General features: G+C 67.8%; 55 protein-coding genes and 1 tRNA gene (2 of these 56 cut by a window edge). 22 read left to right on the forward strand and 34 right to left on the reverse strand.

The annotated features are described in order from the left end of the window. The 3 genes in view from D9X30_RS20845 to D9X30_RS20855 are tightly spaced (at most 11 nt apart) and all read right to left on the reverse strand, a layout consistent with a single transcriptional unit that may run on beyond the window. Positions 1-632, reverse strand: the 5' portion of a protein-coding gene (locus D9X30_RS20845) for an MFS transporter (RefSeq protein WP_153945965.1). 628 nt of this gene lie to the left of the window's left edge; 632 of the gene's 1,260 nt are visible here — the first part of the coding sequence; the start codon lies at positions 630-632; its stop codon lies beyond the left edge, outside the window. A 1-nt stretch (position 633) separates the two neighbouring features. Then, complete coding sequence (locus D9X30_RS20850; protein ID WP_153945964.1) at positions 634-1,137, reverse strand: flavin reductase; 504 nt, start codon at positions 1,135-1,137, stop codon at positions 634-636. Between the two features lie 11 nt (positions 1,138-1,148). Further along, a complete protein-coding gene (locus D9X30_RS20855) occupies positions 1,149-2,522 on the reverse strand; it encodes an LLM class flavin-dependent oxidoreductase (protein ID WP_153945963.1) in 1,374 nt (457 codons plus the stop codon). A gap of 152 nt (positions 2,523-2,674) precedes the next feature. On the opposite strand from D9X30_RS20855, the gene D9X30_RS20860 reads away from it, so the two are divergent. After that, the gene (locus D9X30_RS20860) at positions 2,675-3,241 is read left to right on the forward strand and encodes a helix-turn-helix domain-containing protein (protein ID WP_066741548.1); all 567 of its coding nucleotides are present in this window, start codon (positions 2,675-2,677) and stop codon (positions 3,239-3,241) included. Here D9X30_RS20860 and D9X30_RS20865 read toward each other — a convergent pair whose 3' ends face one another. From D9X30_RS20865 to D9X30_RS20885, 5 genes are all read right to left on the reverse strand, one after another. Next, positions 3,242-4,027: a GntR family transcriptional regulator gene (locus D9X30_RS20865; RefSeq protein WP_153945962.1), complete on the reverse strand. Its 786-nt coding sequence runs from the start codon at positions 4,025-4,027 to the stop codon at positions 3,242-3,244. 96 nt (positions 4,028-4,123) lie between these two features. Further along, complete coding sequence (locus tag D9X30_RS20870) at positions 4,124-4,990, reverse strand: isocitrate lyase/PEP mutase family protein (RefSeq protein WP_502799661.1); 867 nt, start codon at positions 4,988-4,990, stop codon at positions 4,124-4,126. Beyond that, positions 4,987-5,505: a LeuD/DmdB family oxidoreductase small subunit gene (locus D9X30_RS20875; protein ID WP_153945961.1), complete on the reverse strand. Its 519-nt coding sequence runs from the start codon at positions 5,503-5,505 to the stop codon at positions 4,987-4,989. The genes D9X30_RS20870 and D9X30_RS20875 overlap by 4 nt, the downstream gene beginning before the upstream one ends. Beyond that, positions 5,502-6,776: a 3-isopropylmalate dehydratase large subunit gene (locus D9X30_RS20880; RefSeq protein ID WP_153945960.1), complete on the reverse strand. Its 1,275-nt coding sequence runs from the start codon at positions 6,774-6,776 to the stop codon at positions 5,502-5,504. The genes D9X30_RS20875 and D9X30_RS20880 overlap by 4 nt, the downstream gene beginning before the upstream one ends. 9 nt (positions 6,777-6,785) lie before the next feature. Beyond that, on the reverse strand, positions 6,786-7,760 hold the full coding sequence (locus D9X30_RS20885) for a Bug family tripartite tricarboxylate transporter substrate binding protein (protein WP_153945959.1): 975 nt from the start codon (positions 7,758-7,760) through the stop codon (positions 6,786-6,788). Positions 7,761-8,155: 395 nt separating this feature from the next. On the opposite strand from D9X30_RS20885, the gene D9X30_RS20890 reads away from it, so the two are divergent. Next, on the forward strand, positions 8,156-8,926 hold the full coding sequence (locus D9X30_RS20890) for a short-chain dehydrogenase/reductase (protein ID WP_153945958.1): 771 nt from the start codon (positions 8,156-8,158) through the stop codon (positions 8,924-8,926). Between the two features lie 223 nt (positions 8,927-9,149). On the opposite strand, the gene ilvD is transcribed toward D9X30_RS20890, so the two are convergent. Together ilvD and D9X30_RS20900 are read right to left on the reverse strand one after the other, a co-directional pair. Beyond that, a complete protein-coding gene (gene ilvD, locus D9X30_RS20895; RefSeq protein WP_153945957.1) occupies positions 9,150-11,009 on the reverse strand; it encodes a dihydroxy-acid dehydratase in 1,860 nt (619 codons plus the stop codon). A gap of 150 nt (positions 11,010-11,159) precedes the next feature. Beyond that, positions 11,160-11,597 carry an Lrp/AsnC family transcriptional regulator gene (locus D9X30_RS20900; RefSeq protein ID WP_153945956.1) on the reverse strand — a complete coding sequence of 146 codons (438 nt, stop codon included), beginning with the start codon at positions 11,595-11,597 and terminating at the stop codon, positions 11,160-11,162. A 141-nt stretch (positions 11,598-11,738) separates the two neighbouring features. Here D9X30_RS20900 and D9X30_RS20905 point away from each other — a divergent pair, with 141 nt between their 5' ends. The 4 genes from D9X30_RS20905 (at position 11,739) to D9X30_RS20920 (ending at position 14,608) form a co-directional block, all read left to right on the forward strand. Then, positions 11,739-12,644 (forward strand): DMT family transporter, encoded by a 906-nt coding sequence (locus tag D9X30_RS20905; RefSeq protein ID WP_249641030.1) that lies wholly within the window; start codon positions 11,739-11,741, stop codon positions 12,642-12,644. A gap of 45 nt (positions 12,645-12,689) precedes the next feature. Further along, a complete protein-coding gene (locus tag D9X30_RS20910) occupies positions 12,690-13,940 on the forward strand; it encodes a serine hydrolase domain-containing protein (protein ID WP_153945955.1) in 1,251 nt (416 codons plus the stop codon). An 83-nt stretch (positions 13,941-14,023) separates the two neighbouring features. Next, on the forward strand, positions 14,024-14,338 hold the full coding sequence (locus D9X30_RS20915; RefSeq protein WP_153945954.1) for a hypothetical protein: 315 nt from the start codon (positions 14,024-14,026) through the stop codon (positions 14,336-14,338). A gap of 90 nt (positions 14,339-14,428) precedes the next feature. After that, positions 14,429-14,608 carry a hypothetical protein gene (locus tag D9X30_RS20920; protein WP_249641031.1) on the forward strand — a complete coding sequence of 60 codons (180 nt, stop codon included), beginning with the start codon at positions 14,429-14,431 and terminating at the stop codon, positions 14,606-14,608. A 1-nt stretch (position 14,609) separates the two neighbouring features. Here D9X30_RS20920 and D9X30_RS20925 read toward each other — a convergent pair whose 3' ends face one another. Both D9X30_RS20925 and D9X30_RS20930 read right to left on the reverse strand, forming a co-directional pair. Continuing rightward, positions 14,610-15,365 (reverse strand): HAD family hydrolase, encoded by a 756-nt coding sequence (locus D9X30_RS20925; protein WP_153945952.1) that lies wholly within the window; start codon positions 15,363-15,365, stop codon positions 14,610-14,612. Between the two features lie 130 nt (positions 15,366-15,495). Continuing rightward, positions 15,496-16,176: a Crp/Fnr family transcriptional regulator gene (locus tag D9X30_RS20930; protein ID WP_153945951.1), complete on the reverse strand. Its 681-nt coding sequence runs from the start codon at positions 16,174-16,176 to the stop codon at positions 15,496-15,498. Between the two features lie 189 nt (positions 16,177-16,365). Between D9X30_RS20930 and D9X30_RS20935 the strand changes: the two genes are divergently transcribed. Then, positions 16,366-18,003, forward strand: a complete 1,638-nt coding sequence (locus D9X30_RS20935; protein WP_153945950.1) for an acyl-CoA synthetase — start codon at positions 16,366-16,368, stop codon at positions 18,001-18,003. Positions 18,004-18,042: 39 nt separating this feature from the next. On the opposite strand, the gene D9X30_RS20940 is transcribed toward D9X30_RS20935, so the two are convergent. Next, entirely contained in the window at positions 18,043-18,921 is an 879-nt protein-coding gene (locus D9X30_RS20940; RefSeq protein ID WP_153945949.1) for a c-type cytochrome, read from the reverse strand. Positions 18,922-19,163: 242 nt separating this feature from the next. Between D9X30_RS20940 and D9X30_RS20945 the strand changes: the two genes are divergently transcribed. Continuing rightward, positions 19,164-19,240, forward strand: a tRNA-Val gene (locus D9X30_RS20945). Between the two features lie 74 nt (positions 19,241-19,314). Beyond that, the gene (locus tag D9X30_RS20950; RefSeq protein ID WP_153945948.1) at positions 19,315-19,647 is read left to right on the forward strand and encodes a DUF2322 family protein; all 333 of its coding nucleotides are present in this window, start codon (positions 19,315-19,317) and stop codon (positions 19,645-19,647) included. A 99-nt stretch (positions 19,648-19,746) separates the two neighbouring features. Here the strand turns inward: D9X30_RS20950 and D9X30_RS20955 are convergent, their stop codons facing one another. The 10 genes from D9X30_RS20955 to D9X30_RS21000 all read right to left on the reverse strand — a co-directional run bounded on the left by D9X30_RS20955 (position 19,747) and on the right by D9X30_RS21000 (position 29,788). Beyond that, positions 19,747-21,414 carry a cation acetate symporter gene (locus D9X30_RS20955; protein ID WP_153945947.1) on the reverse strand — a complete coding sequence of 556 codons (1,668 nt, stop codon included), beginning with the start codon at positions 21,412-21,414 and terminating at the stop codon, positions 19,747-19,749. Next, the gene (locus D9X30_RS20960; RefSeq protein ID WP_153945946.1) at positions 21,411-21,716 is read right to left on the reverse strand and encodes a DUF485 domain-containing protein; all 306 of its coding nucleotides are present in this window, start codon (positions 21,714-21,716) and stop codon (positions 21,411-21,413) included. The genes D9X30_RS20955 and D9X30_RS20960 overlap by 4 nt, the downstream gene beginning before the upstream one ends. A 287-nt stretch (positions 21,717-22,003) precedes the next feature. After that, a complete protein-coding gene (locus D9X30_RS20965; protein ID WP_153945945.1) occupies positions 22,004-22,297 on the reverse strand; it encodes a GYD domain-containing protein in 294 nt (97 codons plus the stop codon). A gap of 268 nt (positions 22,298-22,565) precedes the next feature. Further along, positions 22,566-22,904 (reverse strand): hypothetical protein, encoded by a 339-nt coding sequence (locus tag D9X30_RS20970; protein WP_153945944.1) that lies wholly within the window; start codon positions 22,902-22,904, stop codon positions 22,566-22,568. Positions 22,905-23,107: 203 nt separating this feature from the next. After that, positions 23,108-23,989, reverse strand: a complete 882-nt coding sequence (locus D9X30_RS20975) for a LysR family transcriptional regulator (RefSeq protein ID WP_153945943.1) — start codon at positions 23,987-23,989, stop codon at positions 23,108-23,110. A 54-nt stretch (positions 23,990-24,043) separates the two neighbouring features. After that, complete coding sequence (locus tag D9X30_RS20980) at positions 24,044-24,748, reverse strand: cysteine hydrolase family protein (protein ID WP_153945942.1); 705 nt, start codon at positions 24,746-24,748, stop codon at positions 24,044-24,046. Positions 24,749-24,884: 136 nt separating this feature from the next. Next, the gene (locus D9X30_RS20985; protein WP_153945941.1) at positions 24,885-25,301 is read right to left on the reverse strand and encodes a hypothetical protein; all 417 of its coding nucleotides are present in this window, start codon (positions 25,299-25,301) and stop codon (positions 24,885-24,887) included. A gap of 179 nt (positions 25,302-25,480) precedes the next feature. Further along, positions 25,481-26,299: a class I SAM-dependent methyltransferase gene (locus tag D9X30_RS20990; protein WP_153945940.1), complete on the reverse strand. Its 819-nt coding sequence runs from the start codon at positions 26,297-26,299 to the stop codon at positions 25,481-25,483. 162 nt (positions 26,300-26,461) lie between these two features. Beyond that, entirely contained in the window at positions 26,462-27,424 is a 963-nt protein-coding gene (locus D9X30_RS20995) for an NAD(P)/FAD-dependent oxidoreductase (RefSeq protein WP_153945939.1), read from the reverse strand. Positions 27,425-27,430: 6 nt separating this feature from the next. Beyond that, positions 27,431-29,788 (reverse strand): hypothetical protein, encoded by a 2,358-nt coding sequence (locus D9X30_RS21000; RefSeq protein ID WP_153945938.1) that lies wholly within the window; start codon positions 29,786-29,788, stop codon positions 27,431-27,433. 241 nt (positions 29,789-30,029) lie between these two features. On the opposite strand from D9X30_RS21000, the gene D9X30_RS21005 reads away from it, so the two are divergent. Together D9X30_RS21005 and D9X30_RS21010 are read left to right on the forward strand one after the other, a co-directional pair. Further along, a complete protein-coding gene (locus tag D9X30_RS21005) occupies positions 30,030-32,396 on the forward strand; it encodes a xanthine dehydrogenase family protein molybdopterin-binding subunit (RefSeq protein ID WP_153945937.1) in 2,367 nt (788 codons plus the stop codon). Continuing rightward, positions 32,363-32,824, forward strand: coding sequence for a (2Fe-2S)-binding protein (locus tag D9X30_RS21010; protein WP_153945936.1), 462 nt, complete (start codon positions 32,363-32,365; stop codon positions 32,822-32,824). Before D9X30_RS21005 ends, D9X30_RS21010 begins: the two co-directional genes overlap by 34 nt. Positions 32,825-32,843: 19 nt before the next feature. On the opposite strand, the gene D9X30_RS21015 is transcribed toward D9X30_RS21010, so the two are convergent. After that, complete coding sequence (locus D9X30_RS21015; protein WP_228770783.1) at positions 32,844-33,527, reverse strand: GntR family transcriptional regulator; 684 nt, start codon at positions 33,525-33,527, stop codon at positions 32,844-32,846. A gap of 245 nt (positions 33,528-33,772) precedes the next feature. Here D9X30_RS21015 and D9X30_RS21020 point away from each other — a divergent pair, with 245 nt between their 5' ends. The 5 genes from D9X30_RS21020 to D9X30_RS21040 all read left to right on the forward strand — a co-directional run bounded on the left by D9X30_RS21020 (position 33,773) and on the right by D9X30_RS21040 (position 39,282). Beyond that, the gene (locus D9X30_RS21020) at positions 33,773-35,071 is read left to right on the forward strand and encodes an MFS transporter (RefSeq protein WP_153945934.1); all 1,299 of its coding nucleotides are present in this window, start codon (positions 33,773-33,775) and stop codon (positions 35,069-35,071) included. A gap of 48 nt (positions 35,072-35,119) precedes the next feature. Beyond that, positions 35,120-36,301: a serine hydrolase domain-containing protein gene (locus D9X30_RS21025; RefSeq protein ID WP_153945933.1), complete on the forward strand. Its 1,182-nt coding sequence runs from the start codon at positions 35,120-35,122 to the stop codon at positions 36,299-36,301. 63 nt (positions 36,302-36,364) lie between these two features. Beyond that, the gene (locus D9X30_RS21030; protein ID WP_153945932.1) at positions 36,365-37,093 is read left to right on the forward strand and encodes a maleate cis-trans isomerase family protein; all 729 of its coding nucleotides are present in this window, start codon (positions 36,365-36,367) and stop codon (positions 37,091-37,093) included. A 27-nt stretch (positions 37,094-37,120) separates the two neighbouring features. Beyond that, positions 37,121-38,539, forward strand: coding sequence for a dihydropyrimidinase (hydA, locus tag D9X30_RS21035; RefSeq protein ID WP_153945931.1), 1,419 nt, complete (start codon positions 37,121-37,123; stop codon positions 38,537-38,539). 5 nt (positions 38,540-38,544) lie between these two features. Beyond that, entirely contained in the window at positions 38,545-39,282 is a 738-nt protein-coding gene (locus D9X30_RS21040) for an aspartate/glutamate racemase family protein (RefSeq protein ID WP_153945930.1), read from the forward strand. 70 nt (positions 39,283-39,352) lie between these two features. On the opposite strand, the gene D9X30_RS21045 is transcribed toward D9X30_RS21040, so the two are convergent. From D9X30_RS21045 to D9X30_RS21060, 4 genes are all read right to left on the reverse strand, one after another. Further along, on the reverse strand, positions 39,353-40,663 hold the full coding sequence (locus D9X30_RS21045) for a TolC family protein (RefSeq protein WP_228770759.1): 1,311 nt from the start codon (positions 40,661-40,663) through the stop codon (positions 39,353-39,355). Beyond that, on the reverse strand, positions 40,660-43,791 hold the full coding sequence (locus D9X30_RS21050) for an efflux RND transporter permease subunit (RefSeq protein WP_153946104.1): 3,132 nt from the start codon (positions 43,789-43,791) through the stop codon (positions 40,660-40,662). The genes D9X30_RS21045 and D9X30_RS21050 overlap by 4 nt, the downstream gene beginning before the upstream one ends. After that, a complete protein-coding gene (locus D9X30_RS21055; protein WP_153945929.1) occupies positions 43,791-44,870 on the reverse strand; it encodes an efflux RND transporter periplasmic adaptor subunit in 1,080 nt (359 codons plus the stop codon). Before D9X30_RS21055 ends, D9X30_RS21050 begins: the two co-directional genes overlap by 1 nt. Positions 44,871-44,957: 87 nt before the next feature. Next, positions 44,958-45,386: a hypothetical protein gene (locus tag D9X30_RS21060; RefSeq protein ID WP_153945928.1), complete on the reverse strand. Its 429-nt coding sequence runs from the start codon at positions 45,384-45,386 to the stop codon at positions 44,958-44,960. Between the two features lie 384 nt (positions 45,387-45,770). On the opposite strand from D9X30_RS21060, the gene D9X30_RS21065 reads away from it, so the two are divergent. After that, complete coding sequence (locus D9X30_RS21065; RefSeq protein ID WP_153945927.1) at positions 45,771-46,025, forward strand: hypothetical protein; 255 nt, start codon at positions 45,771-45,773, stop codon at positions 46,023-46,025. A gap of 64 nt (positions 46,026-46,089) precedes the next feature. On the opposite strand, the gene D9X30_RS21070 is transcribed toward D9X30_RS21065, so the two are convergent. Next, entirely contained in the window at positions 46,090-47,295 is a 1,206-nt protein-coding gene (locus D9X30_RS21070) for an MFS transporter (RefSeq protein ID WP_153946103.1), read from the reverse strand. Positions 47,296-47,452: 157 nt separating this feature from the next. On the opposite strand from D9X30_RS21070, the gene D9X30_RS21075 reads away from it, so the two are divergent. Further along, positions 47,453-47,977, forward strand: a complete 525-nt coding sequence (locus tag D9X30_RS21075; RefSeq protein WP_153945926.1) for a winged helix-turn-helix transcriptional regulator — start codon at positions 47,453-47,455, stop codon at positions 47,975-47,977. Between the two features lie 34 nt (positions 47,978-48,011). Beyond that, positions 48,012-48,806, forward strand: coding sequence for a helix-turn-helix transcriptional regulator (locus D9X30_RS21080; RefSeq protein ID WP_153945925.1), 795 nt, complete (start codon positions 48,012-48,014; stop codon positions 48,804-48,806). Between the two features lie 12 nt (positions 48,807-48,818). On the opposite strand, the gene D9X30_RS21085 is transcribed toward D9X30_RS21080, so the two are convergent. From D9X30_RS21085 to D9X30_RS21105, 5 genes are all read right to left on the reverse strand, one after another. Beyond that, the gene (locus D9X30_RS21085; RefSeq protein ID WP_153945924.1) at positions 48,819-49,325 is read right to left on the reverse strand and encodes a RidA family protein; all 507 of its coding nucleotides are present in this window, start codon (positions 49,323-49,325) and stop codon (positions 48,819-48,821) included. Continuing rightward, positions 49,322-50,194: a PhzF family phenazine biosynthesis protein gene (locus tag D9X30_RS21090; RefSeq protein ID WP_249641032.1), complete on the reverse strand. Its 873-nt coding sequence runs from the start codon at positions 50,192-50,194 to the stop codon at positions 49,322-49,324. Before D9X30_RS21090 ends, D9X30_RS21085 begins: the two co-directional genes overlap by 4 nt. Further along, complete coding sequence (locus tag D9X30_RS21095; protein ID WP_249641033.1) at positions 50,187-51,170, reverse strand: Bug family tripartite tricarboxylate transporter substrate binding protein; 984 nt, start codon at positions 51,168-51,170, stop codon at positions 50,187-50,189. The genes D9X30_RS21090 and D9X30_RS21095 overlap by 8 nt, the downstream gene beginning before the upstream one ends. A 171-nt stretch (positions 51,171-51,341) precedes the next feature. After that, positions 51,342-51,944, reverse strand: coding sequence for an HD domain-containing protein (locus D9X30_RS21100; protein WP_153945923.1), 603 nt, complete (start codon positions 51,942-51,944; stop codon positions 51,342-51,344). After that, the gene (locus D9X30_RS21105) at positions 51,941-52,303 is read right to left on the reverse strand and encodes a hypothetical protein (RefSeq protein ID WP_153945922.1); all 363 of its coding nucleotides are present in this window, start codon (positions 52,301-52,303) and stop codon (positions 51,941-51,943) included. The genes D9X30_RS21100 and D9X30_RS21105 overlap by 4 nt, the downstream gene beginning before the upstream one ends. A 236-nt stretch (positions 52,304-52,539) precedes the next feature. Between D9X30_RS21105 and D9X30_RS21110 the strand changes: the two genes are divergently transcribed. The 3 genes in view from D9X30_RS21110 to D9X30_RS21120 are tightly spaced (at most 51 nt apart) and all read left to right on the forward strand, a layout consistent with a single transcriptional unit that may run on beyond the window. Beyond that, positions 52,540-54,468, forward strand: a complete 1,929-nt coding sequence (locus D9X30_RS21110; protein WP_249641034.1) for a TonB-dependent receptor plug domain-containing protein — start codon at positions 52,540-52,542, stop codon at positions 54,466-54,468. Positions 54,469-54,496: 28 nt separating this feature from the next. After that, positions 54,497-55,834: an HmuY family protein gene (locus D9X30_RS21115; RefSeq protein WP_153945920.1), complete on the forward strand. Its 1,338-nt coding sequence runs from the start codon at positions 54,497-54,499 to the stop codon at positions 55,832-55,834. A gap of 51 nt (positions 55,835-55,885) precedes the next feature. Then, positions 55,886-55,901, forward strand: partial view of a hemin-degrading factor gene (locus D9X30_RS21120; protein WP_502799662.1) — the 5' end (the start) only. It continues 1,019 nt past the right edge of the window; the window shows 16 of its 1,035 coding nt (coding positions 1-16); its start codon is at positions 55,886-55,888; the stop codon falls past the right edge of the window.

Here is a 55,901-nt window from a genome sequence, read left to right on the forward strand (position 1 = left end):
ATGCGTGCGGCCTTCCGGAGATTGGGGCCTATCGCCGCCATGCCGATCAGCAGCGCCGCGCCGGCCGCGCAGGCCGCCGCCACCGCGTAGATGGTACGCCAGTCGGGGCCGCCAGCAGCGGGCGTCAGCCACGCGGCCACCAGATGCGGACTGGCCGACCCGAGCGTCAGCGCGCCCACCAGCAACCCGATCAGCAGGCCCAGGTCAGCGCGCGCCCAGGTTGCCGCCAGCCGCATGCCCACCGGATAAACCCCGGCCATGCACATGCCCGTAATAAAACGCAACGTCACCACCGCGCCGCCCGTGGGCGCGATGAACGCGAGCATGCCCGTGGCCAGCGCCGCCACCAGGGCCGAGCCGGCGAACAGGCGGCGCAGGTCGTAGCGGTCGGGCAAGGACAGCAGCGCCGACATCAGCGTGCCGGCGACAAAGCCGAACTGCACGGCACTGGTCAGCAGCGCCTCGTCGAACGCCGAAATGGCCTCGGTGCGCTTGATCAGCGCCACGGCGGTGCTGGCAGAGAACCACACGCCCATCGCCGCCACTTCGGCCAGCAGCAGGATGGCGATCGAGAACAGCTTGCCGCGCTGGCGCTGCCGCACCGGCGCGGCCGCCGAAGTGGGTGCCGTCATCTCAGACGGCCGCCGGGTGTGCGACGGTGCCCACGGGATGGAAGTCGCGCCCGAAGTAGATCAGGCCCGCCTGGCCGCTGGCGCTTTGCGCGGCCTTGACGGCGCAGAAGAACACCGTATGCGTGCCGACTTCGGTTACCGACGTGATCTCGCAATCGAGCGCGCTGATGGCGCCATGCAGCACCGGCGCGCCCGTGGCCAGCTGCTGCCACTCCGCGCAGGCAAACCGCTCGTCCAGCGACAGGTCCCTGTCGGCAAAGCGCATGGCCACGTCGCGCTGTCCGGCGGCCAGCACATTCACGCAGAGCCGGCCGTTCTGGCGGATGACGGCGTTGTTGCGGCTGGACCGGTTGATGCAGACCAGCACGGTGGGCGGATCATCGGTAACCGGACAGACGGCGGACGCCGTGCAGCCGCCCAGCCCGGCCACGCCGTCCGTGGTGATGACGTTGACGGCGGCACCCAGGCCCGCCATCGCGTCGCGAAAAGTTGTCTTGTCTACCATGATGCGTCTGTCTATACCGGATTGGCGCCGGCTCCGCGATATTGCGCCGCCGCGTGGGTGGCTGGCAAGCGGGCCGTGCCGAACAGCTTGTCGCGATAGGTGCCCGGCTGGTACGCGGTCTTGTAGGCGCCGCGCTCCTGCAGCAGCGGCACCACCAGGTCGATCACGTCCTCGAAGCACTCCGGCACCACCGTGCGCGACAGGTTGAAGCCGTCCACGCCGGTCTCCTCGCTCCAGGCCATCAGCAGGTCTGCCACATGCCCGGCCGCGCCCACCCACGGCGGCTGGCGGCTGCCCAGCACCATCTGTTCCAGCAGCTTGCGGCGCGTCCATTGCGGGCCCGCGCTGCGCGTCATGGCTTCCACGTTCGACACGATGGCCTGGCTCTTGCCGGTATCGATCGGCTCGTCCAGGTCGTAGCGCGAGAAGTCGATGCCCAGCGACGCCGCCGCATGCACCAGCGCGGCCTCGGAACTGACGTAGCGCCGATATTCCTCGAACTTGTCGCGCGCCTCGGCGTCGGTGCGTCCCACCACCAGCGTGGCGCCCAGAAACACCTTCACGTCGTCGGCCTGCCGGCCGAGCTGCACGGCCTGCGCGCGGATGTCGTCGACGATTTCCTTCACGCCCTCCTTCTTCTGCCCGTTCACGAACACGCACTCGGCGTGCGTGGCGGCAAAGCGGCGGCCTCGCGTCGACGAACCGGCCTGGTACAGCACCGGCGTGCGCTGCGGCGACGGCGCGCACAGGTGCATCGCATCCACCTTGTACTGCGGGCCGCGATGATGGATCACGCGCACTTTTTCGGGATCGGCATAGACCCCGGCCGTGCGGTCGGCCACCACGGCACCGTCGTCCCAGCTGCCTTCCCAGAGTTTGTAGACCAGCGCCATGTACTCGTCGGCCAGGTCGTAGCGGTCGTCGTGTGCCACCTGGCCGTCGATGCCGATGGCCCGCGCCGCGCTGTCCAGATAGCCCGTGACGATGTTCCAGCCGATGCGCCCGCCGGTCAGGTGATCCAGCGTGGACATGCGGCGCGCGAACAGGAACGGCTGCTCGTAGGTCAGGTTGGCGGTCACGCCAAAGCCAAGGTGCCGGGTCACGGCCGCCATGGCCGGTATCACCAGCGTCGGGTCGTTGACCGGCACCTGCACCGCGCCGCGCAATGCGGCGTCGGGGCTGGCGCCATAGACGTCGTAGACGCCCACCACGTCGGCAAAGAAGATGCCGTCGAACAGGCCGCGCTCCAGCGTCTTCGCGTAGTCGATCCAGTACTGAAGTTCGGCGTAGCGGTGCGACTGGTCGCGCGGGTGGGTCCACAGGCCCTGCTGGATGTGGCCCACACAGTGCATGTCAAAGGCGTTCAGGCGGATTTCACGGGGCATGGGGGCGGCTCCGGGGAAAAGGGGCAGGTCTCATCTTCATCCACTATAGTGGACAAATGAGCATCATCGTGAGGATTTCAGGCCGAGGGTTAACCCGCGCCGGGCAATGCCGCTTCTATAATCGGACCACCTTTCCCAGCGCCTTCGCCACCATGAGCCGCCTGCCCGACGACCCCACCACCGCCATTTCCGCCCGCGTGCGCATCGAGCGCGAATCGCGCGGCTGGTCGCTGGCGGAGCTGGCGGACCGCTCCGGGGTATCCAAGGCGATGATCAGCAAGATCGAACGTGGCGAGGCCAGTCCCACGGCTACCGTGCTGGGACGCCTGTCAGGCGCGTTCGGGCTGCAACTCTCGATGCTGCTGGCGCTGGCCGAGCAGGCTGGCGAACGCCTGAGCCGCGCCGCCGAACAGCCGGTGTGGCAGGACCCGGAAACGGGCTACACGCGCCGTGCGGTGTCGCCGCGCAACGGCGGCATGCTCGAACTGGTGGAGGTGACGCTGCCCGGGCACGCGCGGGTATCGTATCCATCGTCGGCCTTCACGTTCCAGCATCAACAGATCTGGGTGCTCGATGGCACACTGGTCTTCGAGGAAGGCGAACTGGCGCACACGCTCGCCGCCGGCGACTGCCTGCAGCTCGGGCCGCCCGCGCCCTGCACGTTCATCAATCCGGGCCCGGACGCCTGCGTATACGTGGTGGCGCTGGTGCGCCGCTGATCAGGACTGGTCGGCGTCGATCCACACGCGCGTCGACGCCCCCGCGCGCGTCAGCCGCATCTGGTACGTATAGCGTTCGGGGTGGTAGAGCCCGACCAGGAACTGCACCGGGCGGCCGTTCGCGTCGGATGCCACGCGCGACACGCGCAGCAACGGCACGCCGGGCGCGATGCGGAAGATACGGGCCACGTCCAGGTCGGCCACGGCAGCGCCCAGCGTCTGATCGGCCGAGACCACCTCCACGCCGTGCTGCGCCAGCGCCACCAGCATCGGCGTGTCCTGCAGCGTATGGCGGTCCAGCGCCGCCGCCAGATCGTCGGGCACGAACACTTCGGTATAGGAAATGGGCTGCGCCTTGAACTTGCGCACCCGCACCACCTTGAGCACGGGTGCGCCGGGCGGCAAGTCCAGTGCGGCGCTGACGGCGGCGGGCGCCGCCATGCGCTTCCATTCCAGCACCTGCACGCGCGTACGCATGCTGACGCTGACGATGTTGTCGAGCAGGCCGCCTCGCACGGTCTGCACGGCGGTCTCGGCCTGCGCCACGTTGCGCGCGGTCGGCACCGTGCCCTTGCCGCGCAACCGCATCACCAGGCCTTCTTCCTGCAATCGCGCCAGAGCCGACCGCACGGTCACGCGCGCCACGCCGAACTCCTCGGCCAGCTGGCGTTCGCCGGGCAGCGGCAGGCCGGCTGCGTAGTGACCGCCGCGAATGCGCTCGCGCAGGATCAGGCGAACCTGCTGGAAACGCGGCAGCGAGGTCAGCGGGGCGTGGGCATCGAGCATCGGGCGGGGGCAATCAGGCGGGTGGACCGGGAACTCCGGGCGATGCCGCCACGGTACGCGTGCCGCCCCGGTCAGGCAAGCACGCGTCGCGTCGGGTCATTCGTACTGCTTGCCCAGCGCCAGCATTTCCGGCGTGCCGATGACATCATTGAGCGCCTGGAACGACAGCATCCTGTCCAGGTACGGCGTGGTGGTACCGTTGGCGTGCAGGCTGGCCAGGTAGTCGCGCAATGCAAAACTCAGCGCACGCACGGTGCCGCCCGGGAAGATCACGATGCGGAAGCCGATTGCCTCCAGTTCGGCGGCCGGCAGCACGGGCGTCTTGCCGCCTTCCACCATGTTGGCCAGCAGCGGCGCGCGGGCGCCAAGGCGGGCGATCGCTGTGGCCATGTCCTCGCGGCTGCGCAGGGCCTCCACGAAAAGCACATCGGCGCCGGCTTCGGCGTACTGCCCGGCGCGCGCCAGCGCGGCGTCCATGCCCTCCACGGCAACGGCGTCGGTGCGCGCGATGATCAGCGTATTGTCGTCGCGCCGCGCATCGCAGGCGGCGCGGATCTTGCCGGCCATCTCCGCGGCGCTGACAACGGTCTTGCCATCCAGATGACCGCAGCGCTTGGGCATCGACTGGTCTTCGAACTGGATGGCGGTGGCGCCAGCACGTTCCAGCACGCGCACGGTCTGCATCACGTTCAGCGCATTGCCAAACCCAGTGTCGGCGTCCACGATCAGCGGCAGCGCGGGGCAACGTTCGCGGATATTGCGCGTGACCGATGCCACGTCTTCCAGCGACAGGAAGCCGATATCGGGCCGCCCCAGCCGCGTGTAGGCGATGCTGGCGCCGGACAGGTAGGCGGCCTGGAAGCCGGCCTGTTCGACCAGCAGGGCCGAAAACGCGTCGTAGACGCCCGGTGCGGTCACGATGCCGGTGCCTTGCAGGCGTTGCTTCAGCGTCATTGCACTCATTGCACTCCCTCTTTGACCGAAAGTTGGCCCGACGCGATCCGGCGCGCCAGGTGCGGGACCAGTCCGCCATCGCGGATCATGGCCACCAGATGCGGGGGCACCGGTTCGCACTGCAGCGCCGGCGCGTTGTCAATATAGACCTGGGCCGTGTCGATCTCGCATCCCGCGCGCTGGCCGGGCGTCACCGGCGGCAGCGCCGGGCAGGTCAACAACGGCAGCCCGAGGTTGAATCCATTGCGGTAGAACAGGCCGGCAAACGACGGGGCCACCACCGCCACCACGCCCAGGTGGCGCAATACCTCGACCGCCTGCTCGCGCGACGATCCCGCGCCAAAGTTGCGCCCGCCAAAGACGATGTCGCCGGGGCGCACCTGTGCCGCGAACGACGGGTCCACGGATTCCAGGCAATGGCGCGCAATCTCTTCGATGCCAAACTTCATGTAGGCGCCCGGCGCCAGGAAATCGGTATTGATATCGTCACCGAACACCCAGGCCCGGCCGGAAAAACGACTCATGCCAGCACCTCCCGTGGATCGGCAATGCGGCCGGCAATGGCCGAAGCGGCCACCGTGTATGGCGAGCCCAGGTAGACCTGCGACGATGCCGCGCCCATGCGGCCCTTGAAATTGCGGGCCGTGGCGCTGATCACCACGCTGTCTTTGCCAAACCGGTGCTCGCCGTAGCCCGCGCAGGCGCCACAGGCGTTGGGCAGCAGCTCGGCGCCGGCATCGGTCAGCGCGGCCAGCGTGCCTTCCTGCGCGGCGCGCTGCTGGTCGGCGGCAGTGGCGGGCGCCACCAGCAGCCGCGTGCCCCGTGCCACGCGCCTGCCGCGCAGCACCTGTGCCGCCATGCGCAGGTCGTCCAGCTTGGCGCCGGTGCAGGCACCGATATAGGCGATGTCGATGTCCACGCTGCCGAACGTGCCCACGTCGTCGGCGTTGGCCGGCGTGTGCGGCCGCGACACCTGCGGCGCCAGCGTCGCGGCATCGAAGTCATGCACCGCCAGGCAGGCCGCGTCGGCGTCCGACTGCCAGCCATCGATCTCGATGGCATCGGCCGGCGCACCGGCGGCCAGCAGCCAGTCTCGCGTGGTGGCGTCGGGGGCGATGAGCCCCACCTGCCCGCCCAGTTCGGCGGTCATGTTCGACAGCGTCATGCGTTCCTGCATCGACAGCGCCGACACGGCGTCGCCGGTGTACTCCACGGCCTGGTACTGGCCGCCGTCCATGCCGAAGCGCGTGCACATGCGCAGCATCATGTCCTTGGCCGAGACTCCGGCGCCCAGGCGGCCATGCCAGCGCATGCGGATGGTCTGCGGCACGCGCACCCAGATCTCGCCGGTCACCAGCACGCCCAGCATCTCGGTGGCGCCGATGCCGAACATGTAGGCACCGAACGCACCGCCGGTGGACGAATGGCTGTCGCCGCCCACCGCGAACATGCCCGGGCGCAGATAGCCCTTCTGCGGCACCACCACATGGCAGATGCCCTCCATGTCGTGGAAGCGCGCCACGCCTTCGTCGCGCGCCCAGTCGCGCGCGATCTGCACGATCCTGCGGCTGTCGGCGTCATGCGCGGGCACGTAGTGGTCGGTGACCAGCACCACCTTGTCCGGATCCCACACCTTCGCGCCGAGCTTTTCGAGCATCGGCTTCACGCGGCGCGGGCCGCTGGAGTCATGCATCATCGCCAGATCCACGCGACACGTGACAATCTCGCCGGGCGCCACGTCCGCCCGGCCCGCGGCCCTGGCCAACAGTTTTTGCGCCAATGTCTGGCCCGTCATTGCTATTCCTCACTCGACTTTGGTACCGGACGCCTGGATCACCTTGGCCCAGTGCTGGATGTCGCTGCGCACGAACGCGCCGAACGCCTGCGGCGTCATGCTGACGGCCGTGGCGGCTTCGGTCTCCATGCGCTTCTTGTAGGCCGGGTCTTCGACGGCCACCTTCACCGCGCGATAGAGCTGGTCCGTGACGGCCGGCGGCAACTGGGCCGGGCCGAACAGACCGAACCACGCCGACGACTCGAAGCCCTTCACGGTCTGGCCGATCGGCGGCACACCCGGGAACTGCGGCAGTGCGTCCCGGCTGCTGACGCCCAGGAACTTCAGCGCGCCCGACTTCAGGTGCGGCAGCACGTTCACGGTGCTGGCGAACATCAGGTCCACGGTGTTGTTGCCCAGTACATCGGTCAGCGCCGGGTTGGTCCCCTTGTACGGGATGTTCACGATGTCGGTGCCGGTAGCCGGCTTGAACTGCTCGCTGGCCAGATGCAGCGACGAGCCCTGCGCGCCAATCGCAAAGGTGAGCTTGCCGGGGTACTTCTTCGCGTAGGCGATCAGCCCTGCCGTGTTGTCGAACGGCACGCCCTTGCGGGCCACCAGCACGCTGGGCACGCGCGCCACCATGGTGATCGGCGTGAAGTCCTTGACCGGATCGAACGGCAGGTTCTTGTAGAGCGACGCGTTGATGGTATGGCCGGTAAAGCTCATCAGCAGCGTGCTGCCGTCCGGCGTGGCGCGCGCCACATATTGCGCGGCGATATTGCCGCCAGCGCCGGGCCGGTTGTCCACCACCACCGTGCGGTGCAGCGTGTCGCCCAGCGAGCGGGCAATCAGGCGTGCCAGTGCGTCGGTGGTGCCGCCGGCCGGGCTGCCCACCACGATCGTGATCGGCTTGTCCTGCGCCGCCGCGCGCTGGACCGGGGCCAATATGGCAAACAAGGCCAGCGTCGCGCCGGCCAACAGCTTTCTTCGACTGATCAACATCCGTGTCTCCGCCTCTGTGTACTTCCTGTGGGGTTCAGGCGGACTCTATGCCCCATGGCCCGGTCACTCAATGGAACCAGCTGGTCCTATCCACGGGACCAGTCAGCGCAATGGATGTACAGACATTGTCTGCCCCCGCATGGCGGGCATCCAGGTTCACGCCGCGCCGGCGCCGTCCGAAAGCGCGCCATGGTACACAGACATGGCGCAAGTCAATACAACGGAATGCGAAGGGGATGTCGGGACGAGACGCGAGAGCGCCGCCCGCACAGGGCGCCGACCAACGGAACGTGGCGTAGTGAGCGCCTGCGGCCGAGCCGTAACCGGCGTACGATGCAGCATCTTCGACGTCACGCAGCCGGCGCGTCCGCCGGCACTCCACGGAGCACGCATTCATGGATCTGCATCTGCAAGGCAAGTCAGTGTTCATCACGGGCGGCACGCGCGGCATCGGCCTGGCCTGCGCCCGGACCTTCGCGGCCGAAGGGGCCGGCGTCACCATTGCGGGCACCACGGCCGAATCCGTCGGTCGTGCGCAACGCACGCTGAAAGACCAGCACGGCATCGACGTCGAGACCTTTGTGGGCGACCTGTCGCAAGCCGATGTCCGCGAACGGCTCGCGCCGGCGTTCGACCTCATCGACATCCTTGTCAACAACGCCGGCGCGATTCCGGGCGGCGGCCTGACGGCCATGAGCGAACAGCAATGGCGCCAGGCGTGGGACCTGAAGGTGTTCGGCTATATCGACCTGTCGCGGATGGCCCTGCCGCGCATGATGGCGCGCGGTGCCGGCGTGATCGTCAATGTGATTGGCATCGCCGCCGAGATGCCCCGATACGACTATCTTTGTGGCGCCGCGGGCAACGCCGCGCTATCGACCTTCACGCGCGCCGTGGGCGCCCATGCCACGTCGCGCGGCGTGCGCGTGGTGGGTGTCAATCCCGGGCCCACCGAGACCGACCGGCTGGTCACGCTCTACAAGGCCCGTGCCAAACAGAAGTTCAACGACGAATCGCGCTGGCAGGAAATGCTGGAGCACCTGCCCTTCGGCCGCGCCGCCCGTGCCGACGAGATGGCCGACCTGGTGGTGTATCTGGCGTCGGCGCGCGCGTCGTACCTGAGCGGCGTGGTCGTCGATGCCGATGGAGGCGCGCGGTACGCGTGACGCTGGCCCGGGGCGCTGGCCTTTCCGTCGGGCGGCGCGCCCGGCGTCTTCATGACCGGACACTACCGGGGGGGCGTGCCGGCCCGCGCCAGCAGCGCGTTCCACACGTTGGCGCATCAGAGCCCTGCCGGCTGAAACGGGGCCCGATGCAAAAACGCCGCGCGTCCCGACTGGCGGGGCGTGCGGCGTTGCGCGATCGAGCGGGCCACGCGGGCCCGGCAGATCAGTCGTCGAGCAGCGACAGGTCGCGCACGGCGCCCTTGTCGGCCGACATCACCAGCTTGGCATAGGCCTTGAGCGCGGCCGACACCTTGCGCGGACGCGCCTTGGCCGGCTTCCAGCCACGGGCGTCCTGCTCGGCACGGCGGGTGGCCAGTTCCTCGTCCGACACCACCACGTTGATCGTGCGGTTGGGAATGTCGATGCGGATCTTGTCGCCATCGCGCACCAGGCCGATGGCGCCGCCGGCCGCCGCCTCGGGCGAGCAGTGGCCGATCGACAGGCCCGACGTGCCGCCCGAGAAGCGGCCGTCCGTCAGCAACGCGCACGCCTTGCCCAGGCCCTTGGACTTGATGTAGCTGGTCGGGTACAGCATTTCCTGCATGCCCGGGCCGCCCTTCGGGCCTTCGTAGCGCACGATCACCACGTCGCCGGCCTTGACCTTGTCGTTCAGGATGTTCTCGACCGCCTCGTCCTGCGACTCGGTCACGTGGGCGGTGCCCTCGAACACCAGGATGCTTTCGTCCACGCCGGCGGTCTTCACCACGCAGCCGTCCAGCGCGATATTGCCGGTCAGCACGGCCAGGCCGCCTTCCTTCGAGAACGCGTGTTCGTACGAGCGGATGCAGCCCTCGGCGCGGTCCAGGTCCAGGCTCGGCCAGCGCGTGTTCTGGCTGAACGCCACCTGCGTGGGGATGCCTGCCGGGCCGGCCATGTAGAACGTGCGCACGGCTTCGTCCTGCGTGCGGACGATGTCCCACTGGTCCAGCGCGTCCTTGAGCGTGGGCGTATGCACGGTCGGCACGTCGGTGTGCAGCTTGCCGGCGCGGTCCAGCTCGCCCAGGATGGCCATGATGCCGCCGGCGCGATGCACGTCCTCGATGTGGTACTTGTTGGTGTTCGGCGCCACCTTGCAGAGCTGCGGCACCGAGCGCGACATGCGGTCGATGTCGGCCATCGTGAAGTCGATCTCGGCTTCACGGGCAATCGCCAGCAGGTGCAGGATGGTGTTGGTGGACCCGCCCATGGCGATGTCCAGCGTCATGGCGTTCTCGAACGCCTTGAAGCCCACCGAACGCGGCAGCACGCGCTCGTCGTTCTGCTCGTAGTACATGCGGGCCAGATCGACGATGCGCTGGCCGGCGCGCTTGAACAGCTGTTCGCGGTCGGCGTGCGTGGCCACCACGGTGCCGTTGCCCGGCAGCGACAGGCCCAGCGCCTCGGTCAGGCAGTTCATCGAGTTGGCCGTGAACATGCCCGAGCACGAGCCGCACGTGGGGCAGGCCGAACGCTCGACCTGCGCCACATCCTCGTCCGAGTACGACGGGTCGGCGGCCATCACCATGGCGTCCACCAGGTCGAGCTTCTTCAGTTCGATGGTCTTGGTCACCGGGTTGGCCAGGCGCGTCTTGCCGGCTTCCATCGGGCCGCCCGACACGAAGATCACGGGGATGTTCAGGCGCATGGCGGCCATCAGCATGCCCGGGGTGATCTTGTCGCAGTTCGAGATGCACACCATGGCGTCGGCGCAGTGGGCATTGACCATGTATTCCACCGAATCCGCGATGATGTCGCGGCTGGGCAGCGAATACAGCATGCCGTCGTGGCCCATGGCGATGCCGTCGTCCACGGCGATGGTGTTGAATTCCTTGGCCACGCCGCCGGCAGCTTCGATCTCGCGCGCGACAAGCTGGCCCAGATCCTTCAGGTGGACGTGGCCCGGCACGAACTGGGTGAACGAATTGACCACCGCGATGATCGGCTTCTGGAAGTCTTCGTCTTTCATGCCGGTGGCGCGCCACAGCGAGCGCGCACCTGCCATGTTGCGGCCGGCGGTGGAGGTCTTGGAACGGTATGTGGGCATTGTGGGTGCTTGTAAATAACGCAAACGCAGCGGCCCACAGCGGATCGACAGGGCCAGGACAAACCCGTGCGGGCGGCCTTGTGAGCCGGGCGCCGGGCAAAGCTGGGGATTATCCCACAGCCCCTGCCCGGGTTGTGTACCGGTCTGGGGCTACAGCGGCGGGAGTCTTCGCTTGACCGGCTGCGACTTGACGATGGCCGAACTGGTCTCGGCCATCTCGGTGATCTGCTCCAGGATATGGTCGAGGTGCTCGATAGATCGCAAATACAGCCGGCCGATAAAACAGTCGTCGCCGGTCACCTTGTCGCATTCGGCGAATTCGGGGATGGCTTCGATCAGCTTCTGCACCGCCTGCAGCTTGCCGGGCAGCGGCCTGATGCGGACGATGGCCTGCATCGGAAAGCCGAGCGTGCGCGGTTCCACATCGACCGTGAAGCCGCGGATCACGCCACGGTCCTCCAGCCGGCGCAGCCGTTCCGACGCGCCGGGGGACGACAGGCCCACCTGCTCGGCCAGCGCTTTTACCGGCATGCGGGCGTCCTGCTGCAGCAGGACCAGGATGCGGCGGTCGATATCGTCAAGCGACATAAGGTATTTTCCTGAGAACGCCTTACAAAATAAAAAAGAAAGCGGAAACGGCCTGCATTTTCGACTGTGGATTGTAGGCCAGAGGCCTTAAACTGCAACCCTCATTTTGCAACGATGCACGCACAGGGACAGGAGATAGCCGTGGACGACAGAACGCGGGGCATGCTGGAAATGGTGGCGGCGATGGTGATCTCGGGCACCATCGGCTGGCTGGTGGTGGTATCGGGGCGGCCGGTCACCCAGGTGGTGTTCTGGCGGTGCGCCTTCGGCGCGGTGGTGCTGGTGCCGGTCTGCCTGGCGCGCGGTTACCTGCGGCCGGGCGGCATCTCGCTGCGCCAGGCGCTGCTGGCGGTGGCCGGCGGCGTGGCCATCGTCGCCAACTGGCTGCTTCTGTTTTCGGCCTACGAAGGCGCATCGATCTCGATTGCCACGGCGGTGTACAACACCCAGCCGTTCATGCTGGTGGCGCTGGGCGCGCTGTTCCTGGGCGAACGCCTGACCGTGGCCAAGGTGGCGTGGCTGCTGCTGGCGTTCGGCGGCATGCTGCTGATCGTGCAGGGCAAGCCCGGCGCTGGCGCGGCGCATGGCAACTACCTGCTGGGCATCGGGCTGGCACTGGGCGCGGCGTTCTTCTACGCGCTGGCGGCGCTGATCGCCAAGCAGCTCAAGGGCGTGCCGCCGCACCTGATCGCGCTGATTCACGTGCTGGTGGGCACCGTCATGCTGCTGCCGATGGCGCTGCGTGCCGACCTGCCGGCCGGCGCCCTGCCCTGGGCCACGCTGGCGACCATGGGCTTTGTCCATACCGGGCTGATGTACATCCTGCTGTATGGCGCGATCCAGAAGCTGCCCACGCACCTGACAGGCGCCCTGTCGTTCATTTATCCTATCGTGGCCATTCTGGTGGACCGGCTGGCCTTCGGACATCATCTGCTCCTGTCGCAAATCGGCGGGGCGGCGTTGATCCTGCTGGCCGCTGCGGGCATGACGCTGGGATGGCCCTGGCGCGGAATGCTGCCGTGGGGAGCGCGCAAGCCCTCCGCCTGACGGCGGCCCGCGCCCCGACTTCAAATCTGACAGGGAGGCGCGCAGATGCAGCAGACGCAGGGGATGTCGCGGGATCGGCTGGACCGGATCGGACGCTTTATCGACGAGACCTACGTCGCCACCGGCAAGCTGCCGGGCGCGCTGGTGCAGGTCTGGCGGCGCGGCGAACTGGCCTTGAACGCGGTGCTGGGCCAGGCCGACCGCGAGCGGCAGGTGCCGCTGGCCGAGGACTCCATTTTCCGCATCTATTCCATGACCAAGCCGATCACGTCGGTGGCCATCATGATGCTGGTGGAGGAATGCAGGATCGCCCTCGACGACCCGGTCAGCAAGTACATCCCGGCCTGGGAAAAACTGGGCGTGTTCGCGGGCGGCTTCATGGAGAGCTTCCAGACCCGCCCGCCCGCGCGGCCGATGCTGGTGGTGGACCTGCTGCGCCATACCTCCGGCCTGACCTACGGCTTCCAGCAGAACAGCAACGTCGACGCGGCCTACCGCAAGCTGAAAATCGGCGAACTGGCCACCGACGGCACGCTCGACGACATGATCGAGAAGCTGGCCACACTGCCGCTGGAATTCTCGCCCGGCGAGGCCTGGAACTACTCGGTGGCCACCGACGTGCTGGGCTACCTGGTCGGCAAGATCAGCGGCATGCCGTTCGACACCTTCCTGAAACAGCGGATTTTCGATCCGCTGGGCATGGTCGATACCGGCTTCCACGTACCCGCGCACAAAGCCGCCCGGTTCTGCGCGTGCTACGCGGTCGGTGCGCTCGGTTCCAAGGTGATCTCGCCGCGCGGCCCGATGCTGCAGGACGATCCGCAGACCAGCCCCTACCTGCAGCCGCCCGGCTTCCTGTCGGGAGGCGGCGGCCTGGTATCGACGGCCGCCGACTACATGCGCTTTGCCCGCATGCTGCTGAACGGCGGCGAACTCGACGGCGTACGCCTGCTCGGCCCCAAGACGCTGGCGCTGATGACGGCCAACCACCTGCCCGGCGGGGTGGACCTGCCGCGCCTGTCGCGCTCGATGTTCAGTGAAGCCACCTACGAAGGCGTGGGCTTCGGCCTGGGCTTCGCCACCACCATCGTGCCGGCCAGCACGCTGATTCCGGGCAGCGCCGGCGACATGTTCTGGGGCGGCGCCGCCAGCACGTTCTTCTGGGTCGATCCGAAAGAAGACCTGATCGGCCTGTTCCTGACCCAGCTGCTGCCGTCGTCGGCCTACCCGGTGCGCCGCCAGCTGCGCACGCTGGTCTACAGCGCGATCACGGAAGCGGGGCCCGCACCGCGCTAGCCCGGCTGCCCGCGCCCGGGCGGCCCGGCGCGGGCGCGAGTAAAATACGGCCACGTGAAACCCGCTACGGACCCGAACGAAACATGAAGCTCCGCACGACGATCGTCACGATGTCGCTGGCCGCCATGGGCGCCATGAGCTCCCTGGCGCACGCCAGTGTGTCTTCCGATGCACACGCCTTCAAGGAAGGCGTCAAGGAAGCCGGCAAGAAAACCGGCCACGCGGTGGCCGATGTGGCCCGCACGATCGGCCACGGCGCCAAGGAAGCCGGCATCACCATCGGCCATGGCGCACGGGACGCCGGCCACGCGGTGGCCGACACCACGAAACGCGGCTATCAGGCGACCAAGCAGGCCATCAAGGGCGACGGGAAGAGCGAAGGCCGAGGCGAGGATTAATCCCGGATTGCGCCGACGATCTGGCCCGATGTCGCGCCGCCCCGCCGCACATGCGTACAATGCGCGGCTTAACCAATTGGAAAGCTGTCCGTGAAGAAAACCGACCTGGAAAAAAACAAGGGCCTGAAGATCAACAACAATCTGAAGCAGGCCGGCGCCAACCGGGCAGGTGGGCTCCCGAAGTCGCAGCGCCAGCAGGGCACCGGCAAGAACGGCCTGCTCGGCAAGCTGCTCGGCAAGGCCGTGCCGCAGGAAAAAACCGAGGACTGAATCAAATCGCCAGGGCCGCCGGCATCGCGCGCGCCACCGGGCAGGTCGGGTCGATGGCCCGGCACAGCGCATAGAGATCGCGCACGATCACATGCGGCGCCGGGCTGCTGCGGGCCCAGCGCGCCGCAGCGGCATCGTCCGAGCGCACCACCCATGCGGCCTGAAAACCAGCCGCGATCGCACCCACCACATCCAGATCCGCATCGTCGCCGACGTGCAGCATCCGTTCGGGCCGGCACCCGGCCAGTTCGGCCGCCGCATGGAAGATCGCGGCATCGGGCTTGGCGCACCCCGCGGTCTCCGGATTCAACGCCGCATGGAAGAAGTGGTGGCCGCCCGTCACCTGCAGGCTGGCGTTGCCGTTGGACACGGCCACCAGCGGAAAGCGGGCGCTCAGCCATTCCAGCGCCGGGAATGCATCGTCGAAGAAATCCACGCGCTGGCGCGCGGCAAAGAATACGTCATAGGCCGCCTCGGCCAGTTGCGGGTCTTCGTCCGACAGTTCCAGGAGCATGCGGATCGATCCCAGCCGCAGTTCGCGCAGGCTGTGCGACAGGTCGGGGCGCTGGGCCTGGAACCGCACGCGTAGCTCGCCCAGCACCTGCGGCGACGTCAGCAGGCCCGATGTGCGCGGCGCCTGCGCCAGCAGCCAGTCGTGCAGGGTCTGCTCGGCCCGGATGACGGCGGGCGTGAAGGGCCACAAGGTATCGTCGAGATCGAGCGAAATGGCCGCGAGGTTGGCCAGTGGTTGTTGCATGGGGACAGGGGCACGGAATTGGGAATCGGTCCGAATTGTGCCAGCGTTCGCCGCGCCCCGTACACCGCGCACCTTAGACAAGCGGCCATGCGGCGCCGGCAATCGCCCCGCATTCGGCACGCTGGCCGCCTTACAGTTCCGATATCCCGAAACGCCGCAGCGCCTCCAGGTCCGTGACCCGGATGGTCTGGTACGACAATCCGACCATGCCTTCGGCTTCCAGCCGCCGCAGCGCCTGGTTCACGCGCTGGCGCGACAGCCCGGTGAGCAGGCCGATTTCCTCCTGCGACAACTCCAGCACCGCCGTCGTCTTCGGATAGAGCGCCCGGTGGAACAGCTGGGCGATGGCCTGCGCCACGCGGGCATCGGCGCCCAGCAGGCGGTCGTTCTGCACCATGGCGATGAACTGGCCCATGCGCTCGTTGAGCTGGCGCACCACGTAGCCCGCAAAGGGCAGGCTGTCCGCCAGCAGCGTGTTGAAGACCGTCTCCGGCACCAGCAGCACGCGCGATTCGCGGATGGCGATCACATCGTAGCGCCGGTCTTCGCGCTTGATGACGCTGCCCTCCCCGCACCAGCCACCGGCCGGCACGCCACAGAAGGTGCAGCCGCGCCCGTCCGGCGTGTAGACCGCCAGCTTGATCAGGCCCGCATCCACGCCGATCCAGTGGCGCGAAAATTCGCCGCGCCGCGCGATATAGCTGTCGGGCGCGAACGTCCGCACCACGGTGCCCGACGCCGCCAGCGCCTGGTGGTCCGGCGCCAGCGCGCGATACCAGTCGTGTTGTTCAAGCAATTCGTGGACGTTCATGAGCCTGCGGCAACGGTTACGCAATGGAATCTGACGCGAAACTTACGCCAACGGGGCACAAGATGCATCAATGTCGCGGTTGGGGCAGATCTGTCGCCTGCATGACAGAGTCGGCCCGCGCGAGAATGATAGCGTGGCCCCCGACCGCACAACACGAATCCAACAGGATCCAGACAGGAGACACGCATCATGCCGACCGACTTCGATACCGGGCTGGCCCGCAACGCCGCCAATTTCGTGCCGCTGACCCCGCTCGACTTCATCGCCCGCGCGGCGGAAGTCTACGGCCAGCGGCCGGCCATCGTGCATGGTCCGCTGCGGCAGAACTGGCGCGATACCTATGCGCGCTGCCGCCGGCTGGCCAGTGCCCTCGCGCGCGCCGGCGTCGGCAAGGGCGACACGGTCGCCGCGTTGCTGCCCAACACGCCGGCCATGATCGAGGCGCATTTCGGCGTGCCGATGTCCGGCGCCGTGCTCAACGCGCTGAACATCCGCCTGGATGCCGCCAATCTGGTCTTCATGCTGCGCCACGGCGAGGCGCGCGTGCTGCTGGCCGATACCGAATTTGCCGATGTGGCGCGCCAGCTTGCGCGCGAGGTGCAGGGGCTCAAGGTCATCGCGGTCCATGACGTACTCGGCCCCGAGCCCGATGGGCCGTTTGGCGACATCGACTACGAGAGCTTCCTGGCCGGCGGCGACCCCGACTACAACTGGCGGATGCCGGCCGACGAATGGGATGCCATCGCGCTGAACTACACGTCCGGCACCACGGGCGACCCCAAGGGCGTGGTCTACCACCACCGCGGCGCGGCCATGAACGCGGTGTCCAACATCCTGGAATGGGACATGGCGAAGCATCCGGTCTACTTGTGGACGCTGCCGCTGTTCCACTGCAATGGCTGGTGCTTTGCGTGGACCGTGGCCGCCCGCGCCGGCGTAAACGTCTGCCTGCGCAAGTTCGATCCGAAGCTGGTGTTCGATCTGATGCGCGACGAAGGCGTGACCCACTACTGCGCCGCGCCCATCGTCCACACCGCGCTGGTCAGTGCCCCGGCCACGTGGCGCGAAGGCCTGCGCGGGCCGGTGCGGGGCATGGTGGCGGGCGCCCCGCCCCCGGCTGCCGTGCTGGCGCAGATGGAACAGATGGGTTTCGAACTGTCGCACGTCTATGGCCTGACCGAGGTGTACGGCCCGGCCGCGGCCTGTGCGGAGCAGGACGACTGGCGCGACGTGTCGATGGAAGAACGCGCCGTCCTGAAGGCTCGCCAGGGCGTGCGCTACCACCTGCAGGCAGGCGTGGCCGTACTGGACCCCGACACCATGCAGCCGGTGCCGCGCGACGGCGAAACCATCGGCGAAATCATGTTCCGCGGCAATATCTGCATGAAGGGCTACCTGAAAAACGACCGCGCCACGCGCGAGGCGTTTGCCGGCGGCTGGTTCCATACGGGCGACCTGGGCGTGTGCATGCCCGACGGCTATATCAAGATCAAGGACCGCAGCAAGGACATCATCATCTCAGGCGGCGAGAACATCTCCAGCGTCGAGGTCGAGGACGCGATCTACCGCCACCCGGCCGTCATGGCCGCCGCCGTGGTGGCCCAGCCCGACGCCAGGTGGGGCGAAACCCCGTGCGCGTTCGTCGAACTCAAGGACGGCGCGAGCGCCACCGCCGAGGAAATCATCGCCCACTGCCGCACGCTGCTGGCCGGCTTCAAGGTGCCCAAGGCCGTGTACTTCGGCCCGCTGCCCAAGACATCGACGGGCAAGATCCAGAAGTTCGAACTCCGGCGCCAGCTGCAGTCTGCCGCCGCGATCGACGTCTGACGCCCCCCGCCGTGCAACGCGCCGCCGCGCCGCCGCGCTTCAGGGCTTGGGCGGCGGGGCGTCCGCCTTGCGACCCGCCATGTGGTGCAGGTAGGCCAGCAGATCCTTGAGCTCGGCGTCGGACAGGGTTTTCTGGTCGATCGACGACATCTTCGAGCCCGGCCACCAGCGCAGCGCCTGCGGGTCGCGGATCAGCTTCGACAGCTTGTCGTCGCCCAGGTATTCCACCGGGTTGTAGGGCACGTTCAGGTCCGGCCCCAGGTTGGCGTCGCCGGCGCGGTTCATCGAATGGCACGAGAAGCAGACGCGCTGGAACGCCGCAAAGCCGCGCATGACCGGGCCGTCGGCGGGCTCGCCTTCGGCCGGGCGGATCGCCGCAAAACGCTCGGCGGCGGTGCCGCCCAGATCAATGCGTGCAATCGCCCAGGTCCACAGGCTTTCGGTGATCCGCACCGGCGCCTCGGGCTGCCTGGCGGACTTCGGCACGGTCCAGATCAGCCGGAACGGGCCGATGTCCTGCCCTTTCAGCTTCGGCCACGGCTTTGCCGGGTTTTCCACCGCCAGCCACGCACGCGGGCCGTCGGGGCGGTCGGCCAGCAGCAGGCCCACCGGCAAATGCGAGACATAGCCATCGGTGGCGGCCGTGGTGGCGCTGCCGTCCGGCGTTGCCGGCAGGCCTGCCAGCAGCGCCGCCATCGGGATGGCCTTGAAGGTCATGCGGCGCTTGTAGTTGTCGTCATCGACAGTGACGCTGGCCAGGCGCCGGTCTTTCAGCAGCGCATCGCGGGTCAGGATCTTCTGCTGGTCGCCAGCGGTGATGGTCAGCTTGGCGGCGTCCTCGGCGTGCGCGGGTGCGGCGCCGATCAGGGCCAGCGTGCAGCCGATGGCTGCGGCGGCGCGGGTGAGCCAGGGGGTCATGTTCTCTCCTCGTGCGGGCACTGGGATGTTATCGAGGCGGGCGCCCTGGCCGTAACCCTAAACGATGCCCATGACAGGCTGCAATCTTCCCTGTCCCCCAACACACCTGTCCGCCGGCATGGCGCATGCTTCCCGGGATGCTGGCTGACGGTCGGCATGTGGCGCGCCGCCCCCCAGCAAAGGTTTTGCAAAAGAAATGCTTGCGCTTTGCCAAAGTCGTCTATAGAATTCGCGCCTTCGCTAGGCTCGTAGCTCAGCTGGTTAGAGCACCACCTTGACATGGTGGGGGTCGTTGGTTCGAGTCCAATCGAGCCTACCAACGCACAAACAGGAACGGACGGTCGCCCCTCGGCACCGTCCGTTTTTGCATTCCAGACCGAACGGAACCCTTTCATGATCCAGCCAAGCCCGGTATTCAACGACAACCTCGCCCAATTGCCCGCCATCGACGGCATCGCCCGCATCGACCTGGTCGACACCGCGGGCACCGTGGTGGCCAGCATCGAGAACGTACAGGGCAAGCAAGGCTCGCTGGCCGTGTACCACTACCTGCAGCAGGTCTTCGGCAAGCTCGATGCCCAGGCCGCCGAGCATGGCCTGGCCGTCTTTGCCGAACATACCGCCGATGCACGCAACCGGCCGGGCGCACACCCGAACGTGGACCGCCTGCTGGCCGTCGCCAGCGGCGGCGAAGCCCTGCGGATCGAGGTCATCGCCCGCGCCTGAGCGGCCTGCCGTCCGCCGCAGGACGCAGGACGCAGGAAAAGACAAACGGCCCCTTGCGAGGGGCCGCTCTTGCTCTTCTATTCCGGGGTGGCGAGGATCTTAGTGCGCGGTCGCTTCGCCCGCGCCGATGCCCGTCTCGGAGCGCAGTTCCTGCGCCTCGAAGCCAGCCTTGTCCAGCAGGGCGCGCCGTGACTTGTCGGTCACCGAGAACAGCCAGATGCCGACGAAACCGATCGTCATGGAGAACAGCGCCGGCGACGTGTAGGGGAACGGCGCGTTCTTGAAGTGGAACACATCGACCCAGACCGCCTGGGACAGCACGGTCAGCACCACCGCCGACACCAGCCCCAGGAAGCCGCCAACCATCGCGCCCCGCGTGGTGCAACCCTTCCACAGCACCGACAGGAAGAGCACCGGGAAGTTGGCCGATGCCGCCACCGCGAACGCCAGCGACACCATGAACGCGATGTTCTGCTTCTCGAACACGATACCCAGCACCACGGCGATGAAGCCCAGCACGATGGTCGTGAGCTTCGACACACGCAGTTCCTCGGCACTGGTGGCCTTGCCGTGCCTGAACACCGTCTGGTACAGGTCATGCGACACCGCCGATGCACCGGCCAGCGTCAGGCCGGCCACCACGGCCAGGATCGTGGCGAACGCCACCGCCGAGATAAAGCCCAGGAACACATTGCCGCCCACGGCGCTGGCCAGGTGAACGGCAGCCATGTTCACGCCACCCAGCAGCTTGCCGCTACCGTCCTGGAAGGTGGCGTTGGTGCCGACCAGCACGATCGCGCCAAAGCCGATGATGAACGTCAGGATGTAGAAGTAGCCGATCCAGGTGGTGGCCCAGAACACCGACTTGCGGGCTTCCTTGGCGTTCGGCACGGTGAAGAAGCGCATCAGGATGTGCGGCAGCCCGGCGGTACCGAACATCAGCGCGATGCCGAACGAGATGGCCGAGATCGGGTCCTTGATGAAGTTGCCGGGGCTCATGATCGAGTCCTTCTTCGCATGCACTTCCACGGCCTTGGCAAACAGCTGCTCGGGGCTGAAGTGATACTGCGCCAGCACCATGAAGGCCATGAACGACGCGCCGCCCAGCAGCAGGCAGGCCTTGATGATCTGCACCCACGTGGTGGCGGTCATCCCGCCGAACAGCACGTAAATCATCATCAGCGCGCCCACGATGACCACCGCCACCCAGTATTCCAGACCGAACAGCAGCTTGATCAGCTGCCCCGCGCCCACCATCTGCGCGATCAGGTAGAACGCCACCACCACCAGCGTGCCCGACGCCGCGAAGGCACGGATGGGCGCCTGCTTGAAGCGGTAGGCCGCCACATCGGCAAAGGTGAAGCGGCCGAGATTGCGCAGCCGTTCGGCCAGCAGGAAGGTGATGATGGGCCAGCCGACCAGGAAGCCGATCGAATAGATCAGTCCGTCATAGCCGTTGGTGTAGACCGCTGCGGAAATGCCCAGGAACGACGCGGCCGACATGAAGTCGCCGGCAATCGCCAGGCCATTCTGGAAGCCCGTGATGCCGCCGCCCGTGTAGAACGTGGCTGCGGACTTGGTTTTCTTAGCCGCCCACTTCGTAATGAACAGCGTGCCGATGACAAACACCACGAACATGCCGATGGCCGTCCAGTTGGTGGCCTGCTTCACGGCCTGGCCCAGGTCGCCGCCGGCGGCGAAGGCGTTGGCGGACAGCAGCAGTGCCGCGCCGAGCGCGGCGGCGCCAAATGCGTGACGGGTCATCATGCCACCTCCTGCTTGATGCGATCGGTCAGGTCGTCATAGACGCGGTTGGCATGGCGCACGTACAGGCCGGTAATCACAACGGTAAAGAGAATCACGAACAGCCCGATCGGCATGCCCCAGGTCATGACGCCCTGTCCCACGCGCGTTGCCAGCAGTTCCTTGTCGAAGGCAATCAGCAGCACGTAGCCGTAGTACACCACCAGCATCACGGCCGTCAGCAGCCAGCCAAGCCGGCCGCGCCGACGCACCAGTTCCTGATACTGCCGGCTGGCCTTCAGTTTCTCGATCACATCCTCTTGCATGCTTGTCTCCTGCGCATCGCTGCTGCACGTGCTTGCCACATATATTTGCGTTTGCCGCGCGGGTTGCTTCTGCACGGCGTGGTGACAAGGTAATGCGTGCCCCTTACCCGGTTCTTACACGGTGCGCCTGGCGATGCGGGGGTAAACGCCTAGCCTGTGCGTAAGTCCGTCGAGGTCCAGGCAGGTCGCGTCATCCGGATGGCCGCAGGGGGTCTGCGCCGGGGGCGGCCGCCGCGCGCGTCGATCCGTTCGCGGGTGCGACGCGCGGCGGCTGTGGCAGGCGCCGTTCAGCGCATCTTGCCGAGGATGGCCTTCATCTCGTCTTCGGTGAAGGCGCGCAGTGTCTGCGTGTGAACATTCCCCTGCGAGCCGATCGACAGACCAAAGGCCGTCACGGAGGCGTCGTCCTGCGCTTCCAGCGTCAGGATCACGTCATATTTTCCGAGCGTCCAGAACACGTCGGTCACCTTCACGCCGAACTGCGGCGCCATTTCGCGCACGGCTGCGGCGCGTTTGGTGGTGTCCTTGACAGTGCGTATGCCCTGGTCTGTAAAGCTGGCGAGCACGATGTATCGGGTCATGGCAAATCTCCGACAGGATGGGACAGCGTCGTCAGCGCGCTGACGGCGGCTCATGGCTTCGGAGCGTGACCCGACAGGTGCGCACAACGCACCGTCCTGACAAAACCGGATCGTGGACGCGTACACCTTGCAGGCGACACGCCGGGGAGTGTGAGCAACTTCGCATCGATGCAAGGAGCGAGCCACTGGCCGCACCATGCAGGCTGGCGGGCAGCGGCCATCCTTTTCGCGGATGATTCCCGCCCACGCCGTTGCAAGCCTGAAACAGTCAGCGTGACGGCGTGCGCACCGGCCCCGGACACGCCTTGAGCCCGAGCCATATCACGCCAATCACGATATTGACCGGGACGCTGAGCGCGCCCGGCACATAGAAGCACGCCGACAGCACCGGCGCGCGCATCAGCACTTCGACGGCGCCGCCCAGCCCGTACAGCAGCACGCCACACCAAAGCCACCGCCGCATATAGGTCAGCAGCCAGTGCGCGCGGGCCTGGTTGAAGCGCCAGGCCGCCGTGCGCGCGATCAGGTCGCCCCGGCTGGCGTCCGCGAACATCCAGTCGAAAAAGAAGTACCGATACAGCAGGGTGCGAAAGGCAAGCTCTTGCATGATGAGTGTGGGCCAACTCTGGCCGTATCGCGCAAAGACCGTGCCCACGCCGCTTCCGGCGCCGGGACTTTCACTACTTTAGGCGCTTCAGGCGCACCGGGCGGATTTTTCACGGCCGCCCTCGCATCGCACAGACGCATGCACCGGAGCGATGCACCGCGCATCGACGCGGGTCGCCGTGCCGCCATGCGTCGCGCGCATCACTACGCGCCGTAGTGCTCCGCCATGAAATCGATGAAGGCCCGTGCACGCGGCGTCAGGTGCCGGGTCTGCGGATAGAGCGCGTAGTAGTGGCTGGCGCCCGCGTGATACTGCGGCAGCACACGCACCAGACCGCCACGCGCCAGTTCGCTGCGCGCCGTGCGCTCGGTGAAGGCCGCGATGCCGGCGCCGGCCGCCGCGTACAGCGCGGTGATCGCATCGGCGGCCAGCGCGCCCCGCACGGCCACCCGTTCGGTCTGGCCGTTGGCATCGGTCAGTTGCCAGGTATCGGGCGCCGCGGCGAATGCCAGCAACTGGTGGCCGGGCAGATCGCTGGCGTTCACCGGCAGGCCCGCTGTGGCCAGGTAGGCGGGTGACGCCACCAGGACCGTATCGGACCTGGCCAGACGCCTGGCCATCAGACTGCTGTCGGCCAGCGGTGCGCTGCAGATGCGCAGCGCCACGTCGAAACGCTCGGCCACCAGGTCGACGAACTGGTCACTGCACGACAGTTCCAGCCGGATCTCCGGATAGCGCGCCCGAAACGCAGGCAGCCAGTCCTGCAGCTCGAGCGTGCCGATGGCCAGCGGCACCGTCACGCGCAGCGGCCCGGACAGTTGCGCGCCTTCACCCGTCATCGCCACGTTCATGGCGTCGATGCGGGCCAGGATATCGGCGCAGTGGCGGTGGTAGCGTTCGCCGGCGTCCGTCAACGCGAAGCGCCGCGTGTTGCGGTTCAGCAGCTGCACGCCCATGCTGGCTTCCAGTTGCTTGAGCTGCCGCGACACGGTGGAGTGGGACAGGTCGAGCCGCTCCGCCGCCGCCGAGAATCCCCTGGCCTCGACGATGGCGCGAAAGACACGCATGGCAAGCAGCTGGTCCATGAAAATGCCGTCCCCCAAAAGCAGAAACGCCCCGCGGGGCGTTCCAGGATAGTGTCAGCGCAGCGGCAGATGCGTGATGGCTGCAGTGGTCATCACATCGCCGAAGGTGTCTTCGATCTCCGCAAGCGCGGCATCATGCAGCGCGTCCTTGCCGATCGTACGGCCATCGGCGCGCGTGATGGCGCGCGTGGCCGAGGCGTCGGATGCTACCACAACGTGAAACCCGAGCGGCACCGCGTCGCGCGCGGCGCCTGCCACGCAGGCATGGGTCATCAGGCCCGCCAGCACGATGGTTTTGATGCCCATTGCCTTGAGGCGGCGCTCCAGGTCCGTGCTGGCAAACACGCTCACGGTTTCCTTGCGCAGCACGACGTCCTGCTGGCGCGGCGCCATGCCGGGCTGGAAGTCCACCGTCTGGCCATCCACGGCAAAGACCGCGGCGCCGGCCGGCGCGATGTGCTGGATCTGGAAGACGGGAATACGGTGGCGATCGGCAAACGCAAGCAGGCGCTGCGCGTTGTCCATGGCGCGCTGGCCATCGGGAATCGGCATCCGGCCGGAGAAGTACTCCTTCTGGAAGTCGATGACGACCAGCGCCGTGCTGCGCGGATCGAGATGCTCCACAGGCTTGGCACCCAGCATCGCACGGATGCCCGGGTGGGCGTTGTCTGTCGCCGCGTGGACGGCGCCGCCGGCAGATGCCGCAAGCGACAGGCTCACGGTGGCCAGGCGGAAGCAACGCAACAGGGTCAGGGTCATGACAGGCTCCTCAATGAATCGAGGCGCCAGTCTAGGTTTGCACGGGTGGCCTGTTCAACGCCATGCGCCGCACAGCATTTGTGCGGCGCATGCACAGGTGCGCGGTGCCACGCCGGTGGCACCAGCGTCGATCAGGTCAGGCGCCGTCGAGGTAGACGTTACGACGGCCCAGGCGACTGCCGAGGGCGTCCGGCGGCAGGCTCATGCTGGCGGGGTCGGCGGCGACCGGCGCTGGTGCCATGGTCGCGGCGCCCGGCGCAGGTGCCATGGTCGCGGCACCGGGCGCCGGCGGCACGCCCATCTGCACGGTTTCCATCGAACCCTGGGCGTAGGGATTGGCGGCGGGCTGCTGCGCGACGCCAACGGGTGCGGCCGGTGCGGCCGGCGCCGCGTAGCCCGTGGACGCGGCAGGGGCAACAGGCGCGCCAGGCGCGACCTGGGTGGCGGGCATCGGCTGGGCCTGCTGGGCTGGGGCCAACTGCTGCGCGAGCAGTGGGTACGACGCGATCAGTGCGCCAGCCATCAGCAGGGATTTCGCCAGATGTTGCTTCATTCGTGTACCTCCAGAAAAAGCCTACAGACTTGGGAACGCCCACTGTAGCGTCGAGGCACCTGACAAAGTGTTCCGTTTTGCAACTGTCATTAACGAGGCTTGCGGCCGACATTCATGCGCGGTATTTTCGCGCGCGTGCATCGGCCGCCACCTGGCGGGGGTCGCGTGCGGGGGCACGATCACGGCGGCGTCATGACCGTCACGCGCAGGTAGGTCGCCGGAATCTCGGTGACGTCGGGCCTGCCACTCCGGTTTTGCGCGTTGAACAGCGCGTCGAGTTCGCGCTGCAGATCGTCGCGCTTGCCGTTTGCCTCTGCGGCGGCAAACGCGTTCATGGTCGGGCCGTAGAAATCGCGGAATGTCGCCAGGAAGTCAGATGGCTTGCCGGCGTACCGGAAGACATACGTGTCCCGGTCAAAGCCGATGTTCTCCGGCGGCACGCCTGCGGCGCCGAATCGCTCGGTCACGATGATCTCGTGGCCCCACAGCATGGGGCTGATAAAGCCTTCCGGCGGCGGCGGCGAATAGGCCATGCTGATCTTCAGCACCTGCGCGACCAGCGTGGGATCGTTCGGAATCCAGTTGCCCATCACGATGCGCCCGCCGGGCTTGGCCACGCGCACCATCTCGCTGGCCACCTCCGCTGGCTTGGGCGCGAACATGGCGCCGAACATGCTGACGACCAGGTCGAAGGTGTGATCCGGCAGGTCCGTCAGCGCGCAGGCATCGCCCTCCTGGAAGCGCAGGTTCCCGAGCCCCGCTTCCTGCGCGCGCCGGTTGCCGGCGGCCACCAGGTTGCTGGCGATATCGACGCCCAGGACGTCGGCCCCGCGCTTCGCTTCAGGCACTGCGGTGGTGCCGTCCCCGCAAGCCAGGTCCAGCACCTTCATGCCGGGCGTGACGCCCAGCCGTGCCACCAGTTCGTCGCCACTCTCGCGCATGGTCGCCGCCAGCCGCGTGAAGTCGCCCTTTTCCCACAGCGCCTTGTTCGGATTCATCTGGTGCCCCCTTGTTGCCATGTCGTTGGATCGTTGTCCGTGCCGACCCCGTCGGCACCCGGCACCCGCGTTGCGGGTTCTGGTTTTGTAGTGCATGGGACAGTGGCGGGCAATGGGACCGAAGCCCCGCGCGACGGACAAGACACCCGGGGCACCGGGCGGTCACCGCACAGCCAGATGCGCGCGCGCGTACACGTCGCCCAGTGCGGCGCGACTGGCGCGGTAGGTCTGCAACACCCAATCCGCGTACAACGCGGCCGCCAGGCTGCTCCGCTGCGGCCAGCGCACCACATCGGCGGCCAGCGCGCCGGCACGGGCGCCCGATTCCAGCGCAAAGCGCAGGCCGTCGCCGGTAGCCGGATCGAGATAGCCGGCGGCATCGCCACAAACGAAGTACCCCGCGCCTGCGGCCTGCCGCAGATGCCGCCAACGGCGGCACTCGCGCCAGATCCGGCCAACGGGCCGCATGCCGGGGGGCCATGCCACGCTGGCGTCGCGAGTGCCGCGCAGCGCCGTCCAGATGCAGCCCTGCGGCGTGGCGTGCCACCACAGCCATCCACCGGGGCCAATCACGAACTGCGTACCCGGTGCGCTGGCCTGCCCCGCAACCAGCACGCCAAAGCCACGCTGCAGCCACCAGGCCCGCGAGTCGATCCCTTCCGGCAGGCCCAGGCTGCGGCGCAGCCAGCCGTTCACGCCGGACGCGTCGATCACGACGTATGCGCCGGCGGCAAGGCCACGGCCGGACATGCCCTCCACACCCGTCACGCGATGGCCGGCCACACGCGGCCGCAACATGGCCGCGGGCATGACCTGGTAGTCGGTTCCGGCACGCTCCGCCGCCTCGCGCAGACCGCGATCGAGCTGCGCACGATCGACGGCACGGCCTCGCTGTGCAGGAACGGTGTCCTGCCCTGCATGGTCGAGCCAGATGTCGGACCGGGCAGCCAATGCAGGCGAGATCGCATCCAGGAGCCGCAACGCTCCCACGGACGCGCATTCCGGCACCGCGCGCGTACGGCCGGCGCCCACCATCGTCACCGGGCAACCGGCGCGGGCCGCCGCGATGGCTGCCGCGCATCCCGCCGGACCGTCGCCGATCACCAGCACGCCACCATTGCGCATGATTGGTCAGTACAGCGCCAGTGCTTGCGGGCCCGGCGGGCGGCGCCGCACCGCGCCGATCAGGCCCGCCGGGGTGGCATCGCATTGCAGCGCCTCGGCATACGGCACGCGCAGCCGCCCGGGTTCATGCTGGCGGGGCACGGCGCTGGCATCGGCGGGAAGCACGAACACGAAGCGATAGACGATATCGGCCGCGCCATCGTGGGCAAGTGCGGGAGCGGCGTCCAGCCTTCGTGCCGACACCAGCCACAACCGCGTGTGCGACGGCACCTGCCCGTTGTCGCACGCGGCCACCGCGTGGCGCAGCGCACTGATCCGGCGGATCAGCTCGGCCGAGTCGACATGCTCGAACGCACCGAACAGCATCTGGCCACGCAACGCATTGGCCACGTAATCCGAACGCTGGATGTCGGCGTAGTCCACCTCGCCCTCTGGGGTCAGGTACGGACCATACTCGCCGTCCCAGCCCGGCCTTGTCGCCCTGCCGTGCGCCAGCGGATGCGACGGGTGATAGCCGAGTTCGTCATCGAGCATCGGCAGCGCCGTCGGGGCATCGGCACGACGGAACGTGCGCGACGCATCCGGGCTTAGCGCCGGCCAGAAGCTGTTCGACGCCGCGCACAGCTTGATGTCCTCCGCAAACGGGCTGCCCAGGCCGAACGTGGCCAAATAGATGCCACCCCATCCGCCGGCGTAGGTCACATCCCAGCCCGGCGCGAACACGCTGGACGATGCATCGGACAGGAACGACACCATGCGCGGCACATGCATGCCGTCTGCCTGCGGTGCCTGCCCGCGTGGCGCCAGGCTGAACGACACCGGCATGGTGGTCTCGCCGGGCGCAAACGCCCGCGCCCCGCTGAACGGGTCCCGGTGCATGGGGTTGGCGGGCAGACGTTCGGCACTAAGCGACAGCGGCGATCCGCTGCGAAATTGCGACTTCGGGTCGATGTTCTGCTCGCGGAACCACCGCTGCAGCTCCGCCTGGTCGGCGTAGGGATAAAAATCGGGCGCGGCCACCACGGAATAGGCCGGAAACACATGGCGGCGCGGCCATTGCGCCACGCGCACGCTGACCGCCCCTTCCGCGCAGTGGTCCAGGAACAGCTGGGCTTGATAGCCGCCCTGCTTGACTTCCGCCAGGAACTGGTCGCGGTCCGATGGCTCCGCGCACATGTCGCGATAGGTGGCCCCGTCGTCTTGCCAGCGGTGTCGGATATTGATGTACTCGGGGGCGTTGCGAGGCTCCGGATAGCGCAGGAACGCCGGGGCGAAATGCGGGATATATCGCTCGCGCAACGCGTTGATGCCCTCCAGGAACAGCTTGAACAGGTCAGAGAAAATGCGCTGGGTGGTGAAGCGCCGGTTGACCACCGGCACCACGCGCCATTGCGCCGGCACGCGGAAGCCCCGAATCCTGAAATGCTCTGGCGTCAGCGGTTCGATCAACGGCAACGCCCCCGGCATCAGCCAGACGGAATCGCCCTTGCGCACCAGCGCGATCGGCGGGGCGGTGGAGCCCGGCACCGGCGCGGCGCTCTGCGCGGCATCCGGGAAGCGCCACGACTGCGAATACGGCGGATCGGCCAGCACGGCTTTGGGCTCCGGCTTCACGCCCCAGCGCGCCTGCACGGCGCGGCGCAGCTTGTCGCCAACGTGATGGTGGCCAAATTCCAGCGTCAGGTCGTGCCCCGGCACGCAACCGCTGGCAAACAGCTTGCGCACGGGCACCAGGAATTCGCGCGCTGCGTCGCCCTCGCGTTCGCCTTCGACCAGGCTCAGCGCGCTGGCACCGAGCGTCCTGCGCACCAGGAACGCCGCGTAGTGGGCGGGCAGCACGCGTACGTGCTCCGGGTGCCCCGCCACGGTCGGCACGTGGCTGCGCGTGCGGGGGTCGTAGCTCGATTCGGTGTCGCCGTTGCGCGCGATGCCGAGCCGCGAGAAGACCAGGTCTGCGTGCTGCTGGTGCCCGGTGCGGCGTGCCGGCCGGTATTGGCAGGCCAGCACCGCAATATCGAGCGATGCCCAGTCGTCGGGCAGCGGCGCGCGGGAATAGATGTAGTTCTCCAGCAGGTCCAGGTCGGCCAGCTCGACTCCCGCATCCAGCGTCGGGCACTCCGCCAGCGCCAGCATGTGATAGAGCAGGCTGCGCGCGGGGTCCCCCGGCTCCACGGCACGCTGCGTGGCACGGCTCAGTTCGGCCACGCGCGGGTCCGACCAGTCGATCCGCAGCGGACGTTCGAGGATGTCGGCGGTCTCGTCGGCCGATCGAACCATGGACAGGTCCAGGCCATGCCGCAGCAGCGCCTGTTTCCACGGCGCCGACAATCGCAGCACCCAGGCATGCATCGCTTCGACGGGCATCGCGCACCTCCCCCGGACAGCTGGCGGCGTGCCCGCATGCGCGGGGCGCGCGCTTTCATCGGATTTCCATCCGTATGCCATCGCATTGATGTCTGGCGGGTACGCGTTGGCCTTTAGGCCTAGACGTACCGTTGCCGCCTCGCGATGGCGGGCGACATTGACTAATATAGGTGATCGCAGCAGCAAGAGAATCGGGCTTGCGCGCTTGCGTTTGCGACCAGGGGCGACCAGGGGCCATGTCATGCTGACGCGCAGAACCTTTCTACTCGGCGGTGCAGCGGCCGGCGCGCTGGTGGTGGGATGGACATTGCTGCGCCCCGAGGACCGTCTCGACGCCGACCTGCCGCCGCCCGTCAGCACCGGCGATGCGCGCCTGAACGGCTGGGTCGTGATCGGCGCCGACAACCACGTGACCATCGTCATGAGCAAGGCCGAAATGGGCCAGGGTGTGCATACCGGCGCGGCCATGCTGCTGGCCGAGGAACTCGATGCCGACTGGTCACAGGTGCGCGTGGAGCAGTCCGCCATCGCACCGCTCTACGTCAATCACGAAAACCTGCCGCGCAGCCTGCCGTTCCGTCCCGACGACGACGGCGCGCTGGCCCATATCAGCGAATACCTGGCCCGGCGCGGCGCGCGCCTGCTGGGGTCGATGGTGACCGGCGGATCGACCAGCATCGTGGACCTGTGGCAGCCGATGCGCGAAGCAGGCGCCTCCGCGCGCGCCATGCTGTGCGGCGCGGCCGCGCGCCGCTGGGATGTGCCCGCGGAACAGTGCCAGGCCCGCTCCGGGCGCGTGTTCCACGCGGCATCGGGGCGTTCGGCCAGCTTTGGCGAACTGGCCACGGACGCGCGCGACATGCCACATCCCGCCCATCTCACGCTCAAGGACCCGAAGACGTTCACGCTGATCGGCCAGCGCCTGGGCCGTATCGAGGCAAAGGCCAAGCTCGATGGCACCGCGCGCTTCGGCATCGACGCGTTGCCCGACCACCTGCTCTATGCGAGCGTGCTGATGTGCCCGACCCTGGGCGGCACCGTGCGCAAGTTCGACGTGAACAAGGTGATGCACAAGATCGGCGTAAAGGGGTTCTATCTGGTCGATGCGTACCACGGCGGCACGGGGGGCGTGGCAGCGATCGCCGAGAATCCGTTCCTCGCCATGCGCGCGCTGTGCGAGTTGCCGGTCGAATGGGATCACGGGCCGGCCGCGGGTCTGAACACCGATGACGTGCGCGCGGCGCTGACCCGTGCGCTGGAATCCGGCAGCGGCGGCCACACGTTCTATCGTACCGGCGACGCCGAAGCGGCGCTCAAGCACGGCAAGGTGCTGGAAATGCGCTACGAGGTGCCCTACCTCGCGCATGGCGCGCTGGAGCCGGTCAACTGCACGGTGCAGGTGGACGGCCGCAAGGCCCAGGTGTGGGTGTCCACACAGGTGCCGATGGCCGCGCGCAAGGCGGTGGCAAACATGCTGGGCCTGAGCGTCGATGACGTGCAGCTCCACCAGCTACTGCTGGGCGGCGCGTTCGGGCGACGGCTAGAGATCGACTTCATCGTGCAGGCCGCCGCCATCGCACGGCACGCTTCGCCCAACCCGGTGCAGACCATCTGGTCGCGTCCGCAGGATATGACGCATGATTTCTACCGGCCCGCCTGCATGGCGGTTTGCCGCGGCACGCTGGACGCCGATGGGCGGCTTGTGGGGTGGGAAAGCGTCACGGCCAGCCAGTCGATCGCCGAACAGGCGCTGCCGCGCGCGTTCGGCAAGCCGCGCTTCCTGACCCGGCTGCTGCCCGATGCCACCATGGCCGAGGGCGCGTTTGACCAGCCCTACGCATGCCCCAACATGCGGGTGCACCACCATCGCGTCGAACTGCCCGTGCCCGTCGGCTACTGGCGCTCCGTCGGCCATTCGCACCAGGCGTTCTTCGTCGAGTGCTTTCTCGACGAGATGGCGGCGGCGGCGGGCAAGGATCCGATCGCCTTCCGGCTGGCACTGCTCACGCAGCCGGCACACCGGCGCCACGTACGCGTGCTGGAGACGCTGCGCGAGCGCGCCGCATGGCGCGGCCCCCCGCAATGGACGGGCCGCGATGGCGTGGCGTTCGCACGCGGCATGGCGATGCACGAATCGTTCGGCAGCGTCGTAGCCCAGGTGGCCGAGGTGGCGGAGGTCAAGAGACAGGGTGCCCTGGCAGAGCGTGATTTCCGCGTGACGCGGGTGGTGTGCGTGGTGGATTGCGGCCGCGCCATCAATCCGAACCTGGTGGAGCAACAGATGGAAAGCGGCATCGTGTTCGGGCTGTCGGCCGCGCTGCAACAGGCCATCACGTTGCGCAACGGGCAGGTGCAACAGCACTATTTTCCCGACTTCCCGATTATCGACATGGAGACCTGTCCCGTCATCGAGACCTATGTGCTGGACAGCGACGCAGCGCCAGAAGGCGTGGGGGAATCCGCCACCCCGCCCATCGCGCCCGCCGTGGCCAACGCCTTGTTCGCGCTGACCGGGCAGCGCCACCGCAGGCTGCCGCTGCAGGCGACACCTGCCGTACCGGAGGGCAACGACCCATGGTGTCAGTCCGTCTCAACGGCAAGACCGTAGACCTGAAATCCGCCACCGACACGCCGCTGCTCTGGGCGCTGCGCTGCGAGCAGCGCCTGACCGGCACCAAGTTCGGGTGCGGCATCGGCGTATGCGGCGCGTGCACGGTATTGCTCGACAACCGTGCCACGCCGGCATGCCAGCTGCTGCTGAAGGATCTGCGCGGTGCGCGCATCACCACGGTCGAAGGCCTGCAAGGCCCGGTCGCGCAGGCCCTGCGCGCGGCGTGGATCGAGTTCGATGTGGTGCAGTGCGGCTACTGCCAGAGCGGTCAGCTGGTGGCGGCCGCGGCGCTGCTGGCCCGCTGCCCGGTGCCGACAGACCTGCAGATCGATATGGCGATGCGAGGCATCGTCTGCCGCTGTGGCACGTTTCCGCGCATCCGCAGGGCCATCCACAAGGCAGCCGCCATGTGCCGGCGCGGCTGAGCGGCTGGCGCCGGAAGCGTCAGCGGCCGCGCCGTGCGTTGGCCACGCGGGCTGCCGGCTCGGCGGATTCGGCCAGCGTCAGTTCCACCACACGCAGCACTTCCCGGGCCGTGTTTTCCGAATGCTCGCGCAGGATGCCCGCCAGGCGCGGACGCCCCGGTTCGTGCAGCGCGGTCATGATGGCCTCGTGTTCCTCGTGCGATTCCTGCCAGCGCATCAGGTCGGCATTCGCCGCGCCGCGCGCACGATGCACCTTGCTCATCAGCGTGGCATAGATGCCCGACAGCACGGCGTTGTCGGCGCTGTCGACAATCATCTGGTGGATTTCCTGGTTGATGCGGAAGTAGTCGGTGCGGCGCCCGGCATCGTGGGCGTCGATCATCGCCCGATGCTTGCGCTCGATCTTCGCCAGCGCCGCATCGTCGAGCCGTTGCGCGGCCAGATCGCCCGCGTGGGCTTCCAGCCCGTGCAGCGTCTCGAAGGTGGCGCGCAGTTCGTCAAGGTCGAGCGGCGCCACGCGATAGCCGATGTACTGGCGATGCAGCACCAGGCCTTCGGACACCAGCACCTTGAGCGCCTCGCGCAACGGCGTCTTCGATACGTCGAACGCGTCGCAGAAGGCCTTCTCGTCGATGCGCACGCCGGGCGGCAACTCGCCCTCCTGGATCATCGTGCGCAGCCGCGCCGCGATTTCGGCCGACATGCCCAGTGTGCGCAGGCGGGCGGTTTTAGGAAGCACTTGTGTCACGAACGTCACCAGAATAGGGAATCTGCACCAGTCCGAAGATTAGCACACCCAGATTGGTGCTTACCCTATGACTATATTAATCAACAAGTTAGCAGCGTTGTAATTACAGATTACGTATCCTATACTCCGTTCCAGTTGCGCGACACCCAAACAGAAACGCCTCGAAAACGCAGCACCCCAGGAGCAAGGAGACCCCCGTCATGTCCACCACAAGCCAGGCCGCCACGATGACGGCCCCGCGCAGCAGCGTCCGCTGGAAGATCTTCCTGATGATGCTGTTCCTCATCGCCATCAACTACATCGACCGTGCGTCGCTGTCGGTGGCGATGCCGCTGATCGCCAAGGAATTCGACCTGAGCCCCACCATGCAGGGTATGGTCCTGAGCGCGTTCTTCTGGACCTATGCGCTGATGCAGGTGCCGGGCGGCATGCTGGCCGACAAGTACAAGCCGCGCATCGTGATTGCCTGCGCCACCGTGTTCTGGGGCGCATTCCAGGCACTGGCCGCCGTCTGCACCAACACCACCGCCCTGCTGCTGACCCGCCTGGGCCTGGGCGCCGCCGAAGCGCCGATCTACCCGGCGGGCGGCAAGCTCAACGCGATCTGGATGACGCAGAACGAACGCGGCCGCGGCGCCACGCTGCTCGATGGCGGCGCGCCGCTGGGCGCGGCGCTTGGCGCAATCATCATCACCTGGCTGATTTCCTCGCTCGGTTCGTGGCGCCTGGCCTTCGTGGTGGCCGGTGTCGGTACCGTCATCGCCGGTGTCGTGGCCTGGTGGTACATCCGCAATTCGCCGCGCGAACACGCTGGCGTCAATGAACTGGAAGCCAGCTATCTCGAAGAAGCCCACGCCACCGAACACCGCGCCGAGCCGGCCAACCTGTCGGGCCGCTCGCTCGATTTCTTCAAGTACCGCTCGGTCTGGTGCATGGCCATTGGCTGGATGTGCTTCAACACCGTCTTCTACGGCCTGCTGACCTGGATGCCGAACTACCTGAACAAGGTGCATGGCTTCGACATCAAGGCCATGGGCGGCGCCAGCTTCATCATCTTCTTCAGCGGCTTCATCGGCGAACTGATCGGCGGCTGGATTGCCGACAAGTGGAAGGAAGCCGGCGGCCGGCCCAACGTGGTCATGCGCACGCTGTTCGGCATTGCCGCCGTGGTGGCCACGGTGTCGATCTTCTCGGTGGCCTATGTGACCAACCCCGTGGTGGTCGTGGCCCTGCTCTCGTCCACGCTGTTCTTCCTGCGCTGGTGCGGCCTGTTCTGGTGCATCCCGTCGATCCTGGGCACCCGCAACAAGATCGGCTTCCTGGGCGGCGTGATGAACCTTGGCGGCAATATCGGCGGCATCAGCGTGCCGATCATCGTCGGCATGATCGTGCAGTACACCGGCTCGTACTTCCTGGCGCTGATGTTCTTCGCGGCTGCCGGCGTGGGCCTGCTGCTGGCGTCCACGGCCATCGACTACGAAAAGAAGATCCCGGTCTGACGACCCGCTTCGCACCGCCGATCCACAATCCGCCTGGAGGAGACACCCATGAAACGACTCAACCCGATCCTCGCTGCGGCGCTGCTGGCCTTCGGCGCACCGCTCGCGCAGGCTGCCCCGGCCACGGACGGTGGCATCCCAACGGCGCAGCCCGAAGCGGTCGGCGTCGATTCCGCGCGGCTGGTCGCGCTGTCCGAATGGATTCGCCGCGACAAGCTCGACGTGCGGAGCCTGCTTGTCATCAAGGACGGCAAGCTCGTGTTCGAACGCTACAGCGAAGGCCTCGGACGCGACTACAACCACGAACTGTATTCGGTGACCAAGTTCATCAGCGCGCTGCTGGTAGGCACGCTGGTCGGTGACGGCAGGCTCGCCGCCACCGACACCCCGGCACCACGCCTGGCGGCGGCACGCCCGGATCTGGCATCGGCCCTGGCCGACAAGCAGCAGATCCAGCTGCGCCATCTGATGTCGATGTCGAGCGGCCTGTCGTACAAGCTCGTCGAGGGCACCGACACGCTCTACTACGGCGTGCCGGACCGCCTGAAGGTGGCCGCCTCCGCCAGCGTGCGTACCACGCCAGGCACCGAGTTCGACTACATCGACGTCAACCCGGTGCTGGTCGGCGCGACGGTCAGCCAGGTCACCGGCATGCCCGAGCAGCAATATGCGGCCAAGCGGCTGTTCGAACCGCTCGGCATGTCCCACTACCGCTGGGACGGTGCCGACGGCAAGGGCGCCGTCTCCGGCGGCTGGGGCCTGCGGCTTCGCTCGATCGACATGGCGCGGCTTGGCATGCTGATGCTGAACCAGGGCCGCTGGAATGGCCAGCAGATCGTACCGGCGTCCTGGGTGGCGCAGATGACCACGCCGTCCGGCGCGGCAAGCGACTACGGCTACTACTGCTGGGTCAACAACATCGTGAAGGGCGAGCGCGAGTTCAGCGCCATGGGCTATAAGGGCCAGTTCATCACGGTGCTGCCCAAACAGAACGCGGTGATCGTCATGAACAGCATCATGTCGACGCAGGGCGGACTGCGCGACGCAAAGTATCTGGACCTGTATCGTCAGATGGTCAACGATTACGTGCTGCCGGCATTGCAGGCCGGCGCCACCGTCAAGCCGGACGCCACGCGTCAGGCCGCGTTGAAGAAGGAGCTGGAGCTGGCACGCACCACCCAGGGCGTGCCCGGCACCCAGCTCGCCTTCAACGACAAACCCGAACAATAAGACCAACATCCAATCCCGAGGCGCCGCGCCCAGACGGTGCCCGAATACTCTTGAGAACCAACCATGAGCAAGCAGATTCGTCTTGGCATGCTGACGCCATCTTCCAACACTGCGCTGGAGCCCATTACCAGCGCGATGGTCAGCGGCCTGCCCAACGTCAGCGCGCATTTCTCGCGCTTCACGGTCACGGAGATTTCGCTGCGTGACCAGGCGCTGGGCCAGTTCGACCTGGAAAAGATCCTGGGCGCGGCCCGGCTGCTGGCCGATGCGCGCGTCGATGTGATCGCGTGGAACGGCACGTCGTCGGGCTGGCTCGGCTTCGACCGCGACCAGGCCCTGTGCAAGCAGATCACCGAGGCCACCGGCATCCCGGCCACTACCTCGGTGCTGGCGCTGAACGAGATCCTGGAGAAGACCGGCGCACGCCGCTTCGGCCTGGCCACGCCCTACCTGAACGACGTGCAACAGCGCATCGTCGCCAACTACCAGCGCAGCGGCTTCGATTGCGCGGCTGAACGCCATCTGGACCTGCACGTGAACTACAGCTTCGCCGAAGTCGAGGAAGACACCATCCGCAAGATGGTGCGCGAACTGGCGGGCCAGAACGTGCAGGCCATCAGCACGTTCTGCACCAACCTGCGCGCCGCGCACCTGGCCGAGGAACTGGAGGCCGAAACCGGCATCCCGTTGTACGACACGATCTCGACCGTGGTGTGGAAGTCGCTGCGGCTGGCTGGCGTGGACACCAGCGCCCTGAAGGGCTGGGGCCGTCTGTTCCGCGAAGTCGCGTAACGCCGAGCAAACCGGAGAGTGATGATCATGCCTGCAGACAACAATCTTGACCTCGTGATCCGCAATGCCGACGTGGTCACCGCTTCCGACCGCTTTCGCTGCGACATCGGGGTACGCGGCGGCAAGATCGTGGCCCTTGGCCACGGCCTGCCCGCCGCACAGCAGGAAGTCGACGCCGCAGGGCTGCTGGCGCTGCCCGGCGGTGTCGATGGCCACTGCCACCTGGACCAGCCCATGCCAGACGGCATGCGCATGGCCGATGACTTCTTCACCGGCACGCGCGCGGCCGTGTGCGGGGGCACCACCACGGTGATCCCGTTCGCGGCGCAGGAAAAAGGCGCGTCGCTGAAGGCGGCCGTGGCCGACTACCACCGCCGGGCCGACGGCCGCGCCGTAATCGACTACGCATTCCACCTGATCGTGGCCGACCCCACGCCGGCCGTGCTGCAGGACGAACTGCCGTCGCTGATCCGTCAGGGCTACAGTTCGTTCAAGGTCTACATGACCTACGACGACCTGAAGCTTTCCGACCGCGAAATGCTCGAAGTGCTGGACGTCGCGCGCCAGAACCGGGCGCTGGTGATGGTGCATGCGGAGAATGCGGACTGCATCTCGTGGCTGACCGACAAGCTGACCGGCGAAGGCCGCATCGCGCCGCGCTTCCACGGACTGGCCCGCCCGGCCGTGGTCGAGCGCGAAGCCACCCACCGCGCGATCTCGTTCGCCGAACTGGTCGACGTGCCGATCCTGATCGTGCATGTGTCCGGCAAGGAAGCCATCGAGCAAATCCGCTGGGCGCAGGGCCGCGGCCTCAAGATCCTGGCCGAGACCTGCCCGCAGTACCTCTACCTGACCGCCGAAGACATGGGCCTGCCCGGAGACGACGGCTACGAAGGCGCCAAGTGCATCTGCAGCCCGCCGCCGCGCGACCCGGAAAACCAGGCCGCCGTCTGGCGGGCGCTGGCCAACGGCGTGTTCAGCGTATTCTCGTCGGACCACGCGCCGTTCAACTATGATGACCCCGAAGGCAAGAAGCTGGGCGGCGTGGCCCAGCCGTTCGACCATATCCCGAATGGCGTGCCCGGCATCGAGACCCGCCTGCCGCTGCTGTTCGATGGCGTCCAGCGCGGCAAGCTGTCGCTCCACCAGTTCGTCGAACTGACGTCGTACCGTCCGGCCAGGATCTACGGCCTGTACCCCCGCAAGGGCACCATCGCGGTGGGCGCCGATGCCGACATCGTGCTCTGGGACCCGGCGCGCAAGGTTCGCATCGCCAACAGCAACCTGCACCACGCGGTGGACTACACACCGTACGAAGGCATCGAAGTCACCGGCTGGCCGATGACCACGTTCTCGCGCGGCGAGATGATCGTGCGCAACGGCGAATACCTGGAGCCGGCCGCCGGACGCGGCAAGTTCCTCGAAGCGGGCCAACCCGAACTGTGATCGCCATGAACCTCCTGATCGTCAATCCCAATATCAGCGCGTCGGTCACCGACCTGATCCACGCGGAAGCACAGCGCACGGCGTCGCCGGACACCCGCATCACGATGGCCACGGCTGCATTCGGCGTGGCCTATATCGAAACCCGCTTCGAGGCGCTGGTGGGCGGCTACGCCACGGCGTGCGCCGCCGCAGAGCACGCGGGCAGCTTCGACGGCCTGATCGTCGCCGCGTTCGGCGACCCCGGGCTGGCCGGCCTCAAGGAACTGTTCGACGTACCGGTCGTCGGCATGACCGAAGCGGCGCTGGCCAGCGCCTGCCTGCTGGGACAGCGTTTCTCGATCATCGCGATCTCGCACCGCATCGAGGCCTGGTATCGCGAATGCGTGGCCGCGAACGGCCTGGCATCGCGGCTGGCCAGCATCCGGTCGCTGCAGACGCCGCTGCGCGACATCGGCAGCGTGCAGGAAGACCACGCGGCCCGGCTGGAAGAGATGAGCCTGCAGGCCGTGCGCGAAGACGGGGCCGACGTGATCATCGTGGCCGGCGCCCCGCTGGCCGGACTGGCGCGTTCACTGCAAGGCCGGATTCCGGTGCCGGTGGTCGATGGCGTCAGCAGCGCGGTGCGGCATTGCGAATCGCTGGTGGCGCTGCGCGCCGGCAGCGCCCGCGAAGGCAGCTTCGCGCGGCCGCCGCAAAAGGCCAACGCGGGCCTGCCGCCCGCCCTGGCGCGCCTGCTGGCGTAATCCCGCCGCCCGCTTGCGCGAGCCGGGCGCCGGAGAACGAGGTGCCCGGCCTGGCGCCGGGCACCTCCGGTCAAGGCGACTCGAACCGCGAGTGCTCGTGCAATTCCAGCCGCAGCTTCTGCTGCGCCTCCAGCGCATTGACCATGGCCGTGCGCGCCGCGAGCGTGGTCTCGGTCAGCCCCCGCCGCACCACCAGCAACTGGCCGATGCCGATCTCGCCGGCCGCATAGGCACGTGCGGCGCGATCGGCGGCGCTCTGGTCGAGCGTCAGCGCCGCCTGCTGCGCGCGCGCAGCCTGCTCCAGCCCCGCCACCGATCTGGCCAGCACATCGAACTCTGCTCCGGCAGTCTGTTCCACGGCCGCACGGCGCCGTGCGGCGGCTTCGGCGTCGGCCGCCGCCGCCAGCGCGACGGATCGCCGATGCGCGGACCCCAGCGGCATCGAGATCGACAAACCCGCAATGCGCTCCGCGCCACCTCGCTCGACCGTGACGAAGGCGCCCACCGTCGGATCGGGCTTGCGCTCCAGGTCCGAGCGGCGGGCGGCACGGCTGGCTACCGCCTCATCGGCAATGGCCAGCCGCACGGCATGGCTGACGTCGAGATAGCGGGCCCGCGCGCCCTCGCCAAGCAGGTCGCCGGCAACCGCTGGCGGCAGCGTGGCAATCTGCGCGCCGACCGGCATGGCGGCGGGCAGGCCCAGCGCCGGAAAACGCGCCCGCAGTTCGGCTTCCGCCGCGCCCTGGGCGGCCCTGGCGCCGGCCAGCGCCGCTTCGGCGCGCGCCTGTTCGGCCTGCACGATTTCCAGGTCCATCGGCGCGGCGTCGCTGGCGCGCACACGCTTGCCGGTTGACACGACCAGGTCGGCGGCCAGCGCTGCACTGCGCGTCATGGCGGCCGTGGTCTGGCGTGCGCGCAGCACGTTGAACCACAGTGCCAGCATCTGCCTGGACGTTTCGTGCAGCGCGTCGTCCAGCGCGATATCACCCTGGTCGATCATGGCATCGGCCAGCGCCGCGTCCGCATCGGACTTGCCCCACAGGCGCAGCGGCCGCTCGAGGGCGACCTGCCCTTCCGCGAAGTTATCGGACGGGTCGCGCACATGGCGACGCTGCCCCGTGGCCCGCACCGCGAACTCGGCCGTGCCGGCGCGAATGCCGCTGGCCCGCGCGCTGGCACCGTCGCGGCGCGCCCTGGCTGCCGCCACGTCCGGCGCGGCATCGAGCGCGGCGCGCACCGATTCGGCCGCGGGCAGATAGCCGTCCTCGCTCACGGCAAGGGTCGTCGATGCCGGGCCTTCCGCGGCACAGGCGCCCGCAGCCCACCATCCGGCAACCAGCACGATGCCGAAGAACGTCAGTTTCAGGTCATGCGTCTTCATTGTTCCAGCCCTCCCACCGCGGCAGCCGGGGTACTGGCTTGCGCGGCGCGCTTTGGCATGCCGAAGCGTTCAAACAGCAGCGGCAACAGCAGCAGCGTCAGCGCGGTGGAAGTCACCAGCCCGCCCGACACCACGATGGCCAGCGGACGCTGGATCTCCGAGCCCGGCCCACTGGCCAGCAACAGCGGGATCATGCCGAGCGCCGTGATGCAAGCCGTCATCAGCACCGGACGCAGGCGATCCCTCACGCCGCGCTGCACCGCGCCGTGGATGTCGAGCCCATCCTCCAGCAGCGCGTTGAAGTGCGACACCAGCACCACGCCGTTGAGCACGGCAATGCCCAGCAGCGCGATAAAGCCGACCGATGCCGGCACCGACAGGTACTCGCCCGAGATCCGCAGCGCAGCAATGCCGCCGACCAGCGCGAACGGGATGTTGCCGATCACCAGCAGCGCCTGCCGCACCGAGCGGAACGTCAGCATCAGCAGCAGGAAGATGGCCGACAGCGCCAGCGGCACCACCAGCCCCAGGCGCGCGGCCGCGCGCTGCTGGTTCTCGAACTGGCCGCCCCAGACAATGCGCAGGTCCTTTGGCATGCCGGGCAGCGCGGCCACCGCCGCACGCGCATCCTCGACGAACCCGGTCAGATCGCGCCCATCGACGTTGACCTGCACGATGCCGAAGCGCGCGCCGTTCTCGTGGTTGATGCGCACCGGCCCGTCCACGCGACGCACCGTTGCCAGCGACGTCAGCGGCCAGGTCTTGCCGTCCGGCGCCGTCACCATCAGGCTCGTGAAGCCTTCGGGCGTCTGCCGCAGCGCATCGCTGCCGCGCAGCAGCAGCGGCGTGCGCACGACGCCTTCGGGCACGATGCCGATGCGTTCGCCCTCCACCTGGGCACGCAGCAGCGCCTGCAGCGCATCGCCGGACAGGCCGGCGCGGCCCAGTGCGGCCCGGTCCACGGCCAGCGTCAGGTACTGCACGCCTTCGTTGCTGGCGGCGATCACCTCGGCGGCGCCCGGCACCTTGCGCATCTGCCCGGCAATCGCGGCGGATGCATGGTTGATGGCCGCCAGATCGTTGCCGAACACCTTGATGGCCACGTCGCCGCGCGTGCCGGTCATCATCTCGGCAATCCGCATCTCGATGGGCTGGGTAAAGCTGTACATCACGCCCGGAAATTGCTCCATGACCTTGCGGATATCGGCGGCGATGTCTTCCTTGCTGCCCCGCCATTCGGACTTCGGCTTCAGCACCAGGAACGCGTCGGTCTCGTCCAGTCCCATTGGGTCCAGGCCCAGGTCGTCCGACCCCATGCGCGCGACAATGGACCGGATCTCGGGCACCGCCTTGAGCAGCGCCGCCTGCACGCGCCGGTCGATATCGAGCGATGTCTCCAGCGACACCGACGGCGCGCGCTGCATCTGCACGATCAGGTCGCCCTCGTCCATCGACGGCATGAACGTCTTGCCCACCGATGCATAGAGCGCCACCGCCAGCAGCAGGGCAGCGCCGGCCGCGCCGAACACCGCGCGGGCGTGACGCTGGCTCCAGGCGTGCAGCCGGTCAAAGCGTGCGGACACCCAGCGCATCAGGAACGGCGCATGCCCGTCATGCGCGCGCAGCAGCACCGATGCCAGCGCCGGCACCACGGTCAGCGCGATCACCACGGACGCGCCCAGCGCCAGCACGATCGTCAGGGCGACGGGGCCGAACAGCTTGCCCTCCAGCCCTTCGAGCGACAGCAGCGGCAGGAATACGATGGCGATGATCGACACGCCGGCCAGCATCGGCACCGCCACGCTGGACACCGCATGCCGGATGATGGCAGGCCGCAGCGCCGGATCGGTATGCCGCGCATGCGCGCGCGCGAGCCCCGACTCGATGTTCTCGACCACCACCACGGCCGCGTCGACGAGCATGCCCAGCGCGATGGCCAGCCCGCCCAGGCTCATGAGGTTGGCCGTCAGGCCCACGTAACGCATCATCAGGAAGGTGGCCAGCAGCGACAGCGGCAACGTGGCTGCCACCACCAGCGCCGCCCGCAGGCCACCGAGGAACAGGTACAGCGTGACGATCACCAGCAGGCTGGCCTCGACCAGCGCGCGCACCACGGTGTTTGCCGCGCGCGATACCAGTTCGCCCCGGTCGTAGAACACCTTCGTGCTCATGCCCCTGGGCAGGGTGGGCGCCAGTTCGTCGAGCTTGTCCTGCACGGCCTTGACGACCCTGGACGCATCGGCACCGCGCAAGGCCAGCACCAGGCCCTGCACCGCCTCGCCCTTGCCGTCCATCGACACCGCGCCGTTGCGCGTGGTGGACCCCAGCCGCACGGTCGCCACGTCGGCCACGGTGACCTGGGCCACCTGCGCCGCATCGGCGCCCGCCTGCACGACGATGCGACGCAGGTCGTCCAGCCCGCGCACGCCGCCTTCCACGCGCACCACCCAGGTTTCGTCGCCCTGCTCCACGCGCCCCGCGCCGTCGTTGCGGTTGTTGCTTTCCAGCGCCTGGCGCAACTGCTCCAGCGTCACGCCACGCGCGCGCAGCCGGGCTGGATCGGGAATCACCTCGTAGCTGCGTACCTCGCCGCCCAGCGCATTGACGTCTGCCACGCCGCTGACGGTACGTAGCGCCGGGCGGATCACCCAGTCCAGCACCTGGCGGCGCTCGGCCAGCGTGTGGGTATCGCTTTCGAGCGTGAACATGAACATCTCGCCCAGCGGCGTGGTGATCGGCGCGAGGCCGCCCACCGCGTTGTCGGGCAGGTCCCGCATCAGGCCGGACAGCCGTTCGGTCACCTGCTGGCGGGCCCAGTACGGGTCCACGCCCTCCTCGAAGTCGACGGTCACGTCGCTGAGCCCGTACTTCGACACCGACCGTACGATGGTCTTCTGCGGGATGCCCAGCAGTTCCTGCTCGATCGGCGTGGACACGCGCTGCTCTACTTCCTCGGGCGTCATGCCGGGGATCTTGAGGATGACCTTGACCTGCGTCGGAGCGATATCCGGGAAGGCATCGATCGGCAGGTTGGCATACGCCCAGGCGCCGGCACATGCGAGCACGGCGGCCGCGATCAGCACCAGCACGCGCTGGCGCAAGGCGGCATCGACGATTCTGTCCAGCATCATTGGCCTCCGACGAGCATGCCTTTGAGCGCGCCGATGCCCGTGACGGCCACCCTGGCGTCGGCCGGCAGCACGCCACGCACCGTGGCAAAGGCATCGTCCGTGGCATCGACCGTCACCGGGTAATAGGCCACGCCGTCCTTGACGGCCACGAACACCCCTGCCTTGCCTTGCGTGTAGGTCAGCGCGGCCACCGGCACGCGCAGGCGGACGCCGGACTGACCGGTTGCGCCGCCGGTGGCCGCGCCCAGGTGGATGACCACCCCGACGCTCTCGCCAGCCTGCAGGCTGCCACGCGCGTCCAGCGTGGCCCGGATGCGCACCGAGCCAGTCCCGTCGCTGGACGGCACCACGCCCGCCACCTTGCCGGCCGCGCCACGCTGGCGGACCTCCACGCGCTCGCCGCCGCGGATCGTGGGCACGTCGCGGCCCACCAGCAGGTCAAGCTCCAGCGCATCGGGATCGACGATGCGGAACAGCGGCGCCGAGGCATCGACGCGCGTGCCCGGCACGGCGTGGATCTCGGCAACCAGCCCGTCGCGCCCCGCCACCATGCGCGCGTCGCCACGCGGGCTCACGCCAATGCCGGCGGCCGCCATTTCGGCCTCGCGCGCCCGCACGGTAGCGGCGGCCTCGCGGGCGCGCGCCTGGGTGGTCTCCCAGCGGCTGCCGGCAATGATGCCGTCGTCGTGCAACTGGCGGTCGCGCTTGAGCGCAAGCTGGGACAGCGCTGCCTGCGAACGGGCTTCGGCCAGCGCACGGGTGGCCTCGAACATCTGCGGGCTGGCAAACAGCGCCAGCGGCTGGCCCTTCTTCACGGACTGGCCGATGGCAACCAGCACTTGCGACACCATTCCCGGATATGGCGCGGCCACCACAAACTGCGCATCGGGACGCAGCACCACGCGCGCGGTAGCGCCGATTTCCATATGCGCGGCGTTCTCGGCAGCCGCGAAGCGGATGCCCAGCGCCTGGGCCTGGGCGGCGGTGAGCGCCAGCGTGCGTGCCTGGACGGGGGCGATACAGGTCAGCGCCGACACCGCAAATGCGGCCAGCGCCAGACGACGACGGAAAGACATTCCTGACTCCGAATCAATGCGAGTGAAAGCCGCACGCCGCAGGTCGCGGGCGTGCAAGGGCACCGGGTAGGCCCGGTGGGTTCGCTGTCAGGAATACAGAGGAGGCGCGTGCGCGGGCGGGGGATGGCTGCTGCCGCCGCGCCAGCGCAGGCGGTGCGGCGTGGCGGCACGTACCAGCGGCCAGGCGACCCATGTCGCCAGCACCAGCAGTACGGCACACAGGGCCAGCAGCGCCTCGATCATCGATGGATCGACATCGAGCCCCGGCCCGGCATGGCTCAGGCCTTTTTCGACATCGATCGAAAAAGGCTCGTCATCGGCATGGGGAACGGCAGCGATGGCCTGGGCCTTGCGCTCGTCGAGCACGACCTTGAACAGGCCCGGCATCGGGATATCCAGATGGAACCCGGTCTGGTGCGGCGTGCCCATGTGGGCATGCAGCAGCGGACCCAGGCACTGGATCACGATCAGGATCGTCAGGAAACCAAATCTGGTGAAAGGTACTAGGCGCCCCATGGCGGTGGAATCACAAGGTCGGGGCTGGCGGAGTTTGCGACCATCTAAGCCGGTTGCCGGCGCCATGGCTGGTCTGGCCAGGTATGTTGACGACGGCGCCCCCGTGGTGGAGGCAGGCTGCTCCCCCAGGACGGACCGAATGCTAGCACGGCTTGGTTGCCGCTGCCACCGCACCCGGACATGGCAGGCGGCCAGGCAAGCCGGACGACATGTCGCGACATGACATGACGAGACTTGTCAATCGCCCATTTCGACGACAAATAAGCGCATGACCGGGCGACCGTTCGATCGGCACACTATTGGCCGCAGTCACACAGAATCTGCCGTATGCTGAATTGTTCAGCGTGCAAGCGCGCCCTGTCCGACCCTGCCCGGAGGCGACTCATGCTTGTTGGAAGCGCAGTAGACAAGCTGCGACGTGAAGCAGCCGTCGCACGCGAGACCGCGCCCGTCGATCGGCGCATCGCACGACTTCGCCAGGACATTCGCTGGCAACTGCACTATGCAAAAACGCAGAAGGCCCGCGGCTACCCGGCGCGGGACTACGCGCGGGTACTCCGGTTACTGCGGCAGACCCTGAGCGTCGAAAGAGCCTATCGTGCCGCGTTGCGCAAGGCGGCGCTGGCCCGGCTGCTTTGAACCACCGCCGCCCTCCCGGCCGGATTTCCGCATATTGGGGAGCGGCGCACCGGCCACCCGGCGCTCACGGGCTCTTTGCCGCCCACCGCGCAGGGGACGCCGGTTCCACGCACGCCGGAGCCTTGCGCGTGGCGGCCCAGAACACCAGTGCCGCCACGCTGACCGCCGCACCCAGCGCGCAGACGCCATACCATCCGCCGGCCCCGTATGCCGCGGTGGTGCCGATGGCGCCCAGCCCGCTGCCCACGGCATAGAACAGCATATAGAGGCCGATGAGGCGGCCGGGCGCCTCCGGGCGCGTCCGGACGATCATGCTCTGGCTGGTGACATGCAGCGCCTGCCCCGCCGCGTCGAGCAGCACGATTCCCACGGCCAGTATCCACAGCGACACATGCAATTGGGCAAGCGGCCACCAGGCCAGGACCAGCATCACCAGTGCCGCCAGGGTCGTGCGCTGGCCGTGTCCGGCGTCTACCCACTTGCCGGCACGCGCGGCCGCCAGCGCGCCAATCACGCCCACCAGCCCGAACGCGCCGATGGCCGTGTGCGGCAGCGAGATCGGCGGCGCGCCCAGCGGCAGCACCACTGCGCTCCAGAAAATGTTTAGCGCGGCAAACATCAGCAGCGCCAGCATGCCCCTGACCTGCAGCGTGCGCTCGTGACGCAGCAGCGCGAACATCGACAGGATGAGACGCGGGTAGCTCACCCGCACGCGTGGCGGCGCAAGCACCGGCAAGCGGTTCCACAGCAGCACACCCGCCACGAACATCAGCATCGCCGCCGCAAGGTAGACCCAGCGCCATCCCGTAAGATCGCTGACCGCCCCGGCAAACACCCGGGCGGACAGCAGGCCCACGAACACGCCGCTCTGGGCTGCCCCGACTACCCGGCCCTGCTCGTGGACCGACGCCGCGCTGGCCGCATAGGCCAGCAGGCCTTGCGTCATCGCCGTGCCAAGCAGGCCCACCGCCAGCATGCCCGCGAACAGCGCGGGCAACGTCCGCGCCAGGGCCACCCCCACCAGCGCGACGACCAGCGCAACCAGCTGCACACGCATCAGCCGGCGCCTGTCGAGCAGATCGCCCAACGGCACGACGAACAGCAAGGCCAGCGCGCTGCCGGCCTGCGTCATCGCCACCACGCTACCAACGACCGCCACGTCGATCCGGAAATCGCGCGCCAGGGCATCGAGCAGCGGTTGAACGTAATAGACGTTGGCCACGCTGAAACCGGCCGACGCGGCAAACAGCGCGACAAGGCCCGTGGCCATGCCAGGGCCGCCCGGCCGCGCTGCGGCCTCGATGCGTGATCTTTCCAGCGTGTCTTCCGGTGCCATGGCGCCTATTATCCAGTTTCAAAACAAAACTGGTTGAATGCTAGGGCAGCCGGTTTTAAAATGCAACCAGATCATTGCGTGCCGAGACCCCATGCCAACACCTTCGACCCCCGCGACACCCGCGGCGCCCGTGACGCGTACCGCCCCGAAGCCCCCAGAATCCTGCCCGGTCGCCAGGTCTCTCGATGTGGTGGGCGACCGCTGGTCGCTCCTGATCGTGCGCGACGCCTTCGATGGCGTGCGGCGCTTCAGCGATTTCCAGCGCGGCCTGGGCATGGCACGGAACATCCTGGCGGACCGGCTGCACAGGCTGGTGGAGGCCGGCGTGCTGGCATTGCAGGCGGCATCCGATGGCTCGGCCTACCAGGAGTACGTGCTGACCGCAGCGGGCGAGCGGCTGTTTCCGGTGGTGGTGGCGCTGCGCCAATGGGGCGAGCGGCATCGGTTCGCGGCCGGTGAGCGCCATTCCACGCTGATCGACCGGCGCACCGGCAAACCCGTGCCGCCCATGCAGCCCTTGGCGAAGGACGGCTCCGTCATACGCGCCGCCGATACCGAGGTCCGCAAGGTGAAGCAGGACAAGCAGGACATCGGCTCCGCCCGGACCGGCGTATGATCGCTGGCATCCCCTGGCCGCCGGAATGTCCGCGATGACCGACCGCCCTCATCTGTCTCCCAAACTGCATCTGACCGTCACGCACGGCTTTGCGCTGCATAACAGCCGGCAGCCCGCGTTCCGGCGCGAGTGGCACGAGCATGACTGCGGCATGCTGCTTTGGCCGCGCATGGGCCGGCTCAAGACGGTGTGGGATACCCCCGGCGATGCGCCGAGGGCGGCTGCGCACGCTACGGCGGCACGTGCACGGCGTGCCGCGACGCTGGTGCGCGGTGCCGCGGTGCTGCTGCCGGCGTCGACGTCCCACCTCACGGCGTCCGAGCATCGGCTGCAGCAGCACGGCGAACTCTATCTGCCCCCCGACCGCATGCCCGCCCTGCGGTATGGCGCGATCCGCCTGGACGGGCCCACTGTCGCCATGCTGGAGGCGCTGCTGGCCCCCAACCTGTCCACCCCGAGTGCATCCTGGCTGGTGCGTGCCATCGTCGAGCAACTGGTGACGAGCCAGCCGCTGGCGCATCCCGAAGCGCCGGCATCGATCGCCCATCGCATGGTGTGGCGCTTCACACAGGCGCTGGAATGCGACCAGCCCCTGCCGTCGATCGATGCGGTGGCCAGCGAACTCGGTGTGGCGATTCGCCAGTTGCAGCGGGCATGCCAGATCGAATTCGGCACCACGCCCGTGGCGATCCGGCGGCGCGTGCTGGCGGCGCATGCCAGGGCGCTGATCGCGACCGGGCATCCACCCGCCAGTGTCAGCGTGCAGCTGGGCTTTGCCTCCAGCGGCCATCTGCACCGGCTGCTGCGCGAGGTGCCGGCGCCGGCCTAGGCGCGGTGTTCCTCACACGCTGGCCACGATCGCTTCCACTTCGATCTCTGTCCATGCACAGTCAGGCAGACTGGCCACGCCCAGCGCGCTGCGGGCGGGCAAAGGCTGATCGGGAAACGCCACGCGCAACACGGCCGAAGCCGCATCGAGTACCGCGGGATGCCGCGTGAACGTGTCCGCCGCACGAATGAACCCGCGCAGCCGTACCACCTGCACCACGCGCGACAACTCGCCGCCACAGGCCAGCCGCAGCGCCGCCAGCGCATTCAGCATCGAGACCTGCGCCGCTTCGCGGGCCGGTATCAGGTCGTCGTCGGTGCGGCACAGACCGGCCATGGCCACGCCGTGCCGCCGGCAGACCTGACCGGAAATCGACACCCATTGCGCACCGCCGACCGGCACCGCGCAATACGGCGCGTAGTGTCCTCGGGGCGCCGATACCTCCGGCAGCACCAGACCCATCGCCGCGAGCCGCGCTTCCGGCGTGCCTGGCGGCGTGCCCGGTGCCTGTGCCGTCATGGCGCGCCCCATGCCGTCTGGCCACTAAGCCAGCAGCCGTCCGCCGCGCCCTGCTCGTCAATGCGCGGCGCCACCAGAATCTCCGACGGACTGCCCATGGCATCGCCTTGCCAGACGGCGATGGATGGCGCGGCGGCCGCGTCCGCCCCGTTGCCCAGACCGCCTTCGCCGGCCAGGTAGCCCCACAGCGCGGCGGCGGCGATGCCGGTGGCGGCGTCCTCCGGATAGCCCGACGATTTCGGAAACTGCCGCGCATGCACGATGCGCCGGCCATCCGCCTTCGTCGCGCCCAGCGCGTATGGATAGAGGCCCGTGGAGCCGATCGATTCGCAGAGCGCCTGCATCGTGGCGAAGTCGGGCTGCAGACCATCGAGCATCGCCACGGACGGCAGCGCCACCAGCGTCTTCACGCGGCTGGTGGCGGCGTTGGTCATCGACCACGCGCCCACCGGCAAGCGCAACTGCGCGGCCACCCGTGCACTGTCCTGCGCGCCCAGCGGCTGCGTGCGTACCGCCGGCTGCGAGATCCACGCGCATTGCAGCACGTCGTCCCACCGGGCGTGCACCACGCCGCTCAAGGTTTCGATCCGCGCGGTGGGCGTGGTCCACTGCCCCCACTGCCGTAGCGCCCATAACGTGCCGACAGTGGCGTGGCCGCACATTTCCATCTCGTGCTGGGGGACGAAGAAGCGGATGCGCCAGTCGCAGCCGATGGCGCTGGGCAATACAAAGGCGGACTCGTGCCCGTGCGAGGCGGCCACCGCCTGCATGGCCGCCGCATCCATGCGCTGTGCATCGGCAACCAGCGGCACAGGGTTGCCGCCCCGGCCATCACGCACGAATACGTGGATCAGACTGACTTCATTCACCTGTGGCTCCTACCGATCGTGCAATCGCTCCCCAATAGGGGATGTCCTTCTGTACGGCAGCCTGCAACGCCGCCGGCGTGCCCGGCCGGGCCGTGACACCCTTGGCGGCAAGGTCTTCCGCCACGGCCTTGTCTCGCAATACCTTGTTCAGTGCGGCATTGAACCGGTCCACCACCGCTGCCGGGGTCCCCTTGGGGAACGCAATGCCGTACCAGAGCTGCTGCTCGAAATCGGGCACGCCCTGGCTGGCAAACGTCGGCACATCGGCCAGCAGCGGCGTGGGCGCAGTGGTGGCGATGGCGGTGATCTTGCGCGCCTTGATGTACGGCGCCAGGCCCACCGGGTTGTCGAACATGATCTGCACCTGCCCGCCGATCAGGTCGGTGTAGGCCGGGGACGCGCCGCGATACGGCACGTGCACCAGCGGCACGCCCGCCAGCTTCTGGAACTGCTCGCCCATCAGGTGCGATACGGTGCCCACGCCCACCGAGCCGAAGCTGTGCTGCGTCTTGTCGGCCTTGAGCCTGGCCAGCAACGCCTTGACATCGGTCGACTGCAACTGGTTGTTGACGGCCAGCACGTACGGCGAGGTGCCGATGAACCCGGCATAGCTGAAGTCCCTGGCCGGATGGTAGGTCAGCTTGGGATAGATCGCCACGCTCACCGCGTGCGTGCTGGTGGTCACCACGCCGGCGGTGTAGCCATCGGCCGTGGCGCGTGCCACGTAGGCCGAGCCCAGCGTGCCGCCGGCTCCGCTGCGGTTGTCGACCACCACCGGCTGGCCCAGTTCGCGCTGCAGCAGCGGCTGGATCGATCGCACCACCAGGTCGGTGCCGCCGCCCGCCGGGAACGGCACGACGATGACAACGGGCCTGGCTGGCCAGGTTTCGGCCTGCGCGGCCCCGAAACAGAGTCCGGCTACGATGGCCAGCAGTGCGCGGCGCGCCGCGCGAGGCGGATGGGACAGGATTGACACGGGCTTCCTCCTTGTGGGTGTGCAGGGAGTCTAGGCACGCGGCGCGCGGGATTCGAACCGGAATGCGACCCCTGCCGATCCGAAATGCGCCCGGCGGCCAGGCCGCCCGCCCTGACCACAACAAAAAGGGCACCCTCGCGGATGCCCTTCGATTCAAAGCCGCCCGGGGCCTCAGGGGCTATCGTCCGCGGCCTGCGGGTCGCGGAAATGCGCGCGCACCAGACTGGCGGCTGCTTCCCAGAGCGCCGGGGCGCCACGCTCGATGGTCGGCCCGTAGCGGGCGACGACCTGCGCCTCATCGAGCCCAGGCGCAATCCACGTGCCGCCGCCGGTGGCGACGTTATGAAGCAGCGGCTGAAAGCGGTCCAGCGACTTGGCAAACTTCGCATCGTCGCTTTCGGCTGCCTCGAATTCCTTCCATAGCCCGCGAAACTCGGCGGCCTGCGCTGCCGGCAGCAACGAAAAGATCCGCTCCGCCGCCCGCCGCTCCCGTTCGGCCTGGTCAGCCTGTCTCGACGCAGCATGAAGCGGCGTGTCGCCGGCATCGATCTCCACGATATCGTGGAGCAGCAGCATCTTGACGACGCGCACCACATCGACCGGCGCCGCGGCATGTTCGGACAGCACGAGCGCGTACATGGCAAGATGCCAGGAATGCTCGGCACTGTTCTCGCGGCGAGACTGGTCAATCAGCGGCGACATCCGCACCACGTTTTTCAGCCGGTCGATCTCCCGCAGAAATGCCAGCTGACGCTCCAGCTTGGAAACGTTCATGGTGCTGCTTCGTCCGGCTCGTCTTCCAGCAGATGCCCGTAGGCATCGATCTCCTTCTGGGTCCGCGCCTCGCTGGCGGCAATCTTGTCGGCGGTGATCTCGCCGTCCACGAACTCGACCGACACCCGGCGCACGCGCGAATCCTTGTCGACGATGCCCTGCAGCACCTTGTCGAACAGCTTTTCTCCGGCCTTGAGGCCTAGCGCCTGCGGCACCAGCACCTTGACCAGAAGGATCTCGTTGTCGTCCGAGCCCTTGGCCACATCGGCGATGGCTGTCCTGAGGTAGCCCTTCAGTTTGAGCACACTGAGGTTGCCGGGAACCGCCACGTGCGATACCCGAATCCGTTTCTTGTCCATACGCTACTGCCCGGCTGTGATGTCAACGCGCCGAATATAACGCACGGACGCCGCAGGCCGGCTCCCGCCGCGACCGGGCGCTTCATTAAGCATTCTTAACGGAAGATGCATACGAGAATCATTATCATTTGAGGCTCGTTTGTCATGACCGGATCGGTAGACCGCCGGTTCCGCCCCGAATGCGCCTGAAAACCCTTGCCCTCGTTGCCGGCACCCTCCTTTGCGCAGCGCCGCACGTGCGAGCCCAGCAGACCGGTTCCGGCGATCCCCTGCCAACGGTGGTTGTCACGGGCACCCGGAGCGAAAAAACGCTGGACGAGACCCCGATCCGTACCGAAGTGGTGGACCGCCAGGAAATCGAGCGCACCCATGCGCGCACGCTCAAGGATGCGCTGGAAAACGTGCCCGGCCTGCAACTGCGCGAGATCCACGGCAAGTCGGGCTACGAAGTCACGCTGCAGGGCATGACCAGCGACCAGGTGCTGATCCTGGTCGACGGACTGCCCATCTCGGCCAGTACCGGGTCCACCGTCGATGTCTCGCAATACCTGCTGACCGAGGTGGACCGTGTCGAGGTGGTCAAGGGCGCCAGTTCGGCCCAGTACGGCAGTTCGGCGATGGGGGGTGTCATCAACGTGATCACGCGCCCGATTGCCAAGGGGTTCTCGGGTGCCGTCACGGCCGACGCCGGCAGCTATGGCGCGCAGAATGCCGATGGCGCGCCCGGCGCCCTGCACGGCAACATCCGCCTCGAAGGGGGCACCGGGCAGGTCCGGGCGCGCCTCAGCGCCGATGCGCTCGACAACAAGGGCTTTGCCGTCGATCCGGACGGCTGGACGCGTCACGGCGACAAGATCCGGCGTGAACAATACGCAGGGCGCCTGGAATGGCTGCCCGCCCAGGCCGGCAACTTCTGGTTCGACGCCAGCGCCTACCGCGAGACCGACGAGCAACGGTATCAGTACTACGCGCCGCCCCGCTACGTGCCGCAGCGCAAGACCGAGGACATCGACCGCAACCGATACACCTACGGTGGCCAATGGCGCTTCGACAACGGCGTGCGGGCACGGCTGGCCGGCGTGCATGAAACCTACGACAGCACGTCGCGCGAATACTCGAACGGCGCCCAGACCTCGGTCCGCAACGCCGCGCAGCAGACCGACCATGTTTCGGCACAGTTCGACCTGCCGGCCTGGTATCGCCAGCTTTGGCAGTTCGGCGGCGACTTCCATCGCGAAACCCTCGACCAGTCGGTCAATGGCACTTCGGAACTGGCGGGCACCGGCAGCGCCGAGCGCCAGTCGGGCGAGCTCTACCTGCAGAACGACATCCTGTTCAACGACACGTGGGAGATGGTGGTCGGCCTGCGCGGCCAGCACGATTCCGACTTCGGCAGCCACTTCGCGCCCAAGGTGGGCGTGCGCGCCAACCTGCTGTCCAACGACACGTGGAAAGGCGTGCTGCGCGCCAACTACGGCCAGGGCTACCGCGTGCCGAACCTCAAGGAACGCCATTACCTGTTCGACCACAGCTCGCTGGGGTACGTCGTGCTGGGCAATCCGAACCTGAAGCCGGAATCGTCGAACAGCTTCCAGCTGGGCGGCCAGCTGAGCTGGCGCGACCGCGTGACCCTCGACACCAACCTGTTCTACAACCGCGTGACGGACCTGATCCAGACCGACATGACCAACTTCACCATGGTCAACGGCATCGCGGTCTACACGTACCGCAACGTGGCGCGCGCCAGGACGCAGGGCGTCGAGACATCGTTGCGCTGGCGTGCCACCAGCCAGCTGAACCTGACCACGGCCTACACCTTCACCGATACCAAGGACCTCGATACAGGCTTCGAACTGACCCGCCGGCCGCGCCACATGGGCCGCGTGGGCGCCGACTGGCGTGTCCTGCCCTCGACGGAGCTGTCGGCCCGTGCGCGCTTCCAGAGCAGCGAACTGACCGACTCGGCCACCGGCGCCCGCTCGCCAGGCTGGGGCACGCTCGATCTGGTGCTGAACCAGAAGATCGGCCGCAACGTGACCGCTTTCGCCGGCGTGAACAACCTGTTCGATCGCCAGCGCGATTTTGCGAATGCCAGTGACTTCGGGCCCGTGGCGGGGCGCTTTATCTACCTGGGCGCGCGGTTCAACGTCGACGTCGCCCGCTAACGAGACATCAAACGGGGAAGCACTGATCATGATCCACGACACGCTTGCACTGCATCGCCGCCCGCTGGGCGTCATCGGCGCGGCCGCGCTGGCACTGATGCTGGCCGCCTGTGGCGGCGGCGACGGCGACAGCGGCGGCGGTACCACCACCGGCGGCACCGGCGGCGGCAGCACGGGGGGCGGCACCACGACCCCGCCCGCCTCCACCTCGGCATTCACGCAGACGGCCGACTGGACCTTCGCATTGCCGGCCGCCGGCAATTCCCTGTGCTATGACTTCAACGCCAAGACCGAAACGGCCTGTACCGGCACCGCGTGGGACCTGAAGGTCAAGACCGAAGCCGGCGGCCTCACGGCAAAGCTGTGGACCAACAGCGGCACCAGCGGCACCGGCAACGGCGGCGCGTTCGGTAGCCCGTTCGACCACACCTGGACCACGCTGGCGACCTGGAAAAACGCGACCATCGATCCGGCCAATGGCGCCCTGCCCGCCACGGTATTCCTGAAGGACTCGGCCAGCGGCGTGTTTGCCAGCACCGCCAACGACATCGGCTCGGCCGCATTCGAATACGGCGTGACCGGCGCGGCGACCGATCACCTGCTGTACCCGACTTTCCGTACCTTCGTGATCACGACCAACAGCGCGCTGGCCGACACCACGGGCACCGCCGCGGCGCCGGTATTCGCCCTGCAGGTGACCGGCTACTACGGTGGCGCCGGCGGCACGACATCGGGCTATCCGAGCTTCCGCTTCGTGGATCGCAGCGCGCCGGGCACGGTCTACACCGCTTCGGTCAACGCATCGGCAGACTGGGTCTACTACGACCTGGTCAACCGGGCCGTCACCACCGCCTCGGGCACCTGGCATATCGCGTTCAACCGCTACAACGTCAAGCTGAACGGCGGCGAATCGGGCACGGGCACGGTGGCGGGCTTCGTGGGCAAGACGCCGGCCGGCTTCTATGACGCATCGAACAAGCCGGTGGCATCGGCGTTCACCAGTGCCACCAATGTCAGCACGACGCTGGCCGATCTCACCGCCGCCGACATGCGCCTGCCCACCGCCGCCGCGCAGTGGGTCAAGGATTCGACGGCTTCGGTGCTGAACCCGGCCTACACGGGCGCGTACCCGAATCCGATGAATTTCGGCTGGTATTCGTACTTCCCGACCGCTGCGGCGGCTGCCGCCAACGGCTTGCCGGCGGTGGCGCACCTGATCAGCGCCAACCCCGACGCTGGCGGCCTGATCCGCGGCGGCGAAGGCGGCACGTATGCGCGCTTCCACCTGACAAAGATCGCCTACGCCGATTCGAACTCGAACAGCAGCCAGCAAACGTGGACGATCCACTTCGACGTCCAGCCCTGAGCCCCGACTGGAACGAGCCACTACCCGCGACACCTCACGACACACATGGACATGGAACAACAAGGCA

It is taken from the genome of Cupriavidus sp. U2 (assembly GCF_009663685.2).
Taxonomy (GTDB): domain Bacteria; phylum Pseudomonadota; class Gammaproteobacteria; order Burkholderiales; family Burkholderiaceae; genus Cupriavidus; species Cupriavidus necator_C.

Bases quoted from the DNA above. Each gene is read 5' to 3' on its own strand.
- D9X30_RS21010 (WP_153945936.1), top strand. From the start codon at position 32,363: ATGGTGTCAGTCCGTCTCAACGGCAAGACCGTAGACCTGAAATCCGCC.
- D9X30_RS20855 (WP_153945963.1), bottom strand. From the start codon at position 2,522: ATGCCCCGTGAAATCCGCCTGAACGCCTTTGACATGCACTGTGTGGGC.
- D9X30_RS20870 (WP_502799661.1), bottom strand. From the start codon at position 4,990: ATGAGTGCAATGACGCTGAAGCAACGCCTGCAAGGCACCGGCATCGTG.
- D9X30_RS21000 (WP_153945938.1), bottom strand. From the start codon at position 29,788: ATGCCCGTCGAAGCGATGCATGCCTGGGTGCTGCGATTGTCGGCGCCG.
- D9X30_RS20975 (WP_153945943.1), bottom strand. From the start codon at position 23,989: ATGGACCAGCTGCTTGCCATGCGTGTCTTTCGCGCCATCGTCGAGGCC.
- D9X30_RS20960 (WP_153945946.1), bottom strand. From the start codon at position 21,716: ATGCAAGAGGATGTGATCGAGAAACTGAAGGCCAGCCGGCAGTATCAG.
- D9X30_RS21065 (WP_153945927.1), top strand. From the start codon at position 45,771: ATGCTTGTTGGAAGCGCAGTAGACAAGCTGCGACGTGAAGCAGCCGTC.
- D9X30_RS20985 (WP_153945941.1), bottom strand. From the start codon at position 25,301: ATGAAGCAACATCTGGCGAAATCCCTGCTGATGGCTGGCGCACTGATC.
- D9X30_RS20990 (WP_153945940.1), bottom strand. From the start codon at position 26,299: ATGAATCCGAACAAGGCGCTGTGGGAAAAGGGCGACTTCACGCGGCTG.
- D9X30_RS20850 (WP_153945964.1), bottom strand. From the start codon at position 1,137: ATGGTAGACAAGACAACTTTTCGCGACGCGATGGCGGGCCTGGGTGCC.
- D9X30_RS20955 (WP_153945947.1), bottom strand. From the start codon at position 21,414: ATGATGACCCGTCACGCATTTGGCGCCGCCGCGCTCGGCGCGGCACTG.
- D9X30_RS21105 (WP_153945922.1), bottom strand. From the start codon at position 52,303: ATGGACAAGAAACGGATTCGGGTATCGCACGTGGCGGTTCCCGGCAAC.
- D9X30_RS21025 (WP_153945933.1), top strand. From the start codon at position 35,120: ATGAAACGACTCAACCCGATCCTCGCTGCGGCGCTGCTGGCCTTCGGC.
- D9X30_RS21055 (WP_153945929.1), bottom strand. From the start codon at position 44,870: ATGTCTTTCCGTCGTCGTCTGGCGCTGGCCGCATTTGCGGTGTCGGCG.
- D9X30_RS21005 (WP_153945937.1), top strand. From the start codon at position 30,030: ATGCTGACGCGCAGAACCTTTCTACTCGGCGGTGCAGCGGCCGGCGCG.
- D9X30_RS21060 (WP_153945928.1), bottom strand. From the start codon at position 45,386: ATGGGGCGCCTAGTACCTTTCACCAGATTTGGTTTCCTGACGATCCTG.
- D9X30_RS21100 (WP_153945923.1), bottom strand. From the start codon at position 51,944: ATGAACGTTTCCAAGCTGGAGCGTCAGCTGGCATTTCTGCGGGAGATC.
- D9X30_RS21085 (WP_153945924.1), bottom strand. From the start codon at position 49,325: ATGACGGCACAGGCACCGGGCACGCCGCCAGGCACGCCGGAAGCGCGG.
- D9X30_RS20880 (WP_153945960.1), bottom strand. From the start codon at position 6,776: ATGACGGGCCAGACATTGGCGCAAAAACTGTTGGCCAGGGCCGCGGGC.
- D9X30_RS20940 (WP_153945949.1), bottom strand. From the start codon at position 18,921: ATGACCCCCTGGCTCACCCGCGCCGCCGCAGCCATCGGCTGCACGCTG.
- D9X30_RS20935 (WP_153945950.1), top strand. From the start codon at position 16,366: ATGCCGACCGACTTCGATACCGGGCTGGCCCGCAACGCCGCCAATTTC.
- D9X30_RS20915 (WP_153945954.1), top strand. From the start codon at position 14,024: ATGAAGCTCCGCACGACGATCGTCACGATGTCGCTGGCCGCCATGGGC.
- D9X30_RS20890 (WP_153945958.1), top strand. From the start codon at position 8,156: ATGGATCTGCATCTGCAAGGCAAGTCAGTGTTCATCACGGGCGGCACG.
- D9X30_RS21115 (WP_153945920.1), top strand. From the start codon at position 54,497: ATGATCCACGACACGCTTGCACTGCATCGCCGCCCGCTGGGCGTCATC.
- D9X30_RS20980 (WP_153945942.1), bottom strand. From the start codon at position 24,748: ATGACCCTGACCCTGTTGCGTTGCTTCCGCCTGGCCACCGTGAGCCTG.
- D9X30_RS21070 (WP_153946103.1), bottom strand. From the start codon at position 47,295: ATGGCCACGGGCCTTGTCGCGCTGTTTGCCGCGTCGGCCGGTTTCAGC.
- D9X30_RS21050 (WP_153946104.1), bottom strand. From the start codon at position 43,791: ATGCTGGACAGAATCGTCGATGCCGCCTTGCGCCAGCGCGTGCTGGTG.
- D9X30_RS20910 (WP_153945955.1), top strand. From the start codon at position 12,690: ATGCAGCAGACGCAGGGGATGTCGCGGGATCGGCTGGACCGGATCGGA.
- D9X30_RS20875 (WP_153945961.1), bottom strand. From the start codon at position 5,505: ATGAGTCGTTTTTCCGGCCGGGCCTGGGTGTTCGGTGACGATATCAAT.
- D9X30_RS20900 (WP_153945956.1), bottom strand. From the start codon at position 11,597: ATGTCGCTTGACGATATCGACCGCCGCATCCTGGTCCTGCTGCAGCAG.
- ilvD (WP_153945957.1), bottom strand. From the start codon at position 11,009: ATGCCCACATACCGTTCCAAGACCTCCACCGCCGGCCGCAACATGGCA.
- D9X30_RS20950 (WP_153945948.1), top strand. From the start codon at position 19,315: ATGATCCAGCCAAGCCCGGTATTCAACGACAACCTCGCCCAATTGCCC.
- D9X30_RS20860 (WP_066741548.1), top strand. From the start codon at position 2,675: ATGAGCCGCCTGCCCGACGACCCCACCACCGCCATTTCCGCCCGCGTG.
- D9X30_RS20965 (WP_153945945.1), bottom strand. From the start codon at position 22,297: ATGACCCGATACATCGTGCTCGCCAGCTTTACAGACCAGGGCATACGC.
- hydA (WP_153945931.1), top strand. From the start codon at position 37,121: ATGCCTGCAGACAACAATCTTGACCTCGTGATCCGCAATGCCGACGTG.
- D9X30_RS20885 (WP_153945959.1), bottom strand. From the start codon at position 7,760: ATGTTGATCAGTCGAAGAAAGCTGTTGGCCGGCGCGACGCTGGCCTTG.
- D9X30_RS21030 (WP_153945932.1), top strand. From the start codon at position 36,365: ATGAGCAAGCAGATTCGTCTTGGCATGCTGACGCCATCTTCCAACACT.
- D9X30_RS20925 (WP_153945952.1), bottom strand. From the start codon at position 15,365: ATGCAACAACCACTGGCCAACCTCGCGGCCATTTCGCTCGATCTCGAC.
- D9X30_RS20865 (WP_153945962.1), bottom strand. From the start codon at position 4,027: ATGCTCGATGCCCACGCCCCGCTGACCTCGCTGCCGCGTTTCCAGCAG.
- D9X30_RS21040 (WP_153945930.1), top strand. From the start codon at position 38,545: ATGAACCTCCTGATCGTCAATCCCAATATCAGCGCGTCGGTCACCGAC.
- D9X30_RS21045 (WP_228770759.1), bottom strand. From the start codon at position 40,663: ATGAAGACGCATGACCTGAAACTGACGTTCTTCGGCATCGTGCTGGTT.
- D9X30_RS21020 (WP_153945934.1), top strand. From the start codon at position 33,773: ATGTCCACCACAAGCCAGGCCGCCACGATGACGGCCCCGCGCAGCAGC.
- D9X30_RS20930 (WP_153945951.1), bottom strand. From the start codon at position 16,176: ATGAACGTCCACGAATTGCTTGAACAACACGACTGGTATCGCGCGCTG.
- D9X30_RS21015 (WP_228770783.1), bottom strand. From the start codon at position 33,527: ATGTCGGCCGAAATCGCGGCGCGGCTGCGCACGATGATCCAGGAGGGC.
- D9X30_RS21075 (WP_153945926.1), top strand. From the start codon at position 47,453: ATGCCAACACCTTCGACCCCCGCGACACCCGCGGCGCCCGTGACGCGT.
- D9X30_RS21080 (WP_153945925.1), top strand. From the start codon at position 48,012: ATGACCGACCGCCCTCATCTGTCTCCCAAACTGCATCTGACCGTCACG.
- D9X30_RS20995 (WP_153945939.1), bottom strand. From the start codon at position 27,424: ATGCGCAATGGTGGCGTGCTGGTGATCGGCGACGGTCCGGCGGGATGC.
- D9X30_RS20970 (WP_153945944.1), bottom strand. From the start codon at position 22,904: ATGCAAGAGCTTGCCTTTCGCACCCTGCTGTATCGGTACTTCTTTTTC.